Consider the following 57,671-nt stretch of genomic DNA (forward strand, 5'->3'; position numbering starts at 1 on the left):
TCGTAAACCTATTAAAATCCTTCTTCCACTAACCTGCCATTTTGTTGAATAAAAAAAGCCGCATATAAGCAGCTCGTGTTCTTCAACTATTGCATGCGTTAGTTGAATAAGGAAATTCAGTTTATTTCTATTTTTAAATTGCAACTTTGTTCACCCACTCTGTACGACGCTTCGTTCTTTACACGCGGACGAGTGCAGTGAGGAGCGCGTTTATTTCGCGGCCATGGCCTTTGCGAAATCTTCGTCGTTGTAGCGGACGTGTACGATCTTATGATCGTCATTGACGTTAAATCGTCCAGTTACCTCAATTGTCTGGTCATCCTTGCCGCTCTTTTTGGCAACAAATGTGACGGTATAATCATACGCGCCTTTTTCGCCTTTCACCGCATTCACTTTCGCATCCTTGTATGCTAAGGTGAACCCGTTTTTGTGCGCTTCAAATGTGAAGCGAAGTGCATACGCCGAAACAAACGATTCGAACGATGCATCCGTGAAATACTTCTTGAACTCTTTATTCGTGTAGGCTTCGATACCAGCAGGCGGATTCGGTGATTCAAGTGCCTTCTTCAAATCAGCATCTGGACCGGTCACCTGTTTTTCTAACACCGTTTTGATCATCGCAATGTTCGGATCAACCTGTTTCTTTTTCGATGTGTTACCTGATGTACAACCTGCTAAAGCTAATATGCCAACTAACAAGATACTCAGTAAAATTCGACTTTTTTTCATCGCTATACTCTCTCCCTTCGCTATGCTCGCTCGCTCCGCTCTTCGTTTCATTCCTTCGTCATTCCACTCTGTTTTCACGGGCGGACGAAGCGAAGCAAGGAGCACGTCGAGGAGTACTTTCCAATATTTTCTAGTTACTTATAGTATTCGTCCTTTTGCTCATTAATCCCTTCTTCGCTACACTCGGCACATAGGATTTTAGATAATCCTTATTCAACTAAACTGCCATTATGTTGAATAAGATAAAGCGATCTTCTATTGAAGTATCTCAATACGTTAGTTCTATAGGGATGTTTTAATTAAATGTGATTAAATTTATGTTATATGAAAATGTTTTGTAAACTGAATATGATTAATCACCAAAGATTGCCCAAAGTCCAAAAGAAAAAATTTCTAATAGATAGGGGAAAATGTAGGGGAAGCTGACAAATAAAATAAATAAAGAAATTGCAGTTCGTTTTTTCCCGATTACTAAGAACCAAATAATGAACCCCAAATAGACAAAGGAATGGAGAAAATAGATATAAAAAAAGCGAGTGAATATTTCAATAAAAGATCCTATCCCAATTCCAGCCCAAATGCTTCCTTTACCCTTTTCCTTAACTTTTTTCATTCGGTTCATTCACATCATAACCCCCAACGAAATAGTTTGAGTCTCACTTTCAAACTGATGGTATTAAACACTATATGTATGGGTGTATTGTTTAGACTATTAGCCAACTAAAACAACTCCTCAGCAATTATGAGTTTTTTTCTAATGTTTTCTGTTACCCTCTCTTCTTTTCATGTTTATTAATAAACTAAAACTGTCATTTAGTCTAAAAAAAACACCAAAGTAGTCAATTGTTGAGCTAAGGCATCAGTTAGTTACATAAGAACTTTTACATTTGTTAATTTAAAATAACCTCTAAACCATCTTGCAAATGATAAAAAGTATTAAATAAAAGGTAGCATATTTTATGATTTATCCCTTTGTCCATTCGTTATTTTTAAACGATAAGAACCTCACAACGAATGTTGTGAGGTTTAGCTATTCATGTGTGCTTTTTTTGTAATCGAGATTACCAGAAGATAAGGGGAATTTACATTCGATCAACATTCAAGATGTGCACCTTGAAATGTGGTTTGATGTTCATTTTAGGATAGTCCGTTTCCCAATTTAAATTTCCCCAAATTTTCGGGTGAAACGCCTTAATTCGTTCACCGACTCCATTTAAATCGCAATTTGCTTTTTGCGTTGTCTGAATCGTCTCCAATGCTTTTTTGTCTAATTGTTTACCTAGTTCTTTTTCGATTTTATTCACATATTTTGCATCAAGTTGATGATATGCATTACCTAAATCGAATGCATTAATCTCTAAGTCAACATTGATTTTCACCTTTGGTGGTTTTTTTGATTGTGGGATCACACGAATACTTGAAGTGATTTTTTTTACTGAAAAGCTATAACTATGATAAGCGTTCTTTTCCTCGCTAATTTCCTCTAATTTGCCACTATATCGTTGTCTTCCTTTTTCTTTCCCATTTAGTAACATCGTCATACGCAATTGTTCTTTATTGAGTTCTACATCCGTATTTTTTCCATGGCTAAATAATAGAGCACCATCTAATTCTGTACCTTGCTCTTTTTGTTTCATAACGGGAATCGCAAGATTTGCTAGTTGTTCCTCTTTCGATTGGATGAATTGCATCATCGACACACTAGGAATGATACTATTCTTATCTAATGCCATATTAAAGCCATAAAACATATCAGCGAAATCTCCATTCTGTGTCGCAGTTATCTTTAAAAGTGTTGCTAAGTCCCCTTTGAATAGCACAACTGGTGTGTTAATAGACGAATACGGTGCATGGAGTAAAAAATTAAGTTGCGAAATTGGATCGTGTTTCACAAACGATTCACTCATCAAATAAATCCCTGTGCTGATCCCTAAAAAAGGAGCTTGATCGATATACTGTCCTTGGCTAATTGCTTCAACAACATTAGGTCCTTTTAATTCAACCGTCTCAGAAACCGGTTCACCTGAACCTGGACCCGTACTTTTTATGTTTGTGATGACATAATCTAATTCGACTTCACGATTGTTTTCATTCCAATCGAGTCCTGCTATATTGACAAATTGTAATTTTCTTAACGGTAAACGATCCCAACAACCTGTTAAAAGTGGCAACAACAAAAGTAAAATGGCAACTTTCCTCATCCTTTCACCACCTTTTCACGTAGAATCGAACCAAGCAAAAGAACGGTTGGCACCACGACAATCATGATGAAAGAAATAACATTGTGAACTTCGGAATAGCGAATAATTCTTTGTCGATCAGTGCAAAAGCAAGCTATGACAATGCCAATACCGGCAATCAACCAAACCAATAAAGAATGACGATTGATTTCATTTTTTCGTATACTTGCAACATAACGCGCGGACATATACAAATACACATAGACGGTTGCTGTAGTAACAGATAACCAAATTGTGATAAAGACGATATCTAAACTTTGCACAACAGGCCATCTGAATTTACGAAGGATGAACACCATCGGTTCTGTGATGGTATCCAATTGTGTTTCGCTAAAATTATAGGTGACGATGATGGCCACCAACGCATAAAAGAACGTCGTGATTCCGTTTGCTAAAGACATTGCAAATAAGATCTCAATCTTTTTTTTACACTGTACAAATGGAAAAACATATAGAAGTAATTCGAATCCAGTATACGCCCAAAATGTTGGAATCGAGTCCTTTAAGACCGCCACGATTCCATGTGTGCCAATCGGTAATAAGTGAAGCCAGCTCCCTTTCCCCATACCACTTATGAAGATAATCGCCGCACAAATAACAAACAATGTGAGGACGGATTGTGAGACAGTCGAAATACTCCTTAGCGAAGAAGATGCGGTATAGGCTGCCATCATAAACGATAAACAGACAATAACACTCCAAGGTGTTTCATACCACACCCATCTATGAAGGATATCCGTATAAGAAATCACAACAATGATACAATTTTGTGCGCAAAAAAGGGCAAGCAAAAAGTTTAATATCACACCAATTGGTCTTCCAACAATCTGATAGAGATACTGCTGAAATGTTAATGTAGGATAACGCTTACCAAGTTGATAAATCAAAAGAATTACTACTTGTGCGAAGACACCTCCAGCCAAAACAGACATCCATGCATCATATCCTGCATGACGAGATTCTGCATATGGTATCGACAAAACGTGTGCGCCAATTTGCGTTGTAATCACAAGGCAAATCAATTGGTTAATTGAAATCTTCTTGAGATGTATCATCGTCAACTACCCCTTTGGATCATCTAGTCTCGTCATATCTTTTGCGACACTTTCGATTGGTCGCTTTTTTAGACGTTTGATTGGTGCTCGAAACAAGGTATCTTTTAACGCATCTTTTGTAAACCACGCATAAAAATAAGGAATACCCAACGTGTGAATCCTTGCTAAATGTGTTAATAACAAAAAGAAACTGATCTCTAATCCAATCAATCCAAAAATAGAAGACATCACTAAGAAAAGATACGTTATGATTCGCGCGACATTACTCATTTCGTACGAAGGAATAATAAAGGAAGATACACCCGTTAGCGCAGTAACAACGACCATCATATTTGAAATCAGATTCGTTTGAACAACGACTGTACCAATGACAATTCCACCAACCACCCCAATTGTTTGACCGATTGGGCTAGGTAAACGAACGGCCGATTCGCGTAAGATTTCAAGCGTAATAAGCATGATTAACGCTTCTAAAATCGGAGGTAAAGCAACCAATTGCATTGAACTTTTGAGTGACAAGGCAATTTCAAATGGAATAACTCGTGGATCGAATGTTACGAGCGCTACATACAATCCTGGTAATGAAATAGCAAAGATGAAACAAACAATCCGTAGGAAACGGAATGTACTTCCGACGATCCAACCAACCTGATAATCATCTGGTGTTTGAAAAAAGGACCAAAATGAAACCGGAAGGATCACACTTTCCGGTGATCCATCTGTTAAAATGACCATTTTCCCATCCATTAGATACGATCGGATTCGGTCTGTCCGTTCAGAGATGAGAAATTTCGGAAATAGTGAAAATTTATCTTCACTTATTAATTCCTCTATAAAACCAGGTGACTCGACATAATCGATCTCAATACTTGCGATTTTTTTCTCCAATTCCATTAAGACCACTTCGTTCGCTAATGAATGCAAGTATAAAATAGCCACTTTTGTATTTGAACGACGCCCAACTATGTAACTTTTTACGATCAGATCTGGTGTTTCCGCTAATTTGCGTAACATGTTTACATTTGTATCGATATTTTCATTTAGTGCTTTATGAGAACCACGTAACACACGTTCATTCATTGGAATGGTAACGGTACGTTCATTTGTTAGTTCAGTGTCTAATAGATAACAGATTGGTTCTCCATTTTTTTGAACCACTGTTTTTCCTGCGACTAGTGCTTTTGATACGTCAGCTAACATTTCAGTTTCTTGATAATTAAGAATGTTTACCGCTTCACGAACGCTCGTGTACTGGTTATGAAGTAACGGGCGGATGATGTGTTCTTGCACGACAGTTGCGTCAATCATCGTATCTAAGTAGTAAAGACGGTACCATTCTTCCCCAACTCGAACATCACTTGTTTTAAAATCGGAGGTATGACGTAACATCTCTCTGAATTTTTTTTCGTTTAAATCTAGAAACGATTCCGTTTTCATGAAGAACCTCCTACTCAAAAGTTATGTTTAGTTTCCCATTCACTTGGATAAAAATACCATAATAAAATTAGATTATACCGTTCATCAAAAAAATGACCCATCTCACGAAGACCGTGAGATAGGTTTTGTTTTTCACAAACGAACACGTAACGGTGCTGGTTCAATTAACCGAAGCGCTTTTGCGTTGACGTTTGAACTACTTGCAGTAAATTTGGATTGTTAGCTAACGATTTTCCGTACGAAGGGAAATCATATCCGTTAGCTTCGGTGTCCCTCTTCCATACGGTCTGGATAACATTTTTTTAAAACATCAAGCATGACATGTACAGCCGGCGATGCACTTGGTGAAGCCCCCAGGAGTACTGCAACCGAACCATCGCTTGCTATGACGACTTCTGTGGTAAAAAAGCCATAATAAAATTATTTGTGGCAAAGAGGGATATGAGGTCAAAAAAAGGCAGCTTTTCGAAAGAATGCTACCTTTTTATAGGATGGGGACCGACTAAAAGTAGAATTCACTTACTAGCTTGTTCAAGAATAAAAATCAAAAATTTATCCCATCCCGTAACCAATAAATTACGTTAAGATTGTATTTTCTTCTTTGAATAGTACTATTTCAAATCAACATATGCCTTTATTTCTGCGAGTTTTTATTAAAGCAAAAGTCTGCCAAATTGGCAGACTTTTAATATAAAGTAATATTCACTTAATAATAAGTACGAAATAAGTTATTAATAAAAAAAGGTATACCCACACGGTATACCTTTTTTTACTTATAAATTGTCTATATAGATTAGGCATCATAAGGTTGCCAAACGGCAAATTTATGATACTAATGACAAAAACATAAAAAAACCACCAAACAGTATGTATTGGTGGAGACGGTGGGAGTCGAACCCACGTCCAAGAATATCGGCACTTAAGCTTCTACGAGCGTAGTCACTGTATTAGTAATTCGCATACCATTCGGCCCAATGACAGGCTTCCTGATAGCTAGTCTGATTAATCTCTTCCATTCCCCTCAGACGGCGAAGTCCGGCGTAGCCCACTAATGAGTGAACCCCTCTAAGCTATGCACATGGGCGATACATAGGAGGAGCCTTTAGTGCAATTAAGCAGCTAAAGAGAAATTGTTGTTTTTGCCAGTTATTGGCTTTTGCGTTTTAACGAGGCCGACCCCTCGACTCGCGACTTAAGCTCGAACTACCCCTGTCGAATCCGTAACGCCCCCATATAAAATGCTCACAAAACTTATTTCAGTTCTGTTCGCTATGAGTGACTTACGAAGCATAAAGCAAAGGCTTCATAATCTATAAAATCTGCACATCGTGCTAAATTTTTGTTGGTGATTAACTTACAAACTTATTATAGCATATCCATCTGAAGTTGCAATTAACAATTGTTTCTAAAGAAAAACTAAAATTCCAATGCTTCAACATTTATCCAATTAGATTCTTTGACGATCTCTGAATGCACGTTCTACTTCACGTTTTGCTTCTTTTTTCTTTAAATCATCACGTTTATCATATTGTTTCTTCCCTTTACCTAATCCAAGTAATAACTTAGCATAACCATTTTTTAAATAGATTTTTAAGGGTACTAAAGTATAACCAGTTTCTTTTGTATAACCGATTAACTTCACAATTTCTCTATTATGTAGTAATAATTTTCGAGTGCGTAATGGCTCGTGATTATAGCGATTACCTTGTTCATATGGACTTATATGCATATTATGAAGCCATACTTCTCCGCCTTGAACGCGAGCAAATGAATCCTTTAAATTAGCTTTTCCAGCACGCAACGATTTTATTTCAGTACCTTGTAATACGATACCTGTTTCATACGTTTCTTCAATAAAGTAATCATGATACGCTTTTTTATTTTGAGCAATTACTTTCCCTTCACCTTTTGGCATAATTAACACCTCTCTATCTTTACTTATTTTACCATAATTTGAACTAAAATAGTCAATAAAGCAGTGGACAAGATGTCCACTGCCGTTGGGTTTTTATCGTTTTTTATTACCTTTTGCTACTTTTTCATAAAAGGGTTTGTTCTTTTTGCTCTTACTTTTACTTTTCGTTGGATTAAAACGATCGTCACGTTTATTTCTCGACGATTTTCCGTTACGACCACTATCTTTATCGTCAACTCGAGTTGAGCTATCTCCTCTAGGTGAACTATCTCCTCGTCTTCCACGAGAACGACCACTGCTAGAGCTATCTCCATTTCGATCTGATGAACCTCTTCCGCGTCCGCCTCGTCCTCTGCCGCCACCAGAGCCACCACCAAGATTAACTGGTCCTCTACCGCCGCTTCTACGAGGTTTATTCGATTTCATGCCAACAATCTCAAAATCGATTGCTCGTTCTTCTTTATTAACATTCACTACGCGAACAGCTACTTCATCACCGATTCTGAATACTTTCCCTGTTCTTTCACCAATCATCGCGTACGAACGCTCGTCATAGTTATAGTAGTCATCGGATAAATCAGCAACTCGAACTAATCCTTCGATCGTATTTGGAAGCTCAATAAACATACCGAAATTTGTTACAGAGCTAATAATCCCTTCATACTCTTCGCCAACTTTATCAAGCATGTATTCTGCTTTTTTCAAGTCATCCGTTTCTCTTTCTGCTTCAACTGAACGACGTTCCATATTAGAAGTATGCTCAGCTATTGCAGGTAATTTATCATCCCATTCACGCTTTGTCTCACTATCCATTTTTCCTTCGATTAAATATTTGCGAATTAATCGATGGACAATTAAGTCCGGATAACGACGAATCGGCGATGTGAAATGAGTATAATACTCCGCTGCTAAACCAAAGTGGCCAAGATTGTCAGCCTCATACTTAGCTTGTTTCATTGAGCGAAGCATAACTGTTGAGATAACAGTTTCCTCCGGTTGCCCATGAACCATATCAAGAACTTGTTGCAACGCTCTCGGGTGAATTTCGTTACCAGCTCCTTTTACTGTATAACCAAATGATGCGATAAATTCAAAGAATCGTTGAAGTTTCTCTTCTTTCGGGTCCTCATGCACTCGATACATAAACGGTACATTTAGCCAGTGAAAATGCTCAGCAATTGTTTCATTTGCTACAAGCATAAATTCTTCAATCAGTTTCTCTGCAGTTGAGCGCTCGCGTATTACGACTTCAGTTGGATGACCATCTTCATCAACGAGAACTTTTGCTTCTTTAAAATCAAAATCGATTGCGCCGCGTGTCATACGTCTACTACGCAAAATTTTTGCTAGCTTAGCCATTTCTTCAAACATCGGCACTAACGGTTCGTAGCGATCACGTAAATCAGTATCTTGTTCATCTAATATTTTATTAACATCGCTATATGTCATTCGTTCAGTTGTTTTAATGATACTTTCAAAAATTTCGTGTTTAACAACTTCACCTTTTTGATCGATTTCCATTTCACATGAAAGGGTAAATCGATTTACTTTAGGATTTAATGAACAAATTCCATTAGACAAACGATGTGGAATCATCGGAATAACTCGGTCAACTAAGTAAATACTTGTTCCTCGGTCATATGCTTCTTGATCAATTGGAGAACTATCAGTCACATAATATGAAACGTCTGCAATATGTACACCTAGTTTATAATGACCATTTTCAAGCGCTGTAACGGTAACGGCATCGTCTAAATCCTTCGCATCCGATCCATCAATCGTTACAATCTGTTCATCGCGAAGATCACGACGAGTACCAATAGCTGACTCATCAATCTCATCAGGGACAGCATTTGCTTGATCCATTACTTCTTTAGGGAATTCTTGTGGCAAATCGAATTTATGAATTACTGATAATATATCAACACCAGGATCATTTTTATGTCCTAAAATTTGAACAACAATACCCTCTGCGTTTTTCCCATTCTCAGGAAACTGAGTAAGTTCTACAACAACCTTGTGGCCCTCCACAGCCCCTTGAGAATTACTTCTTGTAATAAAAATATCGCTTCCAAATCGCTTATCATCAGGAATTACGAAACCGAAACTTTTCTGTGCTTGGTAAGTACCAACCATTTTTGTTTGGCCACGTTCTATAATTTTTACAATTGTTCCTTCTCTACGCGCATCACTTTTCTCTTTTGTAATACGAGCGAGAACGATATCTCCATGCAGGGCACCATTTAAGTCTGATGGTGGAATAAATACATCTTCTGCTCCAGTTTCTTCTGGAATGACGAAAGCAAAGCCTTTAGCATGGCCTGTCAATTTACCTCGTACTAAATTTGATTGGTCAGGTAAGCTATATTTATTATTTCGAGAACGTACAATATAACCCTCGTCCTCTAAAATGACGAGCGTTTTTACTACTTCTCGGAAGTCATTTGCTTCTGTTAACCCCATAGCCTCTTCTATACCTTGTATATTTAAAGGCTTATAGTCAGCGTTTTTCATTAGTTCCAATAATTTTTCTTTCCATTGCTGATTCATACTTTTCCCTCCTTTTTCGTTTAAAGGGTATTTAGTTTAAGTTTGTCCAGAAAGATATCATTCTACCATTCCAATTCATTTAAAAATGCTAGTACATCTTCATGTAACAAGTCTTTCTCTTGTCCAAGCGTTATAACATGGGTAGAGTTTTCATACCATTTTAATTTTTTCTGATCAGATTGTACTTCATTGTAAATTATGTTTGCACTGTCTGTATTAATCATTTCGTCTACAGTAGATTGTACGACAAATGTAGGTGCATAAACCGTATCAACATTTTCGCGAACTTCTTTAATTAAACCTTGAAGTGCTCTTAATGTATTCATCGGAGTTTTTTTAAACTCTTCCATTTCTACTTCAATTTGTTCAGGGGATTTCCCTTCACGTTTTTTAAACTCTCTTGTATATGCTAAAACACCTTCATACATAATTTCTTCGCTTTTTATGTACATTGGTGAACACATCGTAACAATCCCATTCAACGGAACCGTATAGCCTAGTTTTAATGCAAAAACTCCACCTAATGATAATCCTACTGCCGCTATCTTTTGATGGCCTTTATCCTTTAAGAATTGGTAAGCATCCATTACATCTTTCCACCAGTCTTCAGGACCTGTATGAACAAGCTCATCCGGTGGTACACCATGTCCTTTATAATGTGGTGCATGACAAGTATATCCTTGTTTTTCTAAAAAACGTCCAAGCATACGAACATCTGCTGAATGTCCTGTAAATCCATGTAATAATAAAACTGCTCGATCTCCACCTTCAAATGTAAATGGTTTCGGCATTGTTACTCTCATATATACTCACTCCAAAACTTTTCTATCCATTTTTCTTTTGTTACTTCATATTTTACCTTTAACCGTTTAATTCAATATTAAATAATCAATAATAAGAATTAACTAATTTTACGTAAAGAAATTGTCATTTTATTTTACCTTTCAATTCAATTATTTACCAATAAACAGTTTTTTTAAATAACTTGTTATGATTTAATAAAAGGTGTGGTAATAATAATGTTGGTAATTTAAACAACTTAAGGAGGATACGTTATGTTTAATAATGTTGAAGAATTTATTACTGAATGGAAACTAGAAGAAGAAAACACAATCAAATTACTTAATGCTATGACAGATGAATCTCTTGATCAAGCAATTGGTGATGATTTTAGTTCTTTAGGAGAATTAGCTTGGCATATTACAACAGCAATTAAAGCAATCATATCACAATCAGGTTTACAATTCGAAGCATCTACGAATAAAGAAGATATGCCTGGAACAGCGAAAGAATTAGCAGAAAAATACGCTGAAGTAAGTAAAGCTATGATTGAAGCAGCACAAAATGAATGGAAAGAAAATGATCTAAAACAAATTATTAACGCATTTGGATTCCTTGAAATGCCGATTCATGCATTACTACGTATGGCAATTCAACACCAAACTCACCACCGTGGACAAATGACTGTATTAATGAGACAAGCTGGACTAGCTGTGCCTGGAATGTATGGTCCGAGTAAAGAAGAATGGGCTGCAATGAGAGGCTAATTTTTTTGGAAAATCGAGACAACCTATTTAACGGTTGTCTTTTTTCGTGCTTTTAATTGATATGTGGATAAGTAGCTGCTTCCCCTTGAAATTCTGAGGAATTATTAAAAGAAATACGAACAGATTATGTCTTTTGTTGATAAAGTTGTGAACTTTATTGATATATACACTTTTTTTGTTGATAAACAGCCGAAATTTGTTGATATAACTCTAATTTTTATTGATAAACCGTTTAGCCTTATATAGTGGCGCCTGTTTTGCCTAAAAATTTATAGAAAAACACAAAAAGCCCGCTAGGAACCCAAACTTCCTCGCGAGCTATCATCAATTTTGGGACAACTTCCTACTCCTAGTCATTAAGAAAAATATCTTCTTGCTTAAGAGAAGTAATTTTCCCTGTTTTTGCATCAATATCCATAGAATGATTAATATGGTCCTTCATTACTTCAACACTGTAATGGTATTCATTATCGTCCTTTTCCTTTTCAATCTCAGTAATCGTACCATTGTTTACTTGGTCTAATGCAATATCTTTTGCCTGTGAAAGTGTAATAACAAATTCATTTTTATATAATAGATTTAGCGCTTGATCGTCTAAAAGGTCTCGGTCTTTTTCTTCTTTTTTAATTTTTGCATTTTTTGCATTTACAATTAGCGTTTTTTTATGATTTTTCTCAAATACTTCAACTTCATATGTAGATTTATTTTCTTTATCAATACTTGTTACTACTTTATTTGGATCTTTTTCAATTTTGGATACTACTTCTTCTTTTGAAAGATTAGGGCGATTAGGATTATGACTACTACAACCACTTGCAAATAATCCAACTGCTAATACTAAAATCGTTGTTTTACTGTATATTTTCTTCATTCTTTTCACCTATTTTTTCTACGTATTTGTTGTTAAGTATTTACTAACTATAAGCTTCGTATTACAAAAACAAATCCCATTTAGACTAACTTCAGTATAATAAAAAAGGCACCCCTACAGGTGTCCGATTTATTACAATTTTAGTAAAAATAAAAAAGCCACCCCTCTAGGCAGCTTGTTTATTACAGTTTAAAATATGTTACAGCAATTGTTAGAATGAAGAATAAAACTGCTACAACAACTGTTATTCGTTGTAAAACTAACTCAAAACCACGAGCCTTTTGCTTGCCAAACAGTTGCTCAGCACCACCAGATATCGCACCTGATAAGCCGTTACTTTTACTAGATTGAAGCAGAACAAGAACAATCATAAGTACTGAAACAATAATTAATAGTACAGATAAAAACGTATGCATTTCTTCACCTCCACAGTAAAATACTGTTACTTCCTATTCTACTATGAAGAATACTATACTTCAATATGTGAGTACAATACTTATTTATTGATTTATTATAGTTTCTTCTATCCAAGTTTTCACATCATGATGAACTTCATCTTTATTGATTTCATGAAGCATCTCATGGCGACCTTCTTCATATAATTTTAATTTTACATTTGTACATCCATTATCTTTATAAAGCTGATAGACCTTCTTTACACCAACGCCATTTTGACCAACTGGATCTTTATCTCCTGAAAAAATATAGATTGGAAGAGAAGTCGGTGTCTTCTTTATTTCTGCTTTACGATGTATCGTTCCAATGCCTCTTAACAGTTCACGGTAAAAGCTGGAAGAACAGATAAAACCACAAAACGGATCTTTTAAATATCGTTCAATCTCGGCTTCATCTCTAGTTAACCAATCATATCTCGTTTTTGGAAATTTAAAATGATTATTGAAGTTCCCAAAAGTTAAAAAATCTAATACTTTACTCCTCTTGCTAGCACCAATTAAAAATGCTTCAGCACTCGAAACAAAGACCCCTAATTTTCTTAACATGCCTGGATCGCATCCAGTTCCAGAAATAATTAGGCCATCATATAAGTTTCCTTTTAATTGAACAACTCTTCTACTTAAATAAGAGCCCATACTATGTCCAAATAATATCAATGGAATATCCTTTAGTTCTTTTCTAATCATCTTACTAATAAAAATGATATCCTTAGCTACTTCTTCCCAACCGATTTCTTCACCAAAAAAACCAAGATCATCTTCAATTACAGCAGTTTTCCCATGACCCCTCTGATCATGAATAAAGACTGCAAATTGATTATGAACTAAATATTCAATAAATTTCTCGTAAGCTCCACCATGCTCTGCCATTCCATGTACAATTTGAATTACAGCAATTGGTTCAGCAGGAATATACTTTCGCAAATAGATTTTAGTTCGATCCTTCGCCGAAATTAATCCTTCCCAATTATTCATTTTTATGCCCCTTCATCTCATATGTTGTAAAAGATACTAAAAAGAAAAAACAAATGAAATAGATTATTTCTATTCGTATGTTAATAAATGAAAATTCATCACCTAATAGTTTCCAAAAAACAATTGCTATTGAAAGAATAACAATAATAAATGGAAGTAAATATGTTTTAATAGTATACCAAATAAAATCTTTTAAGTATGCGAAAAAGTTCATAATTATCCTCCCAACTATTCGTCACCCATATCCCTAATTCAATATTAATTCAATTTTTATTTTTCTTGAGGTAATTTTCTAACAAATTTTCATCCATTTAATGAATTTTTCATGTCAAAGTTGAGTAATATTTTTGAAGATTTTTTACGAAACAAGTTTGGCATTAATTTTAAAAAAGAGATAAATAAACACAATGAATGGGGGATTCGAAATGAAAAAAGGCATACAAATGTTTTTAAGCATTGGCTTTTCTATTGTCATGTTAGTGTTATTTGTCATTTTTATCATGAGAGATGATCATTATCGATACCCAATTGCGTTAGGTGGCATCGCTTGTGCGCTCGTTCCACTCATATTAGATAAGATTTTTAAAGTCCGATTTGCACTACCGTTTATTCTCTCTTATTTTGCTTTTTTAATAGGCTCATTATGTCTTGGTTCAATGCTCAGATTTTATCATTTAGGATGGTGGGATACGTTTTTACATTTTCTAAGTGGAACACTAGTCGCGTTTTTAGCAATTGAATTAATGGGAAAATTGACAACAAAACAGTCTCAGAGTGAAATGTCTGCTGGATTTATTTTTTTATTTGTATTTACTTTTGGCGTATTTTGCGGAGCCATGTGGGAAATTTGGGAATTCAGTAGCGATCAATTCCTTGGAACTAATACTCAAGGTGGAGGTAATTTTGACACAATGACAGATATAATTGCAGACTCAGTCGGCGCACTCATTATTGCATTTTGGAATGCTAGTAGATCGAGGAAAAAATAAGGTCATTTGGCTAAAATAAATCAAAATATAAATGACCTACGCGGAAAGGTAAAATTCCTTGTGGGTCACTTTTTTATTTCATTTTGCGTAAATCCCATTGTTAACCCCTCCTCTATTATGTAAAAAATATATTAAACTCGTATACATTTGGTATCGATACATACGAGATTTATAAACAAGTTTGCTAAAGAGTTATATGATTACTATGCAGATCAGGAGCATCATGAGAAAACCGCACAGATATCAAAAACTCTAATAAAATAGTAAACTAACAAAAAAAGAGAAGGTTTTATCCCCTTCTCTTAACTTTTACTTATTCTTCATCTTCCCGCACATTATATGCCAAATTAAACAATTCAATCTGGCTATTATATTTTTCTTTTCCAATACCTTCTACATAGTGATAAACACCATTTTCATCTTGCTCACGTGCTTTTGCAGTATCGAAAAGCATCATAAGTAGAATGTTCATTATTCGCTTTTTTATATGGTCAGCAAATATCGGGAAAAAGATTTCAACACGTTTTTCCATATTACGAGTCATTAAATCCGCAGATGATAAAAAGATTTTCTGTTCTCCATTATGGTAGAAATAATAGATTCGACTATGTTCTAAAAATCGCCCGACAATACTAATGACACGAATATTTTCGCTTACACCCTTTAATTGTGGTCGTAAGCAACAAGTTCCTCGAACAATTAAATCAATCTTTACCCCAGCCTTTGACGCCTCATATAGCTTCATAATAATTTGCTTATCGGTTAAAGAATTCATTTTAGCAATTATTCGCCCATTGCCATACTGCTTATGAAATGCAATTTCCTCATCAATCATTCGAATAAAGTCGTGACGAATACTATAAGGAGCGACTGATAAATGCCTAAAGTCGGGTTTTTCCATGAATCCACTTAGAAAGTTAAAAAAATTTGTTGCATCTACCCCAATTTGACGATTAACAGTCATTAGTCCCATATCTGTATAAATTTTTGCAGTTGCATCGTTATAGTTACCGGTACCTAAATGGACAAATCGCTCAATTCTTCCATTCTTTTTACGAACAACAAGCGTGATTTTACTATGGGTTTTTAAATGAGTCATTCCATAAATAACATGGCAGCCTTCTTTTTCTAATTCCTTTGCCCAGTGCACATTGTTTTCTTCATCAAATCGAGCTTTTAACTCAACAAGAACAGTAACTTGCTTACCATTTTCCGCTGCACGTTTTAATGCCTCTATAATTGGGGAATCACCACTTACTCGATACAAAGTTTGTTTTATCGCTAGGACGCTTGGATCATTTGCGGCATCTAATACAAAATCTAATACCGGTTCAAATGATTCGTATGGATGATGTAGCAATATATCTTGTTCCATTATTTTTTCAAATATATCCTCATCGGATTCAAGATCTTGTGGAGGCTGTGGGATTAATGTTTCGTAAACCAAATGCTCTTTATATTTTTCTAATTCCTTATAAAAACTAAATAAAAATGTTAAATCTAACGGTCCATCTAGTTCATATACATCTTTTCCATGTACGTCTAGTTCTTCCAATAAATAGTTTAAAATGTAATCGCTCGCCCCAGATTGTCCTATTTCTAGTCGAACTGCCGAACCCCATTTTCGCTTTTTTAATTCTTTTTCTATTTCAAGAAGTAAGTCTCTAGCCCCTTCTTCATGAATTGTCATATCAGCATTTCTAGTAATTCGAAACTGCGCTACTTCTCGTACGATAAATCCTCGGAACAAAAGGTGGATATATGCAGTGATTGCATCTTCCAATAATATATAACAATGCTTTTCATCAAGTGTTGGTATTGATATAAATCTTTTTAATAATGAAGGTACTTGTACAATCGCAAATTTATTACGCTTTTCTTCTTGCTCTGCCAAGTCTTCTAAATAAACTGCCAAATTTAAACTTTTATTTAATAGCATTGGAAATGGTCTATACGCATCGATTGCCATAGGTGTAAGAACAGGAAGTACTTGCTCTTCAAAATATTGTTCTAAATAATTTTTTTGTCGATCACTAAGTTCATGATATTTTACTAAATGAACGTTCTCTTGTTTTAATTTTGGTATTAATGTTTCTCGGAAAGTTTTATATTGCAAATTCACTAGTTCATGACCAACTGTTGATATTTGTGAAAGCTGATGTTTTGGTGTTAAACCAGCCTTATTTTCTGGTTTATTAAACCCCGCTTTCACTTGATCCTTTAATCCAGCAACACGCACCATAAAAAACTCATCCAAATTCGAACTAAATATTGCCAAAAATTTCAAACGTTCAAGCAAAGGATTATGTACGTCCAAAGCTTCTTCTAAAACCCGCTCATTAAAACCAAGCCAGCTTAATTCCCGATTATTATAATATTGTGGATCTGCTAACTCGATCTTCTTTTCCTTTACCTCTTTAGTCGCTATCATCATTTACACCCTTTTTTGAACATATTCTAGTTATAATTACTCTATTTTCAATTTATTTTTTCTACAAATTAATCCTACAATACTAAAATTTATGCAATATTAATAGAATGTTAAGTTATTGTAAATATATGAAAGAATTGTTAATTTTTACCATTTTTATTATAAAGACTACTAACCGATTGTCGAGCCTTTAGGTTAAGGCAGAGGATTAGTTGTACTTATACATTTACCTAAAATTGCTGATATTTCTTCACCGTTGCCATTTTATACTTTCTTAATGTATAACAAAAAAAGCACAATCCGATTACTCAGATTTGTGCTCTTCGAAAAAAAATTCGTATTGTCTTATTTAAAAATTTTTCTAATTGTTTTTTACTTTTTTCGGCTTCTATTTCTTCAGCAGTCGAATCACCTAAACATTTAAGTTGCAAAATACGATCCTCGCCATTTACTTTAAGTTCAATATTCTTCACAACTTCTCTCTTTGATGCGTTTAAACTATTAGCAAATTTTAAAAGAATCCCTAAAAATCGTAAATTCTTAAGTTCGTCTGATGTAAACCATTCAAGAAACGGTTTACTAAATTGCTTAAAGCTATTTTTATTTTTATAAGAAGCTATCAATGCTATTTTTATACGCTCTTTATGACTCAATCCTTCAATTGTACGATTAGCTAATAAATAGAACGTATGCTGACTACTTGATTCTTCTTCAATGTATTGCCCAATATTATAAACTCGTGCCGCTAGATTTAAATCTAATAAATCTTTAGGGCTTAGCGTGTATAGGTTAGCTTTACTAATCTGTTCTACTAATTGATTTACTAAAATCTTTATATGATTTACGTGATTACTATTTATATCATAATCTTGTTCTAAATCGCTAAAACTTTTATCCAGTACGCAAGGAAGCAATTTTCTTCCCTTTAAAAGAAACTCTTCTATAAAGATCCCGTCTCTTAAACCTTTATTACTTAGAATAAAGTTCTTAGCATTTACGATTGAATAAAGCTCTTTAAAAACTTCAATTGCTGGAAGAATAATATCAGCACGATCTTTTGATAAACCCTCAATTCTTAGAAAATCATCAAATGACAATGTTGAGAGGTGATTTTTAATATAGTTAATTTCTTCAAAATTCAACTCATATTGATGTATACCTGAAATTGGATAATCAACTAAACTTTGATGAATTTGCACTACATTACGTGCACTTCCTCCTATAGCAACAATTGGAACCTTCTTACCTCTGAGCCACTCTAATGATTCAAATTGCTTTTGTAAGTATTGTGTAAGTTCTTTCATTTCCTCAATAGTTGGAATATCATTGGATACAAAATCCTGTTTCAATGATAATGCACCAAATGGAAAACTATGATAATGAATCAGATCTCGATTCTTAAAATAAGTTACCTCAGTGCTACCTCCACCAATATCAATTGTAACTCCCTCATGTATTGGAGTAGAATTTACAACAGCAAGAAATCCATAAAATGCTTCTTCATACCCCGACAAAACTTGTAATGTAAAGTCAGTTTCATCTGCAATTAGTTTTATTATCTCATCTCGATTAATAGCCTGTCTAATCGTTGCAGTCGCAACACATTTAATCTGATTAATTTTATGATGACGAGTAATCTCTTGAAACATTAGAAGTGTTTTAAGTAGAATATTGACGCCTTCATTGTTCAAGATTTCTTTATCATTTAAATATTTACGTAATCGAGCTACCGTTTTAATATTCTCGACTTCTTTTATACGACCGCTTTTACTTTGTTCATAAATAACAAGTCTCATTGTATTCGAGCCTATATCAATGATCGCGTATTTCTCTTTCAATATATTATCATCCTTTATTTAAAAATTTAGTTAACTTTCTATTTCCTTCATTATATCAATAGATAGGGACTAAACTCACTTCCCTAAGTCAAATCATACTTTAGACCCAATTATTCTTACATTCAATTTACATAAAAATAACAAAAAATAAATAAACCCTGACTATTTTAAAATAATCAGGGTTTAAATGAACTTACTTTATAATTTCGCTTCGATTACGGCATTTTTCACGATTTTGAACATCGGTACCATAATGATAATTCCAATAACAAACAATAATGCTGAAACTTGATAAATAGAAACTAATGAAAAATGTTCCTTTAGTACTCCTGCTAAGCTCATAGTAATGACCATAGCCCCCATAAATAAAGGTGTTAGTATACCGTTCACTCTACCTACAAACTTTTCATCAGTATTTTTTAAAATAATTGTATTAATACCGATATGCAGTGCAGGCATAAACAACCCGATAAAAAATTCGGATAATAGCGTTAGCCAAAATACTTCAGACCAACCTATAACAAAGATCCCAATTGCATTAACTGCCATACCAATTAATAATAAAACATGCGGTGCTACCTTATTAGAAATTACCATAATTAGGCCACCACCAATAATCATTGCGGCACCATTTGCAGCAAATAACCATTGCAAATATCCCTTATCTAGTCCTAGTCGTTCCGTTACTAAAAAAATTGCTAGTGGATGAATAAGACCTATTCCTAATCCTGCTGCTGCAAATACTCCTCCTAAATAGACTAGTATTTTTCTAGACCAAACGTATTGGAATCCTAGCTTCATCTCTTCTACTAATGATGAAGTATGCTCTGATTTTTCTTCTTCTTGGTCTTTCGGTAACCTTGTTAACACTAAAGCTGACATAAGAAAAGCTATACCTACAATCGCCATCGAAACATGCATCCCAGCTTGCTGAAAGACAAAAGTACCTAGAACTGGTCCTAAAATCATAAAAACTGCCATCATTGTTTGAAAGATGGACATACCAGCTTGCATTTGCTCACCTGGTACATGAACTTTAAATAATTTCATATTAGAAGGCTGAGAAAACTGAGACAATATCGCTGAAACTAATGTAGCAAAAAATATAAACTTCCAGCTTCCATATAATAGGGCAATCAGTATAACAAAAATAGATGCAGCACTTAAAAGATCACACCACACCATAGTACGCTTTGGTTTCCAACGATCGGCGAAGGTTCCACCGATAAAAGAAAAAATAAAAATCGGCGCAAATTCAGCAACTGAAATAAGTGATACTGCTGTTGCATCGCCATTTGTCTTTTCCACAACAAATAATAAGATTGCAAAATTGCGAATCCAAATACCTACTTGAATAAACAAACCTGCTGCAAGAATTGTCTGGATGAAAGGATTTTTTAGCAAAGAAGCCATTGAAGGATTTGAAGCTGTTGAAGTAGTTGTATTCATTTGTTCCCCTCTCTTATTTTTAATACACTCCAATTTCCAATAAAAATTTATGACGAATGAACTACTAATTATAAGAACATATATTCTTATTTTAACATTAGGATTCTTTAATAATCAATCTTTTATTTTGATATACTCACTTTTTTTGATCAAAAGGACAGATACGAAAAAAATCGAAATAAAAAAAAGAGAAGGTGACGATCCTTCTCTTTTTACGTGTCTATAATGGATTATTTTTTTTGTTAATGCACTTAGTTTTGATTAAATTATTTTCTTAAGTTGTAGAAAGATTTTAATCCTTGGTATACTGCGCTGTCGCCTAACTCGTCTTGAATACGTAATAATTGGTTGTATTTAGCAATACGGTCTGTACGAGAAGCAGAACCAGTTTTGATTTGACCAGCATTTGTAGCTACTGCGATATCAGCGATTGTGCTGTCTTCAGTTTCACCTGAACGGTGAGAAACTACAGCTGTGTAACCAGCACGTTTAGCCATTTCGATTGCATCGAAAGTTTCAGTTAATGTACCGATTTGGTTAACTTTAATAAGGATTGAGTTAGCGATACCTTTTTCAATACCTTCAGCTAATTTTTTAGTGTTTGTAACGAATAAATCGTCACCTACTAATTGAACTCGGTTACCTAAACGTTCTGTTAATAATTTGTGACCATCCCAGTCGTTTTCATCTAAACCATCTTCAATTGAAAGAATTGGGAAGTCGTTGCAAAGTTGCTCATAGAAATCAACCATTTCAGCTGAAGATACACCAGTGCGTCCTTCGCCTGCAAGATCGTATTTACCAGTTTCTTTGTTGAAGAATTCTGAAGAAGCAACATCCATTCCTAAGAATACTTGTTCGCCAGCTTTGTAACCAGCTTTATCAATTGCTTCCATGATTACTTCTAAAGCTTCACGGTTTGAACCAAGGTTTGGAGCGAATCCACCTTCGTCACCTACAGCAGTGTTTAAACCTTTGTCATGTAAAACAGCTTTAAGGTTGTGGAAGATTTCAGTACCCATACGGATTGCTTCTTTAAAGCTATCAGCACCAACAGGTAAGATCATGAATTCTTGGAAATCAACGTTATTATCAGCATGAGAACCACCATTGATGATGTTCATCATTGGAACTGGTAATTGCTTCGCGTTAAATCCACCAAGGTATTGGTATAATGGTAAACCTAACTCATCAGCTGCTGCACGAGCTACTGCCATAGATACACCAAGGATTGCGTTAGCACCTAATTTGCCTTTGTTTTCAGTACCATCTACTTCAATCATACGACGGTCGATTGAAACTTGGTCAGTTACTTCGTATCCAACGATTTCTTCAGCTAAAATATCATTAACGTTTGATACAGCTTTCTCAACACCTTTACCAAGGTAACGAGATTTGTCACCATCACGTAATTCAACTGCTTCGTATTCACCAGTTGAAGCACCACTTGGTACTAATGCACGGCCAAAACCGCCATCTTCTGTATAAACTTCTACTTCTACAGTAGGGTTACCACGAGAATCTAATACTTCGCGAGCATAAATATCAATAATCATTGACATAATAAAATCTCTCCTTTTGTTGCGTTTATACGCATAATTAGTAACTTATTTATAGATAACTGTTCACTTATTTAATAAGTGATTTACCAGTCATTTCTTTTGGTTGTTCTACTTTTAATAAAGCAAGAACTGTTGGAGCTAAATCACCTAAAATACCATCTTCACGTAACGAAATACCTTCTTCAGTTACAATAACTGGTACAGGGTTAGTCGTGTGAGCTGTCATAGGTTCACCCTCAGGTGTAATTTCCTCATCAGCATTTCCATGATCAGCAGTAATGATTGCTTTTCCGCCTTTGGCAAGAATTGCATCAACTACTTCACCTAAGCATTCATCAACTGCCTCAATTGCTTTAATTGTCGGCTCAAGTTTTCCTGAATGTCCAACCATATCCGGATTTGCAAAGTTTAAAATAATTACGTCATGCTTATCTGCAGCAATTTCTTTTAATAGCGCATCTCTTACTTCATAAGCACTCATTTCGGGTTGTAAATCGTATGTTGCTACTTTTGGCGAGTTGATCAAAATACGTTCCTCACCTGGGAATTGCGCTTCACGGCCACCACTAAAGAAGAATGTAACATGTGGATATTTTTCCGTTTCAGCAATACGTAATTGATTTAAGTTATTTTGAGCAAGTACTTCGCCTAAAGTGTTATCAAGATTAGTTGGTTTAAATGCAACGTAGCCTTGTACTGTTTCGCTAAAATGTGTTAAACAAACGAAATGAACATTTTTCGGGAACTTACTTCCACGATCAAAGTCACGGAAATCATCATTTGTAAATACATTTGAAATTTGAATTGCACGGTCAGGTCGGAAGTTGTAGAAGATAATTGAATCTTCATCACCTATCGTCGCAACTGGAGTGCCATCTTCTTTAACCATAACTGAAGGCAATACGAATTCATCGTGGATTCCGTTTGCATATGAATCTTCAATTAATTCGTAAGGGCTTGTATAAGTTGGGCCTTCTCCATATACCATTGCACAATAGCATTTTTCAACACGATCCCAACGCTTGTCACGGTCCATCGAATAATAACGACCAGAGATTGTTGCGAATTCACCTACACCATATTCTTTAAACTTAGCTTCTGTTTGATCAATATATTTTTTAGCTGTAGTTGGGCCAACATCTCGTCCATCTAGGAAAGCGTGTAAATATACTTTCTTCATGCCTTCTTCAGCAGCTAATTTTAATAAAGCAAACATGTGATTAATATGGCTGTGAATACCGCCATCAGACAGTAATCCAAAAATATGTAATGCTTTGTCTTTTTCTTTTGCACTTTTAATTGCGTCGATGAATGTATCATTTTTTTCAAATTCACCTTCACGAATTGCTTTATTTACACGCGTTAAGCTTTGATAAACAATTCGTCCAGCTCCGATATTTAAATGACCAACCTCAGAGTTACCCATTTGTCCTTGTGGTAAACCTACTGCTTCACCGCTAGCAGTTAATTGTGCATGAGGATATTTATTCCAATATCTATCATAATTTGGTTTCTTCGCTTGTGCAACAGCATTTCCAAATGTTTCGTCGCGTAAACCAAATCCGTCTAGGATAATTAACGCTACTGGTTGCTTACTCATTACTTAACAGCCTCCAATAATGCAAGGAAAGAAGCTGGTTCTAAGCTTGCTCCACCTACTAACGCACCGTCAATATCGGGTTGAGCCATATACTCTTTAATATTTTCAGGTTTTACGCTACCGCCATATTGAACGCGTACAGATTCTGCAACAACTTCATCATAAAGACTAGCTACAACATCACGTACAAATTTACATGAATCTTGCGCATCTTTTTCTGTAGCAGATTTACCTGTTCCAATCGCCCAAATCGGTTCATAAGCAATAACTAAACTCTTCACTTGCTCATCTGTAAGACCTGCAAGATCAGCTGTTAATTGAGTGCGAATAACTTCCTCAAATTTACCGCCTTCACGCTCTTCAAGTGTTTCACCACAGCAAAGGATTGGTGTAAGACCATGTTCGAAAGCTTTTTTTGTTTTACTATTAATAAACTCATCTGTTTCGCCATAATATTCACGACGTTCAGAGTGTCCGATAATAGCATAAGTTACTCCTAGATCTTTAAGTGCTACTGGGCTAATTTCTCCAGTATAAGCACCACTATCTTTATCACTTACATTTTGAGAACCAATTTTTAATTCCGTTCCTTTTGTACCATACAACATTGGTGCAATAAATAAAGCAGGAGCACAAACTGCTGAATCTACTCTATCAGATGATGGAATGCTATTTTTTACTTCTTCAACAAATGTCATCGCTTCGCTAAGCGTTTTATTCATTTTCCAGTTACCTGCAATTATAGGTTTACGCATAAGAAACACCTTCCTAACAATTGGTAAGACATAAAATCTTACTCTATTTCAATTACTAAAAATTGTAAAGCTATTAGAATTATTTATCGTTTAATACTGCTACTCCTGGAAGTTCTTTACCTTCCATAAATTCTAAAGAAGCACCACCACCAGTAGATATGTGGCTCATTTTATCTGCTAAACCGAATTTTTCAGCAGCTGCAGCTGAGTCTCCTCCACCGATAATTGAGTAAGCATCTGAATCTGCTAAAGCTTGTGCTACTCCTATAGTACCTTGTGCAAATTTATCGATTTCAAATACGCCCATTGGCCCATTCCAAATAACTAATTTAGAACTTTTAATTACATCTGCATAAAGAGCAGTTGTTTTTGGTCCAATATCAAGAGCTTCCCAATCTGCAGGAATGCCATCAATATCAACTTCTTGCGTATTAGCATCTTCACCAAATTTGTCAGCAATAATTGCATCGATTGGCATGTAGAATTTAACGCCTTTTGCTTCTGCTTTTTGCATAAACTCATTCGCTAAATCAATTTTATCCTCTTCTAAAAGAGACTTACCAATTTCATAGCCTTTTGCTTTTAAGAATGTATAAGCTAATCCGCCACCAATGATTAAGTTATCAACTTTTTCTAATAAGTTTTCAATTACACCAATTTTATCTCGAACTTTCGCTCCACCGATAATAGCTGTAAATGGACGTTCTGGGTTAGAAAGTGCTTTACCTAAAACATTAATTTCTTTTTCCATTAAGAAACCTGCTACAGCTGGGATATATTTTGCAATACCAGCAGTTGTTGCATGCGCACGGTGAGCAGCACCAAATGCATCATTTACATATACATCCGCTAAAGCAGCAAATTCTTTTGCTAAAGCATCGTCATTTTTCTCTTCACCTGGGTAGAAACGAACGTTTTCTAATAATAAAACATCGCCTTCGTTCATTTTGCCAATTTCTTCTTGAACTTTAGGGCCGTATGCTTCATCAGTTTTAATTACGTTTTTACCTAATTTTTCACTTAAACGTTGAGCAACAGCATTTAAACGTAAATCTTCATTTACTTGTCCTTTTGGACGACCTAAATGAGATGCTAAAATAACTTTTGCTCCGTTTTCTATTAAATACTGAATAGTAGGAAGTGCAGCACGAATACGTGTATCATCTGTTACTTCACCATTTGCCATTGGTACATTAAAATCCACACGGCAAAATACGCGTTTTCCCTTTACATCAATGTCATGTAATGACTTTTTGTTCATAATAGGTGCCTCCAGTACTGTTTTTATTCATCCAAATTCAATTCCACTTATCGATCCGTCTCATTTTGAAGTCGCATCTATTCTGTGATATTGTCACCGCAATTTTAACAGATTATGTATATCAATTGGAATTTATTTCTAGAGTATTTTTTTATAATGTGTTGGATTCGTGACAAAAGAGGATTTTTATCAAATAAAAGAGGGGAGGAAATTCCCCTCACCCTCGTATTAATTTATTAAAATTAAAGTCCTTTAGAAGCGATGTGAGCTACTAGGTCAACTACACGAGTTGAGTAACCAGTTTCATTATCGTACCAAGAAAGAATTTTAACCATGTTTCCTTCCATAGTCATTGTCGATAATGCATCGATTGTAGAAGAGTTTGTGCAACCGTTATAGTCGATTGATACTAATGGCTCTTCAGAGTAACCTAAGATACCGTTTAATTCGCCTTCAGAAGCAGCTTTGAATGCAGCATTTACTTCTTCAGCAGTAACTTCAGTATTTAATTCAACAACTAAGTCAACTAAAGATACGTTAGCAGTTGGTACACGTACAGCACCACCGTTTAATTTACCTTTTAATTGAGGTAATACTAGAGAAACTGCTTTAGCAGCACCAGTTGTTGTTGGGATCATGCTCATTGCAGCAGCACGTGCACGACGTAAATCTTTATGTGGTAAATCTAAAATTTGTTGGTCATTTGTGTAAGAGTGAACAGTTGTCATCATACCACGTTTGATACCGAATTTTTCGTCTAATACTTTAGCAAATGGAGCTAAACAGTTAGTTGTACAAGAAGCGTTTGAAATTACATTGTGGCTAGCTGCATCGTATTTATCGTCATTTACACCCATTACGATCGTGATATCTTCGTTAGAAGCTGGTGCAGAGATAATTACTTTTTTAACTGATCCACCTAAGTGTTTTTCAGCGTCTTTTTTATCTGTGAAACGACCAGTAGATTCAACAACAACCTCTACTCCGTAATCGCTCCAAGGTAAAACTGCTGGGTCACGCTCAGCGATAACTTTAATTTCGTTACCGTTAACTACGATTGAATCACCGTTTACAGCTACATCAGCGTTTACTGAACCGTGTACTGAATCATATTTTAATAAGTGAGCTAAAGTTTTAGCATCTGTTAAGTCGTTAATTGCTACAACCTCTACGTTAGGGTTGTTTAAGCTTGCGCGGAAAACCATACGTCCGATACGTCCAAATCCATTAATACCAATTTTAGTTGCCATTTTTAATTTCCTCCTTTTAATAGGTAGAAGCTTTTATTTTATTTTATTTTAAAGGGAACATCCTTTAATTAACTCTTTTGCTGCTCCTTCGTCTGTGACGAGGATGTTTACATGGCCCTTCTTTAAGAAAGATGCCATTGCTTTTGCTTTTGAAGAACCACCTGCTACAGCAAGCACATAAGGTATTTTCTCCAATTCGTTCAGTTGTAATCCAATTGTTCTTACTCTGTAAACAACTTCACCATTTTCATTAAAGTAATATCCAAATGCCTCTCCTACAGCCTCAGATTCAGTTAGAATTTCTAATTGTTCTGATGACGACTGCCTTCGTTTAGCCATTGTAAATGCGTCACCAATACCGTGTACTACAATTGAAGAAGATCGAATTAAATTCAGAACCTCTTTTACTCTTGGTTCTTCCATCATTGTTAAATAAGCTTCTTCACTAAGTTCATCTGGCAGGTGAAGTAATCGATAATTACCTTTAGCCATTTCAGCCATTTTTGCACAAATCGTATTCGCTTGATTTCTTACTTCTTCTCCTAAACCGCCTCGTGCTGGAACAAATAAGGGATTTAAGTCTTTAGAGTCATCTTTCATCATTTCAGCTACAGCAGCTAAAGTAGAACCACCAGTAACAGCAACAATATTATTTGTCTCTATTCTTTGGTTTATACAGCTAACAGCTGCTCGACCCATCTCCTTTTTTACCCAGTCCAGTTCGTCACTATCGCCAGAAACTACAATTACTTCTTTAAGATTAAATGTATCTTTAAGCAAGTCTTCAATATTTTTTAAACCGAATAGTTCACGCATTGGTTCTTCTAGGTCTAGAAGTAAGCTTAGTCCTTCATCCGTTAATGTCATACCTGAAGATGCGACATTAATCAGTCTTTGCTCTTTTAATAGGGCAACTTCTGATCTAAGTACTCTTTCTGTTAATCCTACGCTTGCAGACAAGTTTCTTCGACCGATCGGCTGCATAATTCTTATATACTGTAGGATTTGAAATCTTTTTTGGATAACCGGTATTAGATCAGGTAATAATTTTTGTTGTAGCTTTAAAATGTGGTTCATTTTCATCTCCTCTTTCACAGAGTATTCACTTGGGTCCTTTTATGTCCCTATATGACATATTATGTCCCGCTTGTTTTAAAAAAATTACAGCGTTTTTCAACGTTGTTTTTTTTGAACAAGATTTACTCCAGAAGTGAAATAACCCTGCTACATTTACATTGTAACAGGGTCAATCATTTCTTTCAACTGATAACTACCCATTTATTGCATTTAATATGTCAATCTTATGAATTTTGCCGTATGCAATTGTTTCCCCGTCCATTTGAATAACTGGAATCATCAACTGATATTCCTCTAATAATGCATCATCAGAATAAATATCAATTTCATTTACTTCTATTTTATATTCCGATTGGGCTAATCGAATTGATTCTTTTGCTTCTTCACATAATCCACAATTCTCTTTTGTATATAAAGTTAACTTAATTGACATCTAATTCTCCTTTTAACTAAAGCGCTTTCGTTTTGACGAACCAGGAATTCTAAGTATATCCCTATATTTAGCTACAGTTCTTCTAGAAATCTCCACTCCATGCCTTTGTGCTAATAATTCAACAAGTTTTTGATCTGATAATGGTTTCTCTTTATTTTCTTCATCTACTAATTGCTTTATAAATACTTGCACACTCGTTGATGCAAGTTCTTCTCCATCAACACTTACACCTTGATGGAAAAATTTCTTCATTTCAAATAAACCATATGGCGTTTGTACATATTTGTTTTTACAAGTACGACTGATCGTTGATTCATGTAGTGAAAGTTCTTCAGCAATCTCTTTTAATGTCAGTGTTTTTAAATTAGCAGGACCTTTTTCAAAAAAAGCAATTTGCTTTCTAAGTATACAATTCATTACAGCTAACATCGTTGATTTTCTTTCTTCTATGCTTTTCATTAACCAGTTAACTTGTGTGTTTTTATCTTTTAAATAAGTTGAAACTTCCTTCTCATGTTGACCATTTAAAATGGAGGAATATTCACTAAGTACTTTTAAACGTGGCATTATTTTATCATTAATAAGTACAACGAATTCTCCACCTATCTTTTCGACAGATAAATCAGGGGCTACATAATTTACTTGGTCTTGGAAATAATTTAAACCTGGTCTAGGTTGCAACGTCAAAATTAAATCAATTTCCTTTTGTAATTCAGGCAAACTAATTTTAAGTTTTTTTGCAATATCTTTCCAATTTTTATTAACAAATTGGTCAAAATACAGATCAATGACCTGGTTTGCAATTGTTGTTTCTGCTTCAAGTCCATTTAACTGTATAAGTAAACATTCCTTAACAGATCTTGCTCCAACTCCTGCTGGTTCAAACCGCTGAAGCATTTCAATGCAGATTTGTAACTGAACGAAAGAGATATTAAGTTCTTGAATAAGTTCTTCATCTGACTCCATCAAGAATCCATTTTTATCTAAGTTATAAATTAAATATTTAATAATTCTATATTCGTCATTCTCAATTTTCAACTCATTTAACTGACTAATAAGTTCCTCTTGTAATGTCTCTGTTCTTCGAGTATATAACTCCATTCCTTGTCCGCTGGAAGTAGTTTGTTGTTTGATTTTTGAAGAAGAGTATTCGGTATAAGGAGTTTCGACTTCAATTAAGGGATTTTCTAACGATTGTTCAAATAAAAAATCCGTAAGCTCTTGGGCATTAAATTGAAGCATTGTAATGGCTTGTCGTAGTTCCTGAGTCATTGCAAGTTTCAATGATTGTTTTTGCATTAAATTCATTTCCATACTACTTCACTCCCTTATTACTATTTTACTCTATATTTAACTTTTTCATAGTCCTTGACGAATTGTTCCATTAATTTAAAAATAGTGAAAACGTTTACTTTTTCCTGTATAGTAAAAGTATACAACTCTTTATGATGGGGGGCCATTATGAATAGAAAAAATCAAATTTACGAAGTTTTTCTACAAAGTATGGAACAAGGTTTTACTGCTATCGAGATCTCACAAAAATTAAATTTAGACAGAGCCAACGTTAGCAGTGATTTAAATAAATTAGTTAAAGAAGGTTCATTGGTTAAAACGAATTCTAGACCTGTAATTTTTAAACTTCAGTCTCATACTTTACAACAATCTAATCACTTTCAAAACAATCCGGCAAATTTAGAATATAAGTATGAATATTTTTATGAAGAAAACATTAGTTTAAGACCTGCGATTGAAAAAGCAAGGTCGGCAATTCTTTATCCACCATATGGTATGCACACATTAATACTTGGTGAGACAGGCGTTGGTAAATCTGCTTTTGCAGCTAGAATGCATGACTTCGCAATTCGGTCAAATGTTTTGGGAAAGGATTCCCCCTTTATTATATTTAACTGTGCAGACTATGCGAATAATCCTCAACTATTATTAGGACAGCTTTTCGGTGTAAGAAAAGGTGCATATACAGGTGCAACTGAACAAAAGGGTTTACTTGAAAAAGCGAATAATGGAATTTTATTTTTAGATGAGGTACATCGTCTTACTCCTGAAGGTCAAGAAATGTTATTTACATTTATTGATTACAAGTTGTATAGACGACTAGGAGAGACTGAAAATGAACGAACATCAAATGTTCTAATCATTTCAGCTACAACTGAAGACCCTAGTTCAACTTTATTATCTACATTTACACGTCGAATTCCTATGGTCATTACATTACCAGCTTTAAGCGATCGAACTTATGAAGAAAGATTTACACTCATTAAACGGTTTTTCTCTGAAGAAAGTCTTCGTCTTGGAAAAGAAATAGTTGTAAGCGCGAATACGATTCGTTCTTTCCTATTCTATCCGTGTCAAAATAATATCGGTCAATTGAAAGCCGATATTCAGCTAGCCTGTGCCAAAGCCTATGCAGATTTTATCACTCATAAGCATGACAAAGTCCGAATTCATAGCACAGATTTAAACTGGTATGTGAAAGAAGGCTTATTCATTGAAAAAAAGGTAAAGCATTCAATCACACTGCTAAATGAGTATTTCGAATTTTCACCAACAAAAGGTATAATCAGTAATCCGCAAATGGATCATTCTGCGGATACAATTTATGACCGAATTGATACGAAGTACGAAGAGCTTAAACAACGTGGCGTTAATCAGGACGAGTTATCTTTACTAATGGAAAACGATATTGAAAGCTACTTTACGCATTACATTACCTCCATTAATCGAAAACTATCTAGTAAAGAAAATGTCCAAAAAATAATAAAGCCTGAAATCGTCACATTAAGTGAAAAAGTACTAAAGCTCGCAGAAGAAAAATTAAATAAAAGATTTAACGAAAAAATACTTGTTGCTCTTAGCTTGCATATACAAACGCTATTACAACGTATTCAGTCAAACAAAAAAATACATCATCCAAATATAACTCAAATTCGAGATCAATATAAAAACGAGTTTTCCGTTTCAATCGAATGTGTAAAAATGATTGAAGATTTTTCAAATATCTCAATCCCTTTTGACGAGGTAGCATTTATAACAATGTTTTTCGTGTATGGAAACGAAGATTTTAAAGTGTTAAGTTCGAATGTTAAAGTAATTGTTTTAGCTCATGGGAACGGCATCGCTAGAGAGATGGCCAACGTAACAAATGAATTGCTAGAAAACGAGGAAGTTATCGGAATTGATATGCCTTTAAGTGAACCACCACAAGATTTCTTAATTCGTGTAAAAGATTATATCAAATCATTAGGTAAATTAAATGGCATTTTACTTTGTATCGATATGGGTTCATTAGCTTATATTGGTGACATAATTGAAGCTGAATTTTCAATCCCTGTACGAGTGATTCAAATGGTAAGTACCGCCCATGTAATAGAAGCATCTAGGAAAGCGACATTAGGCTATAATTTGGATGAGTTGTACCAAGATGTACGAAACTTAACTACTTTCTTCATCAATTCACATGCAAATAAAACGAAACAACCAGAATTTAATCGTTCAGTAATTTTAACTGCATGTCTTACTGGTCAAGGAAGTGCAATAGCCATTAAAAATATACTAGCGAATAACTTGGTCTATGATAAAGAGATGCTAGAAATCGTTCCAATTAGTCTTTTAAACAAAGAAGAATTACAAAAAATGTTAAATGATATTTCTAAAGAACGAAGTATCGTTTGTATTGTTTCAAATTTTGATATAAGCGTTCCATTCAACACATTCCATTTACAAGATGTATTAAACATGAAGGCTACAAAGAAAATACAGGAATTAATAACATATGAAGAGACGTACTTAAAAATGGCTGAAACATTACAAGAAACGATTTCTTTAAAGGATGCTAAAAAGGTAATCAGTGTGATTAGACGCGCCCTAAATGATATTCAAGTCCAAACAGATAAGTTTTTCAAAAATGAGGATTTGATGGGTATTGTTATTCATATGAGCTGCATGATTGATCGAATTCAAAACTCACAGCCTTTAATTCCATTCAAAGATAAAGAAGATAAAATAAACAGTGACTATCTGCTATATTTAAAAATAAAAAAAATACTGCAACAAATTGAGGAATCTTGTGACATTGTCATACCTGATGATGAAATATGTTATTTAATGGAATTTTACTCTAGAAATGACATAGAGTAAGCGGGGCAGAAAAAAAACAATTTATTAAAGTAAACTTGAAAAGCCAGTTTCTTCATTTAGAAGAAACTGGCTTTTCTACATTCTATATTAATATTTTACTAACTCTACTCCCTCTGGAAGATTTGAGTTCGTTAAAATATCAAGTTCTGTTAATCGTTCAAAACAATATGAAGTACCATTTTTCAAATGATTATCAACTAATGCAGGATGCACCATAATCTCTACTGACTCTACACCTTTATTTATTCTTTCTTTTATTGTCTCGATATAATTTGCTGGAATTTCACTACCATAAAAGTCTGTTAATAATTGATCAGTAAATGGTTTAATTCCGACTATTTGACTTTCAGGAGAAACACGGACTGGAAGATCATACTTTTGAGATAGTTTCGCAATAACTGGGTGGAGGATAGGAATCATGTGTACATGGTGATGGCTATCGAAATGCGTAGGCTTCAAACCATAAGAAAGGAACTTTTGAATTTGCGCATCCCATTCCTTTTCTACCTCGTCTACATTAACAACTGGATTACCATACCAATAACTGTTCTTAAGAAAAACACCATTTTGGTCTACAATTGTTTGTAAATTACTTAATAACGGTTTGCCCGCTGTTAAGACAAGATGTACACCAAGTCCCATCGTAGGATGCAATTTTGCTAATTCAATCCCATGCTCCACAGCATACATATTCATCATCATCGTTGCTGAGTTCACGATTCCATTCAAATGTGCTTCAATAATGCCATAATTTACACCTTTTGAATATCCGTAGTCATCTGCATTTACAATAAGCTTAGTCATCTTTCATTCCCCTTTTCTCGAGTGTCATCAAAAAGGGATGTACTCTTTTTACTCGAGCTACATCCCTCTCTTTAATCGATTAAAACGTTAATTCGCTGCTACTTTTTCGTTTTTGAAAAATTGAGGTAAATGCTCTTTGTGCGCTTCTAACATTTCATCTAGAATTTGTTTTGCTAAACTATCAGATCCAACTAGTGGATTAATACACATTGCAAGTAAAGCAGTTTTATAATCGCCAGTTACACCAGCTTCTGCAGCAACTCGCTCAAATGATTTAATTTGTTGAACTAAACCACGTACAGCAACTGGTAAGTCACCCATTGAAAGTGGTTTAGGGCCATCCTTTGTAATGACTGCACTTACTTCAACTGCACAGTCGTCTGGAATAGAAGCAATCGCCCCATTATTCATTGTGTTAACAGGTTGAATATCACCTTTATTGTTATATAGAGATGATATTAATCGACATGCAGCATCACTGTAATATGCTCCCCCACGCTTTTCTAATTGTGGTGGCTTAATACTTAAATTAGGATCTTTATATAATTCAAATAATGATTCTTCTAATTTTTTTACAACCTCAGCGCGGGTACCATCTTTTTTCGCAGCCTCTAGTTCTTCCTCTAGCATTACTTTAGATTGATAGTAGTAACGATGATATGGACAAGGAATAGCTCCAAGTGCTTCAATGAAATCTGGATTCCAATCCATTGCCTTAATATTTTGCATCGTCATACTTTCAGTAGGTCTTGCAAACTCACTTACAACACGACTTGTAACATCTTCACCATCTAACAATACTTTCGTTCCGTAAACCATATGATTTAATCCCATAAAATCTATATGGACACGCTCAGGACTTACACCTAGACCTTTTGCTATATTCATATGAATATGAATTGGTACATTACATAAACCTACCACTTTACGGAAGTTTGTATATCTTAAAATCGCTTCAGTTAAAATGCCCGTAGGATTCGTAAAGTTCACTAACCAAGCATTCGGACAAAGTTCTTCGATATCTTTTACAATATCTAAAATAACCGGAATTGTACGAAGTGCTTTAAACAGACCACCTGGACCATTTGTTTCTTGACCAATAACTCCATATTTTAATGGAATTCGCTCATCTTTCATACGAGCTTCAAGTAATCCTACACGGAACTGAGTAGTAACAAAATCAGCGTCCTTTAGAGCAGCGCGACGATCAAGTGTTAAATGAATTTCCATAGGAACTCCCGCTTTTTCTACCATTCTCTTTGCTAGACTTCCTACGATTTCAAGTTTTTCTCTACCTTCTTCAATATCTACTAACCATAGCTCCCTAACAGGTAACTCATCATAACGTTTAATAAATCCTTCAATCAATTCTGGAGTATAACTTGAACCGCCACCAATTGTTGCTATTTTAATACCGTTTCTCATCTTCTTCACTCCCTCTATTTAATAGAGAAAAGTAGTTCGTTCATTCTAAAAAACTACTTTTCTACTTACTCTTATTTGTTTAATTTTTCATGTAAGAAAAGAATTTCCATTACTAAATCTCTCATTGTTAGTGCATTCATTAAATGATCTTGGGCATGAATTAATAAAATACTCAACTGAACATTCTCTCCACGTGCTTCACTTTGAATTAATGAAGTTTGTGTATGGTGAGCATGATTTAATTCTACTTTTGCCTCTTCAATCTTACTGTTTGCTTCTTCTAAATTACCCGCTCGAGCAGCTTGCATCGCTTCCATCAATGAGCTTTTTGCGTTTCCTGCGTGTAAGATTAATTGAACTGCTGTTTGCTCGATCGTCATTAAAGTACTCATTTCGTATCCTCCTCAAACTGTGTTACATAGCAGCACTTTGATTATTTGCTGCTTCTCTCATTTTTTTAGCTTCCATTCGTCCTTGAAGTGCAACAAACGGTAAATAGATGACCACTGAAACAATTAAGTTAAATGCGGCTAAAGCTGCACCTGTCCAATGTCCACCTGTAATTAACCAACCACCTAGAATTGGTGGAGTTACCCAAGGAATACTTGTCGTTACAGGATGTACCCACTCAAAAGAAATCGCTAAATATGATATAACTGTTAATATAATTGGTGTACCTATAAATGGAATTAACCACATTGGATTTAATACGATTGGCAATCCGAAAAGAACTGGTTCATTAATTTGGAATAAACCTGGTGCTCCTCCTAATGCAATCATTTGTTTATTACGTTTTCTATTAATTAAGATCATTGAAATGATTAACCCTATCGTAGCACCTGATCCACCTAAGAAAACAAATGCATCAAAGAATTGACCAGCCATTACATTGTATTCACTCCACTTAGTAACACCTTTTGCTGCTAAATCAATATTTTCATTCCCTAAAGCTGTAAATAATGGTGTTGTAATTCCACCTAAAATATTTGGTCCATGTAGGCCAAGCATCCAGAAGAAATGAATAAAGAATGCGATACCAATTGCAAATGGTAATGAGTCAGCAGCATTTGTTAATGGCTTAACAAGCACTGAGCTTAACCAATCATTAAAATATACTCCATCAGATAAATATAATCTGAATAACAAACCAACAATTGCGATTACCAAAATTGTTAGCATACCTGGTAACAGTTTCGCAAATGCTTTAGAAACTGCTGGTGGCACACCATCAGGTAATTTAATTACTAATTTTTTCACTTTAGATAAGCGGACAAAAATTTCTGTTGCGATAATTGCGACGATTATTCCAGTAAATAGTGCAGTTGAATTAGTATATGTTGAGTTTACTAATCCCCAAACACTACCTGTAGCTGTTTTTCCATTTTCTAATGTAACTGTCACAGCATTTAAAGTTTGTGGCACTAGCACAAAATATGATGCTAACGCTACAAGCATTGCTTCGAATCCCTCATCACCATATGAGCGAGCCAATTTATATGCAATCCCTACAACTGCAAAAACTGTCATAAATGCGAATGTTCCCCACCAAATGTCTCCACCTAGTGTCTTCCAATTTAGTCCAAAGAGTGCTTCCATCATCTTGTCGTAGCCTTTTATCGCTCCGCCTAGATTATTAAATAAAACTGCAAACGAACCTACCATTGTAATGGCAATCATACCGATTAACGCATCACGTATTGCTAACAAATGACGTTGGTTACCGAACTTTGCTGCAGCTGGCATTATATATCTTTCTACAAAATTTATCATTTTTTCAATGCTCCTTTTTGTTAATAATTCATGCAACAATCAATGCTATTTTTTTAAGCTAAGAGCTAATTCTAAAACAGCTTCACCGTTCATCAGTCCATAATGTACTGGATTGATCACATCAACTGGGATTCCTTTTGGCTCTGCAACTTTTTTCATCTCTGAAGCTAAATATCGTACTTGTGGCCCTAATAAAAGAACATCAGCTTTATCTAAATTTTCTTTTGCAGCATCACCTGATACTGCCCAAATTTTCGCTTCAATTCCTTTTGCTTTTGCTGCATCCTCCATTTTAGTTACTAGTAAACTAGTAGACATTCCTGCTGAACAAGCTAATAAAATATTCATTATAATTCCTCCAGTATCAGTTAATGTGTAGCGCTTACAATTTTTATTAAGCAACTACCAATTTTTTTATTTTGTACACTCTTTATATAGCAAATGGCGTGCCAACTTTTTATCATTACTTTAAAAATATTTATTTTCATCTTAAAGTCCTTGTCCTAGAAGGATTTAAAATATTAATGTTTTTTCTAAACCTTTCAAGCCTGCAGCTTAATTTTCTTAGTGTGTTGTATAAAATTGATAATTTTTCTAAAAACTAATTAGTGTGTTGATTTCACGCTAGTGTGTCACAAAATAGACACACAAATAGTTTAGTGTTTTAAAACTCTATTGAATCCTTCTTAAATTAGATACTTTTATAGAACAAAAAAGTGGTGTAGAACTTGTCTACACCACTTTTGTTCATTATGAAATTTTCTCATGCAAGTATATAATCTCTTCCACTAAGTCCCTTGTTGTAAGAGTGTTCATTAAATGATCTTGTGCATGCACTAAAAGAACATTAATTTGATAGTGTTGCCCGCCCGCTTCACTTTGTATAAGTGAAGTTTGGGAATGATGAGCCAGCCTAAGTTCTGCATTCGCTTCGCTTACTTTCTTACGAGCTTCCTCAAACTCCCCCTCTCGAGCTTTATACATCGCTTCCATTAATAAACTTTTAGCATTACCTGAATGTAGTATAAGCTGAAATGCAATTTGTTCATTGTTTGTGTCGGTAGGCATCTGCACTCTTCTCCTTTACATTCTATTAAACATTTAATGAGTTACTACTCGAAGTTTCTGTTGATCTTTTAGCTTCCATTCTTTCTGCAACTACTACGAATGGTAAGTAAATAATAACAGAGATTACTGCGTTAACTAATGATAAAACTGCTCCGCTCCAATGACCACCCGTTGCTAAATATCCTCCAATAACCGGTGGAGTTACCCATGGAATAGTTGAAACAACTGGGAATACGATATGCGATTGAACAGCTAAATAAGAAATAATTGTTAATACAATTGGAGTAAGGATAAATGGTACTAACCATACTGGATTTAATACAATTGGTAAACCGAAAATGATTGGTTCATTAATATTAAATAATCCAGGAGGTGTACCTAAAGCAATCATCTGTTTATGACGTCTACGGTTAACGATAAACATCGCTATAATTAAACCAATTGTTGTTCCTGACCCACCCATATACACGAATGCATCTAAGAATGGACCTGCTAAAATTGAGTACTTATCTAAATCAGTAACTCCTTTTGCGTATAAGTCAATATTATGATTTCCTAAACTTGTTAATAATGGTGTCGTAATACCACCTAAAATATTTGGACCATGTAGTCCTAGTGCCCAGAAGAAATGAACAAAGAATGCAATAGCAACTGCAAATCCTAATGAATCAGCTGCATCAGTTAATGGTTTTACAAGAACTGAGTTTAACCAATCATTAAAGAATACTCCGTCCGAAATATATAATCTAAATAATAAACCAACTAAAGCTACAATGAAGATTGTTAGCATACCTGGTAATAGTTTTGCAAACGCTTTCGATACTGCCGGTGGAACACCATCAGGTAATTTAATAACTAATTGCTTTACTCTAGCTAATCGTACAAAAATTTCAGTTGCAACAATCGCTACGATAATACCTGTAAATAAAGCTGTTGAGTTTAATGAATTCCAGCTAATGAATCCCCAAGTACCACCTGTAGCTGTTTTGCCTCCATCTAACGTAACAGATACTGCAGCTAATGATTGTGGAACAAGTACAAAATAACATGCTAGTGCAACAAGCATAGCTTCAAAACCTTCATCGCCATAAGAACGTGCTAATTTATAGGCAATCCCTACAACTGCAAACACGGTCATAAATGCAAAAGTTCCCCACCAAATATCGCCGCCTAATGTTTTCCAGTTAGCACCGAAGACAGTTTCCATCATGTGATCGTAGCCGTGGATTGCTCCACCTAAGTTATTAATTAAAGTCGCAAATGCTCCAATCATCGTAATTGCAATCATACCAATTAACGCATCACGGATAGCTAGCAAATGACGTTGATTTCCAAACTTCGCTGCTGCAGGCATTATATACTTTTCAGCAAAACTCATCATTCTGATACACCTTCTTTTCTCTCTAAATTTTTAATACCCCGTTTTATTTTTTCAAATTTAAAGCCATTTCTAACACAGCTTCACCATTCATCAATCCATAATGTACCGGATTAATAGTATCTACTGGAATCCCCTTAGGTTCAGCCAGCTTCTTCATCTCTGAGGCAAGATAACGAACCTGTGGTCCAAGTAGTAATACATCCGCTTTAGCTAAATTTTCTTTCGCTTCATCACCAGCAACGGCCCATATGTTGGCCTGAATACCTTTTGCCTTTGCTGCTTGTTCCATCTTTGTGACCAGTAGACTAGTTGACATACCTGCTGAACATACTAATAGAATATTCATTCTCCACCTCCTGCAAAATTTACCCGACCATTGTAGCGCTTACATTTTTACAAATAATGACAAAAGAATTACGCGATACAAGGACAAGTTTTATAATCAATTTAAGTATTGCAAAATCTGTGCCAATTTTCTAAAAAATCTATTTATTTCAAAATCCAATAAAAAAACCTTGAGAAATCAAGGTTTTTAAAACTAATCATTTTTATTAAATTTTAGTGTTTCATTTGTGTGTAGCCATAAATCGTACTGTGTTAGCTAAAAGATAGTAGTGTGTTGGCGAATTAATGCGAAACACCCTTATCAAACCGAAAGTGTGTTATACAACAACACATTAAAATTATTCTTCAACTGTCAAATGAGCTTTACAAAATTCGAATACTTCTTTTTCTTCATCTTCTTCTAAATCAAAATCTAAATAACTATTTGATTCAGCCTCGAACAAATCGTATTTAATTAATCTAGACTGGGCACCATTTACTCCAAAAAGTACTTTTATGTATATCCCTTTTTCATTATATAATTCATCATCCTCTGGTACATCGATATAAAGAATAAACTCATATCGATCCCCTTCAATAATGCCAAATGGATCTTTTATTTCTTCTACAGTGTATTCTGCAATAGTTAACACAAAAACATTCCCTTCAATATTAATATGTACTATTATACACAAAGAAATGAACAAAAAGAAAGACGCCTGCCGCAGCAGACGTCTTGATGCGTTTGAGGCGAGAGACCGGGCGGCCACATCCGCGCGTTTAGCTTGCGCATATCTCTCGTCTTACTCAAATTAGCTCATCGCAATAAGTAATATAACATATATTTTTGAAAAATGGTAGAGGAAAAAAATTCAAGCTATTAAGAACCTCATGCCAAATCATTTAGAATCACGCGACACTATTATCCTTAGTATTGTTTTGGCGTTAAACATCCTCAATTTTATATACAGAATTTAATGATTTTCAGGTCGATACAGTATTTTTTCTTTTTAACTGTTGAATACAGTTTATATGTTTCCTTGAATTTTAGTTCATTTTCCATTTCTTCTTTATTGAATTTTGCTAGTTCCTCGAAAAACCATGAATTTATATCCATTTTGAAAGCCTCCTTTTTCTTACTTTAAATATATGACAGTAAGGTAAAGGAACCCATTCTTCATTGGATGGAGTTTTATTACATCTTTAGTTGTAGGTTAGAAGAAGGAGGATTATCAGTAGAAAAAAATAAAAGCCGATTGATATAACTTCTGTTTTTAAACAGATTATATCAATCGGCTTTTTACTTTTTAGCGCGCTCGACAGGATTCGAACCTGCGACACACGGTACCGGAAACCGATGCTCTATCCACTGAGCTACGAACGCATAATTTCTTATAAAGGTACATGATATATTTTGTATTGGTTAGTCCTAGGTCAATTATATCTTTAGAAAGTTCTGACTGCAATGTTTTAGGTCTGTTTTTGGGTATGAAAATATTCTAAGAGTATGAAAAAGAAGAAGATGCGCTTTGGGTGCATCCTCTTCTTTAGTTACCATTTTATAGGTTTTCACCGTTTGTTTTGATGACTTGTTGGTACCAGTAAAAGCTTTTTTTCTTGAGTCTTTTTAATGTACCTTTTCCTTCGTTGTCTTTGTCTACGTATATATATCCGTAGCGTTTTTTCATTTCACCGGTTCCTGCACTTACAAGATCAATTGGTCCCCAGCTTGTGTAGCCAATGATTTCGACACCGTCTTGGATCGCTTCGGACATTTCTTTAAAATGTGAGTTTAAATAATTGATTCGGTAGTCATCATTAATTGTGTCGTTGTCTTCAATTACATCAATTGCTCCTAGGCCATTTTCCACAATAAATAATGGTTTTTGGTAACGGTCGTATAATTGATTACATGTTATTCGTAATCCTTTAGGATCGATTTGCCATCCCCACTCTGAGGCTTTTAAGTATGGATTTTTTATAGAGGCAAAGATATTTCCTTCAGTTAATTGACTTAATACTTCCGGGTCAGTACTAGCGCAACGACTTGCATAATAACTGAAACCGATATAGTCCACTGTGTTATTTTTTAATAGCTCTTCATCATCTTTTTCCATTACTATATGTAAATCATTTTCTCTGAAATATCGTTTAGCATACCCAGGGTATTCCCCTCTTGATTGAACATCAATGAAAAAATAGGATTCTCGGTCTTTTTCCATTGAGTTCCATACATCGTTTGGATGACAAGTATATGGAAATGTTGCACCCGCCGCTAGCATACAGCCAATTTGGCTATTTGGAATAATTTCATGACATGCTTTTACAGCTAAAGCACTAGCTACAAGTTGATGATGTGCCGCTTGGTAAAGAACTTGGTCTTTATCCTCACCTTCTTTAAGAATAATACCTGCTCCAATAAAAGGTGCATGTAATAGCATGTTTATTTCATTAAATGTCATCCAATACTTAACTTTGTTTTTATATCTTTCAAAGATAGTTCTTGTATACCTCTCATAAAAGTTGATCATTTCTCTATTTTTCCAACTACCGTATTTCTCTACTAAATGGACTGGCACATCAAAATGGCAAGTCGTGACAACTGGTTCAATATTATATTTTAATAACTGATCAAAAACATCATCATAGAATTGGAGACCCTCTTCATTTGGTAATTCTTCATCTCCGTTAGGAAAAATCCTTGCCCATGCAATTGATAACCTTAAACATTTAAATCCCATTTCAGCAAACAGTGCAATATCATCTTTATAACGATGGTAGAAATCAATTGCTTCATGTGAAGGATAGTAAACTCCTTCTTTTAATGTTAAAGAGTCTATATTCCCTAACATAAACGAAAATCGTTCTTTACCAGTCGGTAATAAATCTACAGTTGTTAACCCTTTACCACCTTCTAAGTAAGCACCCTCTGCTTGGTTTGCTGCAATTGCACCACCCCAAAGAAAATTTGTTGGAAATGCGGAATGTAACTTATTCAATTTGGATCTCCTCCTCTAGTAACTTTGTCTACTTTAACTCGATTGTATTTTCTAAGAAGCATTCCTGAAGAAATTGAATTTTACTTAAAAAAAATCCTTTTAGAATCTTTTCTATATCTAGTCCTACTCTCCTGCTCTTCGTAGTTTATTAGAATTTATACTACTCAAAAGAAAATCTAAATAAAGTTACGTTTAATAATAGGAAAAGTCGTTAATGATGTTGAAGTATTAGATAATCAATATGTTATAAAAGGTCAATTTTTTTTAGGTTAAAGAATACATAAATAAAGCATCTCTTTTATTTGACCTTTTCTGACCTTAAAGGTATTATTGTATTAATCAATCTATTGTTTAAACAAGGAGGAGAAAAAATGAATTTAATCCCTACAGTTATTGAACAAACAAGTCGTGGTGAGCGTGCGTATGATATTTACTCTCGTCTTTTAAAAGACCGCATAATCATGTTAGGTAGTGCAATCGATGATAACGTAGCTAACTCGATCGTGTCACAACTTTTATTTTTAGCAGCAGAAGATCCAGATAAGGATATTTCATTATACATTAATAGCCCAGGAGGAAGTATTACTGCTGGTATGGCTATTTATGATACGATGAATTTCATTAAGCCTCAAGTATCTACAATTTGTATTGGTATGGCTGCTTCAATGGGTGCTTTCTTATTATCTGCTGGGGAAAAAGGTAAGAGATATGCTCTTCCGAATGCAGAAGTTATGATTCACCAACCATTAGGTGGTGCTCAAGGTCAAGCTACTGAAATCGAAATTGCAGCTAAACGTATCTTGTTCTTACGCGATAAATTAAACAAAATTCTTGCTGATCGTACTGGTCAACCATTAGATACGATTGAGCGTGATACTGAGCGTGATAACTTTATGACTGCAGACCGTGCTTTAGAATACGGATTAATTGATAAAGTAATTTCTAATACTGCAGCTATTAAATAATAATTAAAAAACTAGTCGTGATTTTCCGGCTAGTTTTTTTTGTATAAAAAAATTGGACATCCATCTATGTGAATGCCCAATAACATTAAATTTCTTCTCCAATAAAGTCCATTACTGCTTCCATTGCTTCAACTTCATCGTCACCAGTAACAGTAATTACTATTTCTTCTCCATGTGGTACAGCAAGACTCATAACGCCCATAATACTTTTTACGTTCACTTGTTTACCTTTATATGCTAGTAATACTTCTGAACGAAATCTTGTAGCGACTTGAACAAATTGTGCCGCTGGACGAGCCTGTATTCCAGTTTCTAATAGTACTCTCCCTTTTTTCTCAATCATTTTTTTACCTCTTAACTTATTTATTTTATTTTTATTGGTTCCCCTGCTCTTAGCTTATCAGCAATTTCATCAATTTTACGTAAACGATGATTAATTCCGGATTTGCTAATTGCACCGCTAGAAACCATTTCTCCTAATTCTTTTAATGTTACATCCTCATACGCTACTCTAAGTTCAGCAATTTCACGGAGCTTTGGCGGTAATATATCTAATCCGACGGAGCTTTGGATATAACGAATATTTTCAATTTGTCTGAAGGCTGCGCTAATTGTTTTATTTAAGTTCGCAGTTTCACAATTTACTAGACGATTAACACTGTTTCTCATGTCTCTTACAATACGGATATCTTCAAACCTTAATAAGGCTGAATGAGCACCAGCAATGTTTAAAAACTCAGTGATTTTTTCTGCTTCCTTTAAATAAGTGATATAGCCTTTTCGTCTCTCTAATGTCTTCGCATTTAACCCGAATTCATTCATTAGACGGCAAATTTCTTCTGTATGCTCTTTATAAAGCGAAAAAATTTCTAAGTGATATGAAGATGTTTCTGGATTATTCACTGAACCACCAGCTAGAAAAGCACCTCTTAAGTAGGAGCGTTTGCAACACTTCTTTTCAATTAGTTCTTTTGCTATTTCATTCGTAAAAGTAAACCCTTCGCCTGTTATATAAAGATCATTTAAAATATGCTTAGCTTCTTCTTTTATTCGAACAATATAGACATTGTTCTTTTTAAGACGCATTTTTTTACGAACGAGTAATTCAACGTCCACATCATAAACACGTTTAATTAATACATATATTCTTCTAGCAATAGCTGCATTTTCAGTAACTACATCTACAATAAATTGGCGATTTGCAAATGATAATGAACCGTTCATACGAATTAAAGAAGACAGTTCCGATTTTGAACAACAATCTTTAATTTCTATTGTTGTTAACTCTTTTTTCGTTTCTGATGCAAAGGACATTTGAATCACCCCCTCCTTCGAACACTAAATATTTTTCATTATTCTTTTATTTTAGTCGGGATAAGGTCACATAAAATTTCTGCTAACTTTACAGTATCATGCCTGATTACATTATCATCATATTTAACGATTGACTTATGAACGACTTCTAGTTTTAAAGCATTTAGCTCATTCAAATCCGGTTTTACTTGTTGAGCATGTTCTTCTTTATAAAGTTCTAAAATGTTCTTTGGCATTGTACCTTCATTTACGATAATCGTATCGATAAAGCTTGAGTCTAAGTGTTCATACAAAGCTTTTACGTGATCACTAGCCGTATAATGCAATGTCTCACCAGCTTGAGTCATAACATTACATACATATACTTTTTTAGCTTTTGAGGCTACAACTGCCTTCCCAATTTTAGTAACTAATAGATTTGGTAGAATACTCGTGTATAAGCTACCTGGTCCAATTACAATTAAATCTGCTCGTTCTATTTCATCAATGGCTTCTTTTAAAGGTTCAACATTACTTGGAGCTAAAAATACTCTCTTAATTTTTTTACCTGAATACGGGATTTTAGATTCACCCGAAACAATTGTGCCATCTTCTAGTTCCGCTTTTAATACAACACTTTGGTTAGCAGCTGGAATAACTTTCCCTCTTACATTTAATACTCTTCTCATTTCAATGATTGCACGATAAAAATCGCCTGTAATGGCAGTCATTGCACTTAACATTAAATTCCCAAGTGAGTGTCCAGAAAGGTCTCCAGATGTAGCAAATCGATGTTGGAATAATTCTTCCAACATCGGTTCCACATCAGATAATGCGGCCAATACATTTCTTACATCACCAGGGGGTGGAATTTTTAATTCATCACGTAATCGTCCAGAACTTCCACCGTCATCTGCGACAGTTACAATTGCGGTAATATCAACGGGATGTTTTTTCAACCCACGAACTAAAACAGATAAACCCGTTCCGCCTCCAATTATTACTATTTTCGAACGTTGGCTAACCATTACTTATGGCTCCTTTTTTCAACATCTCGATGGCTAATATTCGTATCATATTGGTCCTTATAGTAGTTAGCTAAATACTCCGCTAGAGTAACAGAGCGATGCTGTCCACCTGTACATCCAATCGCAATTATTAACTGACGTTTACCTTCTCTTTTGTATTGAGGTAACATAAAACTAATTAAATCAATTAATTTCAGCATAAACTCAGTTGTCTCATTAAATTTAAGTACATAAGAGGAGACCTCTTCATCTAAACCTGTTAGTGGACGCATTGATTCAATATAAAATGGGTTTGGTAAAAAGCGTACATCAAATACTAAATCCGCATCAATCGGTATGCCATACTTAAAACCGAATGACTGAATATTTACTGAAAAACCTTCTTGCTCATTTTCTCTAAACTGTTTTATTATTTTTTCTCTTAGTATTTTAGGTTTTAAATCTGAAGTATCATAAATTAATTGTGCACGTCCTTTTACATCCGCTAAAAGTGTGCGCTCCATCTCAATTCCTTTTAACGGAGAACCAGTTGGAGAAAGTGGATGTGAACGACGCGTTTCTTTATAGCGAGTAACAAGAGCAGCATTCGTTGCATCTAAAAATAATATTTGAGGGATGATCGAAGGAGTAGACATTAATTGATCTAACGAATTCCCTAATTGATCAAAGAATTCTCTTCCTCGTAAATCCATTACTAGAGCAACTTTATCCGTTGTATTATGATCTGGGTCCTTTAATAGCTCTACAAATTTTGGAAGTAAAGCCGGAGGAAGATTGTCAACACAGAAATAACCGATATCTTCTAACGCTTGAACAACAACAGTCTTTCCAGCACCTGACATTCCAGTTATTATAACCATTTTCACATGTGATTTTGCAGGCATTTAATTCAACCCTTTCTATGAATTTAGGTTAACTAGGATTTAATCGATATCTTAATAATTCAAAATCTGGCGTATATACAAAGGTACCATGCAAGATTTCTGTACCTTGAAGTAAATAATCAATAATGTGATAATCACCTTCAGCCATAGGAAGTTTCTTCACTTCATCTATTGCATGCCAGCGAAGAATGCCTTCTTCACATTCATCTTGATTTTGACCATCATACTCGGTAGCTAAAAATGAGAACATCATCCACTCATTCACTACCTTAGCATCTTCTTCTATAATAATTGTAAAAACACCTTTTAATTTTGGGTTTTTTAAGTAAACACCTGTTTCTTCACGATATTCTCGTACAACTGCTTCTCTAATATTTTCACCTGGCTCCATCTTGCCGCCGGGTGCAACCCACCAGTTTCTTCTAGGTTTTTGTAGCAAGAGGATATTATTTTCATTTAACAAAACACAATGTGTAACTCTTTGCATTTTTTATACCTCACTTACAATTTCGACTTGCAGTTGGTTGAAACTGCCCAATCTATATTATACCGTTAAACCTGTCTAACAACAACTTGTTAGGAGCAGGAATTAGGGGAGGAAAAGCTCTAGGATTTGGAAATAATTTCAAGAATTGGCCGTACTGTTGGGGAACTAAATTTACACAAAAAAAGGGAACATGGACAAGCGCATATCCATGTTCCTATATATATTAGGGGGCTCTCTGGTTAATAAATATATTACAGTATCTATATTTCAGTAGAGTTACACCCTAATTACATGTAAGTTTCAGAATATTACAATTGTATACACAATTCAAATAAATTGGAATCAATCGTATTTTAATGGTAGATTACTTCGTTTTAGCTAACTCTTCCATTAATTCTTCTATATAATGTTGTACTGCTTGAGCAGCAATACTTCCGTCTCCTGTAGCCGTTACAACTTGACGTAATGTTTTTTCACGAACATCACCTGCAGCAAAGATTCCTGCTACTTTTGTTTCCATTACATCATTTGTTTCGATATATCCATTTTCATTTGTAATACCTAAGCTTAAGAATGGTTTTGTTAATGGAAGCATTCCGATATAAATAAATACTCCATCTGTTTTAAATTCAGATTCTTCTCCATTTTGAGTATCAACAAGCGTTACGCTACTAACTTTACCGTCAGTTCCGTTAATCTCCTTGATTGTTGAATTCCAAACGAATGAAATTTTTTCATTTGCAAATGCACGGTCTTGAAGAATTTTTTGAGCACGTAATTGTTCTCGGCGGTGTACAATTGTAACTTTAGAAGCGTAGCGAGTTAAATATACGCCTTCTTCAACCGCTGAGTCTCCTCCACCAACGACAACTAATTCTTTATCTTTAAAGAATGCTCCATCACAAACAGCACAGTAAGACACACCGCGTCCGCCTAGCTCTTGTTCACCTGGAACGCCAATTTTCTTGTACTCTGCACCAGTAGTAATAATAACTGCACGTGTTTTGTATTCTTTTTTACCAGCAACGATAGTTTTGTATTCTTTGCCGTCGATAATTTCTTTTATGTCGCCATAAGCATATTCAGCACCAAATTTTTTCGCGTGGTCAAACATTTTATTTGATAAATCAGGACCTAAAATACTATCAAACCCTGGATAATTTTCAATTTCTTCAGTATTTGCCATCTGTCCACCAGGAATACCACGTTCCATCATTAATGTAGAAAGATTAGCACGAGATGTATATACAGCTGCAGTCATCCCTGCAGGACCAGCTCCAATGATTATAACATCATAAATTTTTTCTTCCATTTCTTAATCACTCCTTGTACTTTTATGGCTAATTGCCCTAGTTCATTTAACTACCACTATCCTAATACGCGACAACATAAAACAACAAATCATATGCTCATAATATAGAAAACTCGTTGATTGGCGAGCCTTTATACTTAATCTCTTGTGAAATAAAGAAAGCTTGCTTAACACCATCTGGTATTAAAACAAGCTTCGAATGGCGCTGATGCCTTTATTTAATAAATAAGTAGAGATATTATAGTTTGCTGCAATTTTCTTTTGTGATACACGTTTTACTTCATTTTCAACAAGATAATGTGTAGCAGCTAATAAAACTTCTTCATTTACAGGTAACACTTTATATTTTAAAGTAAGCTCACAAATCGAGAAAAACCATAACTGGAGATGATTACGAAGAATGATATATTCTTCTTCCCAAGTTGCTTGAACTTTTTTCGCTCCATTAATCGCAATATTTAATGATGGATGAGGCTCCAAATAGCACATATTATTCAGAAGAACTTGTTCTAATTGCTCATCGATTCCAATATTTTCTAATGGTTCTATATCTTGAAGGATTGAACTAAACTTTTGTTCGTAATAATACTCCTTCATGAAATAGATTAATCCCCATCTTTCACTATTGGAATTAGAGTATTTTGCTTGATACTCAGTTTCCGCCATTAACTGCTCGATTTCGTTCGATGAATGCTTTTTTTCAGCCCATGGTGCTAATTCTTCATGCTCTTCAAACTCATTTGACATTTCTTGATTCCAAATGCGCTCGGCAATCGCAATTCGTCCTGAACGGTAAGCTGCGTCACAGAACATATAATAAAATTGAATTTCACGATCAGGTCTTTCCATATAAAGTAAGTTAAATAATTTATATGCTTCTTCATACTTTTTGAATTGATAAAAAAGTACTCCAAGCTTATGACGGTGCTCTTCAGAGATTGGAACGATATTTGATAAGCCTTCAAGATAAACATGAGCAGCTTCTTGTTCATTTAAGATCCTTTTTAGCATAGTTAAATGAATTAACGCTGATAAATTGCCTGGATTTTGTTCTAAAACATACTCCAATACTCTTTCAGCTTCATCGTGATGCCCTAAATGAAGCTCTACTAAAGCCAAATTATTGTATGCTGGCCAAAATTCTTGATATTTATCAACAATGCTCAGTAAAGTGGATTTAGCTGATTTCCAATCATGATTTGCTAAATAGCTAGTAACTCTCTCTTGAAGTACTAGTAAATCATCATTAATACTTAAATCATCATCTTCTTCACTATGAATAATGTCTAAATAATCTTCTAGCTCTTCTAATTGTTCTTCATCTGTTCCAATTTCTAAATACTTTTGAGCATAAAGATTTGCTTTTTGAAATAACCCTAACTCAAAAAATGCAAATGCTAATAAATAATATACATCCTCATTAGTTGGATATTTATCTAAAATATATTCTAAAATAGTAATCGTAGTTTGATATTGATGTAATGATAAAAGCTTCCTAGAAATATCAACAAGAACAGTTTGATTTTCTTCATTTTCAGCAGCTTTTTTCAAGTAATAAATCGCTTGCTCAGTATCGTTACTATTATAAGCTTTCATACCTTTTTCGTAGAAATAATCTTTCGGTAACGAGAACGAAACGACATTATGAAATTGATTTGTTTGATTCCCCAAATTTTCTGACATTCGATCCTCCAGTTTTTCCAGCTTATCACAGTATATCACACAAAAAGAGGAAATAGTCGCCGTCCAAATTATAAGAATTTTAAACGAACGTACAATTTCCACATTATCTAAATAAAGTTGTCAAAGTATTATTCTAACCGAAAAAAAAAATAATGGAAACCACTTTTTTAAAGAGTTTCAGATTGTGACAAAGAAATAACAACCATTGGATTACCTCCAACAAAAGCCCCAGCTGGAACATCCTTATTTACTAGTGTTGCAGCTGAAATTTTTGCGCCATCACCAATTATGACACCGGGCAAGATCGTCGTATTTGCACCAACTAACACATTATTTCCAATAATGACTTCCCCTAATCGGTATTCATTAATTAAATATTCATGCGCTAAGATTGTCGTATTATAGCCTATTATCGAATTTCTGCCTACTGAGATTAACTCAGGGAACATTAAATCCGGTGTCACTTTAAATGCAAAGGATGTAAAATCTCCAACCTTCATTCCTATTAAATTCCTATACATCCAGTTTTTCAATCTAAAGAATGGGACGTATCGGGCTATTTCAATTACAACAACATTTCGAAATGTTTTCCAAAACGAAACGGTCTTGTACAATTGCCAAAGTGAATTCTCACCCTCAATTGGATAGCGTTTCGTTCTTCTCACTGCTCTTCTATTCCTAGAATCGATAAAATATCACTCATCTTCTCAAGCATAAAATCAGGTTTATACGTTGCTAAAAATTCCTTCCCCTTTAATGACCAGGCAACACCTGCTGTTTTCGTTCCAGCATTTTTACCACCTTCAATATCATGGTAATTATCGCCTACCATTAAACTCTCTTCAGGGATCGAATTAAGTTTTTTTAGAGCTAATTGAATTGGCTCTGGATGTGGCTTTGCATTTTGGACATCATCAATTGTAACAACTACGTCAAAAAATTGCTTTAACCGACCAAGGCTTAAGCCCATCTCAACTACATTTCTCGCTTTTGTAGTTACAATTCCAATTTTGTAGCCTAATCTGTGTAAAGTCTCAATCGTTTCATAAACTGTTTCATACTCTTCAACAAATTCATCATGCATTTCCATATTAAAACGGCGGTATTCAGAAATTAACTCATCAACTCTTCCTTCATCTACCGTAGAAAAAGACTCAGTCAATGTAGGACCCATAAATGGAATAACGTGTTCACGTTTATATTGGTCAGGATAAAATTTATTTAAAGTATGCAAAAATGAAGCAATAATTAATTCATTTGTATTGATTAATGTACCGTCTAAATCAAATAGTATCGTATTTATTTTCATAGATATTTCCTTTCTATTTCACATCAACGTTTAAACTTGATTCAGTTTTACTTCCTACTTTGCCTACTACTCTTGCAACTATAAATGTAACAATTAGAGCGACTAAGAAACGGATTAAGAATAAATATAAAACTGGAATACCTAAAGGAATAAAGATAAGCGTATCTTCTACCACAGCATGACAAGCTACTAAAAATAAGAAAACGAGATATAAATCACGTTTCGAAACACCATCTTCTTTTACAGCTTGAATCATAACACCCGCTCCAAAAGCTAATCCAAAAAACAATCCCGCAGCTAAAGTAACTCCAGCTTTTGCTTCTACACCAATAAGTTTAGTAAAAGGCGATAATGCTTTGGTTATATAATTCATCCATCCAAAATCTTTTGCTATTTGAATCACTAGCATTAATGGAATAACTATTTTAACAAGGTTTAAAACACCCATTAATGACGAAACGAATGCAGTATAAACTATTTCCCATCCTGATTGATTAGCCGCTTCTGCAACTTCAATACCTTTATGAACAATTTCTGTTCCACCAGACCAAAGAAAATGGATACAAATAGCAGATAATATTGCAAATCCTATCCTTACTAAAACAACAAATGATGCTCTAACCCCTACAGCAGTTGCTACAGTCGTTTCAACAAATAGATTATGAGAAAAACTTAACATGACGGCAAGGATCAAGGCTTCCTTAACAGTTAAATCCATAGGTAGCATAGCCCCAAGTGCAGCATATAAGTTTAAAACATTACCTAACACTAATACTAATGCTGCATCTCCCTTTAAACCAATAAAACTCATTAAAGGTTCAAGCAAATTAACAAACCAGTCCATTAGTGCTGTTTCTTTAATAATCGTTAAAATGAAAGAAATAGGGAAAATGATTTTCCCTATTTTCCAAGATGTTTGTAAGCCTACTAGTAAGCCTCTCTTTAAAGTTTCCACAGTGTTCACCACTCCTGCTTTACAAACTTAAACATCTAAATATCGTTCATTTGATAACCCTTTAGCTCTGCGATAAACAAGAATGATAATTGAAACGATAATTATGACTACTGATATAAACTGAGCCATTCTAATATTATGTGTTAACATTAAGCTGTCTGTTCTTAAACCTTCAATAAAGAAACGTCCAACTGAGTACCAAATTAAATAAGTTAAAAACATTTCACCACGTCTTAAATTCACTCTTCTTAAAATAAGTAAGAAGATAATACCTAGTAAGCTCCACATTGATTCATATAAAAATGTTGGATGATAATATGTTCCATCAATATACATTTGATTAATGATCCATGTAGGTAAATGAAGACTTTCTAAAAACGATCTAGTTACTGGTCCACCATGAGCCTCTTGGTTCATAAAATTTCCCCAGCGTCCTAACATTTGCCCTACTAAAATACTTGGTGCTGCAATATCTGCAAGCTTCCAAAATGAAATTCCTCTTTTCTTTGCAAAGAAATAACTAGCAATAAATGCACCAATTAAACCACCATGAATTGCTAATCCACCATGCCAAATTGCTGGAATCTCACTAACATGCTTAGAATAATAGTCTAACTCAAAGAGTACATAGTAAATTCTAGCCCCTATAATTGCTGAAGGTAGAGCTACTAAAATTAAATCTAAGAATGTATCATCAGGTATACCGCGTCTTTTACTTTCACGAATTGCCAACCATAACCCTAAAACAACACCTAGTCCAATCAATACCCCATACCACTTTATTGAAAGTGGACCTAAATGTAAAAAAACTTTATCTAATGGCTGAATATTTGATTCCATTCCAATTTCCCCACTTTATCTTTAAATTAAATCACTTACGTTATTACCACCTTGAATTACCTTTTCCAAACGGTCCGCAAATTGCTGCGCCGCATTTACACCCATATTTTTCAAACGGAAATTCATGGCTGCTACTTCAATAATAACTGCTAAATTTCGTCCTGGACGAACCGGCAATGTAATTTTCGAAATACTTGTATCTAATATTTTTAGTTTTTCATCATCAAGACCAACTCGATCATAGACTTTTTGTGAATCCCATGTCTCTAAGTCGATGTTTAGCGTAATACGTTTGTAATTTCTTACAGATCCTGCTCCAAAAAGAGTCATTACATTGATAATTCCTAATCCGCGAATTTCCAATAAATGCTCAATCAATTCAGGCGAAGAACCGATAAGCGTATCTTCATCAGTTTGACGAATCTCAACTGAATCATCCGCTACTAATCGATGGCCACGCTTTACTAGTTCAAGAGCAGTCTCACTTTTACCAACTCCACTTTTACCAGTAATTAATACCCCTACCCCATAAATATCAACTAGTACCCCATGCAACGCAGTAGTTGGAGCAAGTTTTGCCTCTAAATAGCTCGTTAGTCTACTATACATCTTAGTTGTTTTACTATTTGATAATAATATAGGTACTCCAGTTTCTTCACCTGCTTCAATTAGTTCATCTGGAATCTCTAAACCTCGTGTAACAATTATACAAGGAGTATCGTCAGCACAAAGCTTTCTTAATCGATCATGCTTCTCTTCATCAGTTAAACTATGATAAAAAGTTAATTCCGTTTTTCCTAATATTTGCACTCTATCTGATGGATAGTAAGTAAAAAAACCAGCAACCTCTATTCCAGGGCGAGATAAATCAGTAGTGTTAATCGATTTATTCAAACCCGCACTTCCACTAATAACTTCTAATTTAAAATACTCAACTAAATTCTTTGTACGTAATTTAGCCATACAAGCCTCCTAAGGATTAATAATTATGTACTATCTTACATATTGTAACATTTTTAAACTTTGTGGGAAAATGTCGATAAGCTAATAACAGCACGCAAACAATTAAAAATTATTAATATAAAAGTGAAACTGATCAACGGGATTTAGCAATTTATCAATCAATTTAGCTTTATATCAACGAAAAACAGTCATATATCAACGTAGCTCACAATTTTATACACATTGTGTTCGTCTTTTACCGCAAATAGAACTTAGTGTATTTGTTCATATTTTCGACATATTTAAGAAATGCAAAAAAGAGACTCTCAAAAGTAATTGAACTTAAGAGACTCCCTTTTTTAGCGTTGACTATTCTTATTTTTGTTTTTTGAGCCAAATACAAAGTATTGAATTAACATACTGAATGTACTAATTAAAATTGATGCAATAATAGCTGTTCCAAAACCATTTACCCTAAGTGCATCACCTAGTAAATAATCAGTAATCTCTAGTGTAAAAGCATTAATTATAAATAGGAATAAGCCCATTGTAAAAATGGTCACTGGTAATGTTATTAAAATTAAGACCGGACGAATGATTGTATTTAAGATCGATAATACTAACGCAGCAATTATAGCTGTTGCAATATTCTTCACATAAAAATCTGGTTGTAGAAATCCAGCCACTACAATAAAAACTAAGCTATTAATAGCTAGTGAAAATAACCATCTCATTTAATTCACGTCACCTTCTTTTGGAACAACAAATATCCAAATCAAATATACAAATAGAAGTGCTCCAAATCCTATAAAAAATAATATAACAAAAAGTAACCTTATTAATGTACTATCTAGATTAAAATACTTTCCTAATCCGCCACATACTCCTGCAAGCATAGAATCTTTTGAAGATCGATATAGTTTTTTCACGGGAAATCTCCTCTCTATCGATAAGTCCTCATTTTTTATATTCACAAATTTTTCTATTTTATTATTTATTCTATGTTAAAACATTAAAGAAATGTGGACTACTTTTCAAGTAAAAGCAACTACTTAAAAAACCTAACTAAAAACAAATACAAAGAAACAGGAGTTTCCTCCCATTCTTTGTATCACGTTTTTACTTTAATTTTGTCTTCAGGATTCCATCAAAGCCATTCGTTTTTCCATTCTAGCTTTGTCACGTTCTAATACAACTTTTAAATACTTACCTGTATGAGATGCTTCAACCTTACATAATTGTTCAGGTGTACCAGTTGCTACAATCGTTCCACCTTTGTCTCCGCCTTCTGGACCTAAATCAATAAGATGGTCTGCCGCTTTTATAACATCTAAATTATGTTCGATTACAAGCACAGTATCTCCATTATCTACTAGTCTTTGTAAAACAACTAATAATCGAGCGATATCATCAACATGAAGTCCAGTAGTAGGTTCATCTAATATATATAAAGTCTTTCCGTTTGTACGTTTATGAAGCTCAGAAGCTAGTTTTACACGCTGAGCTTCCCCACCTGATAAAGTCGTAGCAGGTTGACCTAATGTAATATATCCTAAACCTACATCAAATAACGTTTGAAGTTTACGTTTAATCTTTGGAATATTTTCAAAGAATGAAACCGCATCCTCAACAGTCATATTTAAAACTTCTGAGATTGATTTATCTTTATATTTAACTTCTAAAGTTTCTCTATTATATCGTTTACCATGACAAACTTCGCACGGTACATATACATCAGGTAAGAAATGCATTTCTATTTTAATAATCCCATCGCCACGACAAGCTTCACATCTACCGCCTTTAACGTTAAAGCTAAAGCGACCTTTTTTATAACCACGTACCTTCGACTCATTCGTAGCTGCGTACACATCACGTATATCATCAAATACGCCAGTATAAGTAGCAGGATTTGAACGTGGAGTACGACCAATTGGTGATTGATCAATATCAATAACCTTTTCTAATTGCTCAATCCCTTTAATCTCTTTATGCTCACCTGGACGCACTTTTGTACCATTTAACTTTTGAGCTAATGATTTATATAAAATTTCATTAATTAATGTACTTTTTCCTGAACCTGACACTCCTGTTACAGCAACGAATGTACCTAATGGGAAGGAAGTCGATACATTTTTTAAATTGTTTTCTTTTGCTCCAACAATCTTTATTTGACGTCCGTCACCTTTTCTACGTTCTAGCGGAACTGGAATAAACTTCTCACCGGATAAATACTTTCCAGTTAACGAGTTTTTATCATGCATTACTTCACTTGGAGTACCTTGTGAAATGACCTGCCCACCGTGAATACCAGCTCCTGGTCCGATATCAATTAAATAATCTGCTGCTAACATTGTATCTTCATCATGTTCAACAACTATTAATGTATTTCCGATATCTCTCATATTTAATAATGTTGAGATTAATCGATCATTATCACGTTGGTGTAGTCCGATTGACGGTTCATCTAAAATATATAATACGCCTGTTAATCTCGATCCAATTTGAGTCGCCAAACGAATTCGTTGAGCTTCTCCACCTGATAAAGTACCTGCCGCTCGGTTCAGTGTTAAATAATCTAAACCTACATTAACTAAAAAGCCGATACGCTCACTAATTTCTCGAAGAATTAGATTTGCTATTTGTTCCTGCTTTGGAGTCAATTCAAGTGTCCTAAAGAAGTCGAACCCTTCCTTAACTGACATTCGAGTTACTTCGCCAACATGTAAACCACCGATAAATACTGCAAGAGCTTCTTGTCTTAAACGATGTCCTTTACAAGTTGGACAATTTTGTTGGGCCATGTATTTTTCCATTTGCTCACGAATAAAATCTGAAGAAGTTTCCTTATAACGTCTTTCAACATTTGAAATAACACCTTCAAATTGAATCATCGCTTCACGCACATGACCTTGTTCATTATCATATTTAAAATAAATTTGTTCTCCATTACTACCATAAAGAATTTTATCTTGTTGATCTTTTGGAATGTCTTTAAATGGAATATCCATATTAATTCCATAATGATTACATACACTTTCAAGCAACTGAGGATAATACATTGAGCTAATTGATTCCCATGGGGCAATCGCATTCTCTCTAAGCGTCAATTCCTCATTTGGGATTACTAAACTTAAATCAACTTCTAATTTGGTCCCTAATCCATCACATGAATGACAAGCACCAAATGGGCTGTTAAACGAGAACATTCGCGGTTCTAACTCTCCAATCGAGAAACCGCAAATAGGACATGCATGGTGTTCGCTAAAAAGTAGCTCTTCTTCACCAATAACATCTATAATTACTCGACCTTCACCTAGTTTCAATGCCGTTTCAAGAGAATCAGCTAAACGCGTAGCTACTCCATCTTTTACAACTATACGGTCAATTACAACTTCAATAGAGTGCTTCTTATTTTTCTCTAATTCTATTTCATCAGATACATCGTATAGCTCACCATCAACTCGAACACGAACAAAACCTTGCTTTTTAATATCTTCAAACACTTTTACATGTGTACCTTTACGACCAGATATCACAGGAGCAAGTACTTGGATTTTCGTACGTTCAGGATATTCCATTACACGGTCTACCATTTGTTCCACTGTTTGAGAAGTAATTTCGATGCCAT

General features: G+C 34.5%; 53 protein-coding genes, 1 tRNA gene, 1 other RNA gene and 1 pseudogene (1 of these 56 running past the window's edge). 4 read left to right on the forward strand and 52 right to left on the reverse strand.

Annotated features, from left to right (window positions below):
* Positions 1-210 precede the first annotated feature (210 nt).
* From ACFCYN_RS00005 to ACFCYN_RS00050, 10 genes and pseudogenes are all read right to left on the reverse strand, one after another.
* A complete protein-coding gene (locus ACFCYN_RS00005; protein WP_172446029.1) occupies positions 211-729 on the reverse strand; it encodes a hypothetical protein in 519 nt (172 codons plus the stop codon).
* A gap of 352 nt (positions 730-1,081) precedes the next feature.
* Entirely contained in the window at positions 1,082-1,342 is a 261-nt protein-coding gene (locus tag ACFCYN_RS00010) for a hypothetical protein (RefSeq protein WP_375946786.1), read from the reverse strand.
* A 469-nt stretch (positions 1,343-1,811) separates the two neighbouring features.
* On the reverse strand, positions 1,812-2,930 hold the full coding sequence (locus ACFCYN_RS00015) for a Ger(x)C family spore germination protein (protein ID WP_375946788.1): 1,119 nt from the start codon (positions 2,928-2,930) through the stop codon (positions 1,812-1,814).
* Entirely contained in the window at positions 2,927-4,024 is a 1,098-nt protein-coding gene (locus tag ACFCYN_RS00020) for a GerAB/ArcD/ProY family transporter (protein WP_375946790.1), read from the reverse strand. Before ACFCYN_RS00020 ends, ACFCYN_RS00015 begins: the two co-directional genes overlap by 4 nt.
* Positions 4,025-4,030: 6 nt before the next feature.
* Entirely contained in the window at positions 4,031-5,461 is a 1,431-nt protein-coding gene (locus tag ACFCYN_RS00025; RefSeq protein ID WP_375946792.1) for a spore germination protein, read from the reverse strand.
* Positions 5,462-5,625: 164 nt separating this feature from the next.
* A pseudogene (locus tag ACFCYN_RS00030) lies at positions 5,626-5,866 on the reverse strand (malate:quinone oxidoreductase); the annotation flags it as partial.
* A gap of 468 nt (positions 5,867-6,334) precedes the next feature.
* Positions 6,335-6,692: a transfer-messenger RNA gene (ssrA, locus tag ACFCYN_RS00035) on the reverse strand.
* A gap of 216 nt (positions 6,693-6,908) precedes the next feature.
* Positions 6,909-7,376, reverse strand: a complete 468-nt coding sequence (gene smpB, locus ACFCYN_RS00040; RefSeq protein WP_056469927.1) for an SsrA-binding protein SmpB — start codon at positions 7,374-7,376, stop codon at positions 6,909-6,911.
* A gap of 93 nt (positions 7,377-7,469) precedes the next feature.
* Positions 7,470-9,926 carry a ribonuclease R gene (rnr, locus tag ACFCYN_RS00045; protein ID WP_375946794.1) on the reverse strand — a complete coding sequence of 819 codons (2,457 nt, stop codon included), beginning with the start codon at positions 9,924-9,926 and terminating at the stop codon, positions 7,470-7,472.
* Positions 9,927-9,988: 62 nt separating this feature from the next.
* Positions 9,989-10,729: an alpha/beta hydrolase gene (locus ACFCYN_RS00050; protein WP_172446234.1), complete on the reverse strand. Its 741-nt coding sequence runs from the start codon at positions 10,727-10,729 to the stop codon at positions 9,989-9,991.
* Positions 10,730-10,981: 252 nt separating this feature from the next.
* Here ACFCYN_RS00050 and ACFCYN_RS00055 point away from each other — a divergent pair, with 252 nt between their 5' ends.
* A complete protein-coding gene (locus tag ACFCYN_RS00055) occupies positions 10,982-11,473 on the forward strand; it encodes a DinB family protein (protein ID WP_375946796.1) in 492 nt (163 codons plus the stop codon).
* 349 nt (positions 11,474-11,822) lie between these two features.
* Here ACFCYN_RS00055 and ACFCYN_RS00060 read toward each other — a convergent pair whose 3' ends face one another.
* The 4 genes from ACFCYN_RS00060 to ACFCYN_RS00075 form a co-directional block, all read right to left on the reverse strand.
* Complete coding sequence (locus ACFCYN_RS00060; RefSeq protein WP_375946797.1) at positions 11,823-12,344, reverse strand: PepSY domain-containing protein; 522 nt, start codon at positions 12,342-12,344, stop codon at positions 11,823-11,825.
* Between the two features lie 182 nt (positions 12,345-12,526).
* Positions 12,527-12,760: a preprotein translocase subunit SecG gene (gene secG / locus ACFCYN_RS00065; RefSeq protein ID WP_025569105.1), complete on the reverse strand. Its 234-nt coding sequence runs from the start codon at positions 12,758-12,760 to the stop codon at positions 12,527-12,529.
* A gap of 84 nt (positions 12,761-12,844) precedes the next feature.
* Complete coding sequence (locus ACFCYN_RS00070) at positions 12,845-13,774, reverse strand: alpha/beta fold hydrolase (protein ID WP_375946799.1); 930 nt, start codon at positions 13,772-13,774, stop codon at positions 12,845-12,847.
* The gene (locus tag ACFCYN_RS00075) at positions 13,767-13,988 is read right to left on the reverse strand and encodes a hypothetical protein (RefSeq protein WP_375946801.1); all 222 of its coding nucleotides are present in this window, start codon (positions 13,986-13,988) and stop codon (positions 13,767-13,769) included. Before ACFCYN_RS00075 ends, ACFCYN_RS00070 begins: the two co-directional genes overlap by 8 nt.
* Positions 13,989-14,199: 211 nt before the next feature.
* On the opposite strand from ACFCYN_RS00075, the gene ACFCYN_RS00080 reads away from it, so the two are divergent.
* Positions 14,200-14,763: a DUF2238 domain-containing protein gene (locus ACFCYN_RS00080; RefSeq protein ID WP_172446238.1), complete on the forward strand. Its 564-nt coding sequence runs from the start codon at positions 14,200-14,202 to the stop codon at positions 14,761-14,763.
* 313 nt (positions 14,764-15,076) lie between these two features.
* Here the strand turns inward: ACFCYN_RS00080 and ACFCYN_RS00085 are convergent, their stop codons facing one another.
* The 11 genes from ACFCYN_RS00085 to rpoN all read right to left on the reverse strand — a co-directional run bounded on the left by ACFCYN_RS00085 (position 15,077) and on the right by rpoN (position 29,733).
* On the reverse strand, positions 15,077-17,197 hold the full coding sequence (locus ACFCYN_RS00085) for an RNA degradosome polyphosphate kinase (RefSeq protein ID WP_375946803.1): 2,121 nt from the start codon (positions 17,195-17,197) through the stop codon (positions 15,077-15,079).
* 305 nt (positions 17,198-17,502) lie between these two features.
* The gene (locus ACFCYN_RS00090) at positions 17,503-18,990 is read right to left on the reverse strand and encodes a Ppx/GppA phosphatase family protein (RefSeq protein ID WP_375947208.1); all 1,488 of its coding nucleotides are present in this window, start codon (positions 18,988-18,990) and stop codon (positions 17,503-17,505) included.
* A gap of 240 nt (positions 18,991-19,230) precedes the next feature.
* Positions 19,231-20,481 (reverse strand): MFS transporter, encoded by a 1,251-nt coding sequence (locus ACFCYN_RS00095; RefSeq protein ID WP_375946805.1) that lies wholly within the window; start codon positions 20,479-20,481, stop codon positions 19,231-19,233.
* Positions 20,482-20,747: 266 nt separating this feature from the next.
* Positions 20,748-22,043, reverse strand: coding sequence for a phosphopyruvate hydratase (gene eno, locus ACFCYN_RS00100; RefSeq protein ID WP_172446241.1), 1,296 nt, complete (start codon positions 22,041-22,043; stop codon positions 20,748-20,750).
* A 67-nt stretch (positions 22,044-22,110) separates the two neighbouring features.
* Entirely contained in the window at positions 22,111-23,643 is a 1,533-nt protein-coding gene (gene gpmI / locus ACFCYN_RS00105) for a 2,3-bisphosphoglycerate-independent phosphoglycerate mutase (RefSeq protein ID WP_375946807.1), read from the reverse strand.
* Positions 23,643-24,398 carry a triose-phosphate isomerase gene (tpiA, locus tag ACFCYN_RS00110; RefSeq protein WP_172446243.1) on the reverse strand — a complete coding sequence of 252 codons (756 nt, stop codon included), beginning with the start codon at positions 24,396-24,398 and terminating at the stop codon, positions 23,643-23,645. The genes gpmI and tpiA overlap by 1 nt, the downstream gene beginning before the upstream one ends.
* 79 nt (positions 24,399-24,477) lie before the next feature.
* Complete coding sequence (locus ACFCYN_RS00115; RefSeq protein ID WP_172446244.1) at positions 24,478-25,659, reverse strand: phosphoglycerate kinase; 1,182 nt, start codon at positions 25,657-25,659, stop codon at positions 24,478-24,480.
* 242 nt (positions 25,660-25,901) lie between these two features.
* Positions 25,902-26,909 (reverse strand): type I glyceraldehyde-3-phosphate dehydrogenase, encoded by a 1,008-nt coding sequence (gap, locus tag ACFCYN_RS00120; RefSeq protein ID WP_172446245.1) that lies wholly within the window; start codon positions 26,907-26,909, stop codon positions 25,902-25,904.
* Positions 26,910-26,957: 48 nt separating this feature from the next.
* Positions 26,958-27,986 (reverse strand): sugar-binding transcriptional regulator, encoded by a 1,029-nt coding sequence (locus tag ACFCYN_RS00125; RefSeq protein ID WP_172446246.1) that lies wholly within the window; start codon positions 27,984-27,986, stop codon positions 26,958-26,960.
* A 193-nt stretch (positions 27,987-28,179) separates the two neighbouring features.
* Positions 28,180-28,413, reverse strand: a complete 234-nt coding sequence (locus tag ACFCYN_RS00130; RefSeq protein ID WP_172447725.1) for a glutaredoxin family protein — start codon at positions 28,411-28,413, stop codon at positions 28,180-28,182.
* Positions 28,414-28,431: 18 nt separating this feature from the next.
* Positions 28,432-29,733, reverse strand: coding sequence for an RNA polymerase factor sigma-54 (rpoN, locus tag ACFCYN_RS00135; protein ID WP_172446247.1), 1,302 nt, complete (start codon positions 29,731-29,733; stop codon positions 28,432-28,434).
* A gap of 147 nt (positions 29,734-29,880) precedes the next feature.
* Here rpoN and ACFCYN_RS00140 point away from each other — a divergent pair, with 147 nt between their 5' ends.
* Positions 29,881-32,574 carry a sigma-54-dependent transcriptional regulator gene (locus tag ACFCYN_RS00140; RefSeq protein ID WP_172446248.1) on the forward strand — a complete coding sequence of 898 codons (2,694 nt, stop codon included), beginning with the start codon at positions 29,881-29,883 and terminating at the stop codon, positions 32,572-32,574.
* Between the two features lie 87 nt (positions 32,575-32,661).
* Here ACFCYN_RS00140 and chbG read toward each other — a convergent pair whose 3' ends face one another.
* From chbG to ACFCYN_RS00200, 12 genes are all read right to left on the reverse strand, one after another.
* Entirely contained in the window at positions 32,662-33,378 is a 717-nt protein-coding gene (chbG, locus tag ACFCYN_RS00145) for a chitin disaccharide deacetylase (RefSeq protein ID WP_172446249.1), read from the reverse strand.
* An 87-nt stretch (positions 33,379-33,465) separates the two neighbouring features.
* Positions 33,466-34,803, reverse strand: coding sequence for a 6-phospho-beta-glucosidase (locus ACFCYN_RS00150; RefSeq protein ID WP_172446250.1), 1,338 nt, complete (start codon positions 34,801-34,803; stop codon positions 33,466-33,468).
* Positions 34,804-34,874: 71 nt separating this feature from the next.
* The gene (locus ACFCYN_RS00155) at positions 34,875-35,195 is read right to left on the reverse strand and encodes a PTS lactose/cellobiose transporter subunit IIA (RefSeq protein ID WP_172446251.1); all 321 of its coding nucleotides are present in this window, start codon (positions 35,193-35,195) and stop codon (positions 34,875-34,877) included.
* A 22-nt stretch (positions 35,196-35,217) separates the two neighbouring features.
* Positions 35,218-36,573 (reverse strand): PTS sugar transporter subunit IIC, encoded by a 1,356-nt coding sequence (locus ACFCYN_RS00160; protein ID WP_172446252.1) that lies wholly within the window; start codon positions 36,571-36,573, stop codon positions 35,218-35,220.
* Between the two features lie 45 nt (positions 36,574-36,618).
* Positions 36,619-36,921, reverse strand: a complete 303-nt coding sequence (locus ACFCYN_RS00165) for a PTS sugar transporter subunit IIB (protein WP_098118706.1) — start codon at positions 36,919-36,921, stop codon at positions 36,619-36,621.
* Positions 36,922-37,323: 402 nt separating this feature from the next.
* Entirely contained in the window at positions 37,324-37,641 is a 318-nt protein-coding gene (locus tag ACFCYN_RS00170) for a PTS sugar transporter subunit IIA (protein WP_375946812.1), read from the reverse strand.
* A gap of 25 nt (positions 37,642-37,666) precedes the next feature.
* Entirely contained in the window at positions 37,667-39,022 is a 1,356-nt protein-coding gene (locus tag ACFCYN_RS00175) for a PTS sugar transporter subunit IIC (protein ID WP_375946814.1), read from the reverse strand.
* 43 nt (positions 39,023-39,065) lie between these two features.
* Positions 39,066-39,368 carry a PTS sugar transporter subunit IIB gene (locus ACFCYN_RS00180; RefSeq protein WP_098118709.1) on the reverse strand — a complete coding sequence of 101 codons (303 nt, stop codon included), beginning with the start codon at positions 39,366-39,368 and terminating at the stop codon, positions 39,066-39,068.
* A gap of 337 nt (positions 39,369-39,705) precedes the next feature.
* Positions 39,706-39,999, reverse strand: a complete 294-nt coding sequence (locus ACFCYN_RS00185) for a DUF6509 family protein (protein WP_172446255.1) — start codon at positions 39,997-39,999, stop codon at positions 39,706-39,708.
* A 308-nt stretch (positions 40,000-40,307) separates the two neighbouring features.
* Positions 40,308-40,463: a hypothetical protein gene (locus ACFCYN_RS00190; RefSeq protein ID WP_375946816.1), complete on the reverse strand. Its 156-nt coding sequence runs from the start codon at positions 40,461-40,463 to the stop codon at positions 40,308-40,310.
* A gap of 194 nt (positions 40,464-40,657) precedes the next feature.
* A tRNA-Arg gene (locus ACFCYN_RS00195) sits at positions 40,658-40,730 on the reverse strand.
* A gap of 175 nt (positions 40,731-40,905) precedes the next feature.
* Positions 40,906-42,345 carry a 6-phospho-beta-glucosidase gene (locus ACFCYN_RS00200; protein ID WP_375946818.1) on the reverse strand — a complete coding sequence of 480 codons (1,440 nt, stop codon included), beginning with the start codon at positions 42,343-42,345 and terminating at the stop codon, positions 40,906-40,908.
* Between the two features lie 371 nt (positions 42,346-42,716).
* On the opposite strand from ACFCYN_RS00200, the gene clpP reads away from it, so the two are divergent.
* Positions 42,717-43,310: an ATP-dependent Clp endopeptidase proteolytic subunit ClpP gene (gene clpP, locus ACFCYN_RS00205; protein WP_025568718.1), complete on the forward strand. Its 594-nt coding sequence runs from the start codon at positions 42,717-42,719 to the stop codon at positions 43,308-43,310.
* An 85-nt stretch (positions 43,311-43,395) separates the two neighbouring features.
* On the opposite strand, the gene ACFCYN_RS00210 is transcribed toward clpP, so the two are convergent.
* The 15 genes from ACFCYN_RS00210 to uvrA all read right to left on the reverse strand — a co-directional run.
* Positions 43,396-43,653, reverse strand: a complete 258-nt coding sequence (locus ACFCYN_RS00210; protein WP_025568719.1) for an HPr family phosphocarrier protein — start codon at positions 43,651-43,653, stop codon at positions 43,396-43,398.
* Between the two features lie 20 nt (positions 43,654-43,673).
* A complete protein-coding gene (gene whiA, locus ACFCYN_RS00215; protein ID WP_098118712.1) occupies positions 43,674-44,624 on the reverse strand; it encodes a DNA-binding protein WhiA in 951 nt (316 codons plus the stop codon).
* Between the two features lie 38 nt (positions 44,625-44,662).
* Positions 44,663-45,631: a gluconeogenesis factor YvcK family protein gene (locus ACFCYN_RS00220; protein ID WP_172446259.1), complete on the reverse strand. Its 969-nt coding sequence runs from the start codon at positions 45,629-45,631 to the stop codon at positions 44,663-44,665.
* The gene (rapZ, locus tag ACFCYN_RS00225) at positions 45,631-46,515 is read right to left on the reverse strand and encodes an RNase adapter RapZ (RefSeq protein ID WP_172446260.1); all 885 of its coding nucleotides are present in this window, start codon (positions 46,513-46,515) and stop codon (positions 45,631-45,633) included. The genes ACFCYN_RS00220 and rapZ overlap by 1 nt, the downstream gene beginning before the upstream one ends.
* A gap of 28 nt (positions 46,516-46,543) precedes the next feature.
* Positions 46,544-47,002, reverse strand: a complete 459-nt coding sequence (locus tag ACFCYN_RS00230; protein WP_098118715.1) for an NUDIX hydrolase — start codon at positions 47,000-47,002, stop codon at positions 46,544-46,546.
* Positions 47,003-47,366: 364 nt separating this feature from the next.
* A complete protein-coding gene (gene trxB / locus ACFCYN_RS00235) occupies positions 47,367-48,314 on the reverse strand; it encodes a thioredoxin-disulfide reductase (RefSeq protein WP_172446261.1) in 948 nt (315 codons plus the stop codon).
* A 183-nt stretch (positions 48,315-48,497) separates the two neighbouring features.
* Complete coding sequence (locus ACFCYN_RS00240; protein ID WP_172446262.1) at positions 48,498-49,997, reverse strand: tetratricopeptide repeat protein; 1,500 nt, start codon at positions 49,995-49,997, stop codon at positions 48,498-48,500.
* Between the two features lie 167 nt (positions 49,998-50,164).
* Positions 50,165-50,662 carry an acyltransferase gene (locus ACFCYN_RS00245; protein WP_375946822.1) on the reverse strand — a complete coding sequence of 166 codons (498 nt, stop codon included), beginning with the start codon at positions 50,660-50,662 and terminating at the stop codon, positions 50,165-50,167.
* Entirely contained in the window at positions 50,659-51,306 is a 648-nt protein-coding gene (gene ppaX / locus ACFCYN_RS00250; RefSeq protein WP_375946823.1) for a pyrophosphatase PpaX, read from the reverse strand. The genes ACFCYN_RS00245 and ppaX overlap by 4 nt, the downstream gene beginning before the upstream one ends.
* A 13-nt stretch (positions 51,307-51,319) precedes the next feature.
* The gene (locus ACFCYN_RS00255) at positions 51,320-52,261 is read right to left on the reverse strand and encodes a nucleoside recognition domain-containing protein (RefSeq protein WP_375946825.1); all 942 of its coding nucleotides are present in this window, start codon (positions 52,259-52,261) and stop codon (positions 51,320-51,322) included.
* A 27-nt stretch (positions 52,262-52,288) separates the two neighbouring features.
* Positions 52,289-53,101, reverse strand: a complete 813-nt coding sequence (gene lgt, locus ACFCYN_RS00260; RefSeq protein WP_172446266.1) for a prolipoprotein diacylglyceryl transferase — start codon at positions 53,099-53,101, stop codon at positions 52,289-52,291.
* Between the two features lie 21 nt (positions 53,102-53,122).
* Positions 53,123-54,064 (reverse strand): HPr(Ser) kinase/phosphatase, encoded by a 942-nt coding sequence (gene hprK / locus ACFCYN_RS00265; protein ID WP_172446267.1) that lies wholly within the window; start codon positions 54,062-54,064, stop codon positions 53,123-53,125.
* Between the two features lie 338 nt (positions 54,065-54,402).
* Complete coding sequence (locus tag ACFCYN_RS00270) at positions 54,403-54,777, reverse strand: phage holin family protein (RefSeq protein ID WP_172446268.1); 375 nt, start codon at positions 54,775-54,777, stop codon at positions 54,403-54,405.
* Positions 54,778-54,972, reverse strand: coding sequence for a PspC domain-containing protein (locus tag ACFCYN_RS00275; RefSeq protein ID WP_172446269.1), 195 nt, complete (start codon positions 54,970-54,972; stop codon positions 54,778-54,780).
* A gap of 207 nt (positions 54,973-55,179) precedes the next feature.
* Positions 55,180-57,671, reverse strand: the 3' portion of a protein-coding gene (gene uvrA, locus ACFCYN_RS00280; protein WP_172447726.1) for an excinuclease ABC subunit UvrA. The gene runs 367 nt beyond the window's last position; the window shows 2,492 of its 2,859 coding nt (coding positions 368-2,859); the start codon falls outside the window, past its right edge — the gene reads right to left on this strand; it ends in the stop codon at positions 55,180-55,182.

The organism is Gottfriedia sp. NPDC056225 (assembly GCF_042267765.1).
Lineage (GTDB): Bacteria > Bacillota > Bacilli > Bacillales > Bacillaceae_G > Gottfriedia.

Bases quoted from the DNA above. Each gene is read 5' to 3' on its own strand.
- ACFCYN_RS00005 (WP_172446029.1), bottom strand. From the start codon at position 729: ATGAAAAAAAGTCGAATTTTACTGAGTATCTTGTTAGTTGGCATATTA.
- ACFCYN_RS00010 (WP_375946786.1), bottom strand. From the start codon at position 1,342: ATGAAAAAAGTTAAGGAAAAGGGTAAAGGAAGCATTTGGGCTGGAATT.
- ACFCYN_RS00015 (WP_375946788.1), bottom strand. From the start codon at position 2,930: ATGAGGAAAGTTGCCATTTTACTTTTGTTGTTGCCACTTTTAACAGGT.
- ACFCYN_RS00020 (WP_375946790.1), bottom strand. From the start codon at position 4,024: ATGATACATCTCAAGAAGATTTCAATTAACCAATTGATTTGCCTTGTG.
- ACFCYN_RS00025 (WP_375946792.1), bottom strand. From the start codon at position 5,461: ATGAAAACGGAATCGTTTCTAGATTTAAACGAAAAAAAATTCAGAGAG.
- smpB (WP_056469927.1), bottom strand. From the start codon at position 7,376: ATGCCAAAAGGTGAAGGGAAAGTAATTGCTCAAAATAAAAAAGCGTAT.
- rnr (WP_375946794.1), bottom strand. From the start codon at position 9,926: ATGAATCAGCAATGGAAAGAAAAATTATTGGAACTAATGAAAAACGCT.
- ACFCYN_RS00050 (WP_172446234.1), bottom strand. From the start codon at position 10,729: ATGAGAGTAACAATGCCGAAACCATTTACATTTGAAGGTGGAGATCGA.
- ACFCYN_RS00055 (WP_375946796.1), top strand. From the start codon at position 10,982: ATGTTTAATAATGTTGAAGAATTTATTACTGAATGGAAACTAGAAGAA.
- ACFCYN_RS00060 (WP_375946797.1), bottom strand. From the start codon at position 12,344: ATGAAGAAAATATACAGTAAAACAACGATTTTAGTATTAGCAGTTGGA.
- secG (WP_025569105.1), bottom strand. From the start codon at position 12,760: ATGCATACGTTTTTATCTGTACTATTAATTATTGTTTCAGTACTTATG.
- ACFCYN_RS00070 (WP_375946799.1), bottom strand. From the start codon at position 13,774: ATGAATAATTGGGAAGGATTAATTTCGGCGAAGGATCGAACTAAAATC.
- ACFCYN_RS00075 (WP_375946801.1), bottom strand. From the start codon at position 13,988: ATGAACTTTTTCGCATACTTAAAAGATTTTATTTGGTATACTATTAAA.
- ACFCYN_RS00080 (WP_172446238.1), top strand. From the start codon at position 14,200: ATGAAAAAAGGCATACAAATGTTTTTAAGCATTGGCTTTTCTATTGTC.
- ACFCYN_RS00085 (WP_375946803.1), bottom strand. From the start codon at position 17,197: ATGATGATAGCGACTAAAGAGGTAAAGGAAAAGAAGATCGAGTTAGCA.
- ACFCYN_RS00090 (WP_375947208.1), bottom strand. From the start codon at position 18,990: ATGAGACTTGTTATTTATGAACAAAGTAAAAGCGGTCGTATAAAAGAA.
- ACFCYN_RS00095 (WP_375946805.1), bottom strand. From the start codon at position 20,481: ATGAATACAACTACTTCAACAGCTTCAAATCCTTCAATGGCTTCTTTG.
- eno (WP_172446241.1), bottom strand. From the start codon at position 22,043: ATGTCAATGATTATTGATATTTATGCTCGCGAAGTATTAGATTCTCGT.
- gpmI (WP_375946807.1), bottom strand. From the start codon at position 23,643: ATGAGTAAGCAACCAGTAGCGTTAATTATCCTAGACGGATTTGGTTTA.
- tpiA (WP_172446243.1), bottom strand. From the start codon at position 24,398: ATGCGTAAACCTATAATTGCAGGTAACTGGAAAATGAATAAAACGCTT.
- ACFCYN_RS00115 (WP_172446244.1), bottom strand. From the start codon at position 25,659: ATGAACAAAAAGTCATTACATGACATTGATGTAAAGGGAAAACGCGTA.
- gap (WP_172446245.1), bottom strand. From the start codon at position 26,909: ATGGCAACTAAAATTGGTATTAATGGATTTGGACGTATCGGACGTATG.
- ACFCYN_RS00125 (WP_172446246.1), bottom strand. From the start codon at position 27,986: ATGAACCACATTTTAAAGCTACAACAAAAATTATTACCTGATCTAATA.
- rpoN (WP_172446247.1), bottom strand. From the start codon at position 29,733: ATGGAAATGAATTTAATGCAAAAACAATCATTGAAACTTGCAATGACT.
- ACFCYN_RS00140 (WP_172446248.1), top strand. From the start codon at position 29,881: ATGAATAGAAAAAATCAAATTTACGAAGTTTTTCTACAAAGTATGGAA.
- chbG (WP_172446249.1), bottom strand. From the start codon at position 33,378: ATGACTAAGCTTATTGTAAATGCAGATGACTACGGATATTCAAAAGGT.
- ACFCYN_RS00150 (WP_172446250.1), bottom strand. From the start codon at position 34,803: ATGAGAAACGGTATTAAAATAGCAACAATTGGTGGCGGTTCAAGTTAT.
- ACFCYN_RS00155 (WP_172446251.1), bottom strand. From the start codon at position 35,195: ATGAGTACTTTAATGACGATCGAGCAAACAGCAGTTCAATTAATCTTA.
- ACFCYN_RS00160 (WP_172446252.1), bottom strand. From the start codon at position 36,573: ATGATAAATTTTGTAGAAAGATATATAATGCCAGCTGCAGCAAAGTTC.
- ACFCYN_RS00165 (WP_098118706.1), bottom strand. From the start codon at position 36,921: ATGAATATTTTATTAGCTTGTTCAGCAGGAATGTCTACTAGTTTACTA.
- ACFCYN_RS00170 (WP_375946812.1), bottom strand. From the start codon at position 37,641: ATGCCTACCGACACAAACAATGAACAAATTGCATTTCAGCTTATACTA.
- ACFCYN_RS00175 (WP_375946814.1), bottom strand. From the start codon at position 39,022: ATGATGAGTTTTGCTGAAAAGTATATAATGCCTGCAGCAGCGAAGTTT.
- ACFCYN_RS00180 (WP_098118709.1), bottom strand. From the start codon at position 39,368: ATGAATATTCTATTAGTATGTTCAGCAGGTATGTCAACTAGTCTACTG.
- ACFCYN_RS00190 (WP_375946816.1), bottom strand. From the start codon at position 40,463: ATGGATATAAATTCATGGTTTTTCGAGGAACTAGCAAAATTCAATAAA.
- clpP (WP_025568718.1), top strand. From the start codon at position 42,717: ATGAATTTAATCCCTACAGTTATTGAACAAACAAGTCGTGGTGAGCGT.
- ACFCYN_RS00210 (WP_025568719.1), bottom strand. From the start codon at position 43,653: ATGATTGAGAAAAAAGGGAGAGTACTATTAGAAACTGGAATACAGGCT.
- whiA (WP_098118712.1), bottom strand. From the start codon at position 44,624: ATGTCCTTTGCATCAGAAACGAAAAAAGAGTTAACAACAATAGAAATT.
- ACFCYN_RS00220 (WP_172446259.1), bottom strand. From the start codon at position 45,631: ATGGTTAGCCAACGTTCGAAAATAGTAATAATTGGAGGCGGAACGGGT.
- rapZ (WP_172446260.1), bottom strand. From the start codon at position 46,515: ATGCCTGCAAAATCACATGTGAAAATGGTTATAATAACTGGAATGTCA.
- ACFCYN_RS00230 (WP_098118715.1), bottom strand. From the start codon at position 47,002: ATGCAAAGAGTTACACATTGTGTTTTGTTAAATGAAAATAATATCCTC.
- trxB (WP_172446261.1), bottom strand. From the start codon at position 48,314: ATGGAAGAAAAAATTTATGATGTTATAATCATTGGAGCTGGTCCTGCA.
- ACFCYN_RS00240 (WP_172446262.1), bottom strand. From the start codon at position 49,997: ATGTCAGAAAATTTGGGGAATCAAACAAATCAATTTCATAATGTCGTT.
- ppaX (WP_375946823.1), bottom strand. From the start codon at position 51,306: ATGAAAATAAATACGATACTATTTGATTTAGACGGTACATTAATCAAT.
- lgt (WP_172446266.1), bottom strand. From the start codon at position 53,101: ATGGAATCAAATATTCAGCCATTAGATAAAGTTTTTTTACATTTAGGT.
- hprK (WP_172446267.1), bottom strand. From the start codon at position 54,064: ATGGCTAAATTACGTACAAAGAATTTAGTTGAGTATTTTAAATTAGAA.
- ACFCYN_RS00270 (WP_172446268.1), bottom strand. From the start codon at position 54,777: ATGAGATGGTTATTTTCACTAGCTATTAATAGCTTAGTTTTTATTGTA.